This window comes from Sphingopyxis selenitireducens (assembly GCF_051550705.1).
GTDB lineage: Bacteria > Pseudomonadota > Alphaproteobacteria > Sphingomonadales > Sphingomonadaceae > Sphingopyxis.
In genome coordinates, this window is sequence record NZ_JBPULG010000006.1 from 437,501 (window position 1) to 495,171 (window position 57,671).

48 protein-coding genes (1 of these 48 cut by a window edge) are annotated in these 57,671 nt (G+C 64.8%); 20 read left to right on the top strand and 28 right to left on the bottom strand.

All coding sequences use genetic code 11. The features are described 5' to 3' along the window. Positions 1 to 104 precede the first annotated feature (104 nt). The 3 genes from ACSYDV_RS20715 to ACSYDV_RS20725 are packed head-to-tail and all read left to right on the top strand — an operon-like array spanning position 105 to position 3,586. Positions 105 to 1,106 (top strand): glycosyltransferase family 2 protein, encoded by a 1,002-nt coding sequence (locus ACSYDV_RS20715; protein ID WP_438325918.1) that lies wholly within the window; start codon positions 105 to 107, stop codon positions 1,104 to 1,106. A 6-nt stretch (positions 1,107 to 1,112) separates the two neighbouring features. Beyond that, positions 1,113 to 2,588 carry an oligosaccharide flippase family protein gene (locus ACSYDV_RS20720; RefSeq protein ID WP_438325919.1) on the top strand — a complete coding sequence of 492 codons (1,476 nt, stop codon included), beginning with the start codon at positions 1,113 to 1,115 and terminating at the stop codon, positions 2,586 to 2,588. Then, the gene (locus tag ACSYDV_RS20725; RefSeq protein ID WP_438325920.1) at positions 2,588 to 3,586 is read left to right on the top strand and encodes a glycosyltransferase family 2 protein; all 999 of its coding nucleotides are present in this window, start codon (positions 2,588 to 2,590) and stop codon (positions 3,584 to 3,586) included. Before ACSYDV_RS20720 ends, ACSYDV_RS20725 begins: the two co-directional genes overlap by 1 nt. Here ACSYDV_RS20725 and ACSYDV_RS20730 read toward each other — a convergent pair. Next, on the bottom strand, positions 3,583 to 4,014 hold the full coding sequence (locus ACSYDV_RS20730) for a CBS domain-containing protein (protein WP_438325921.1): 432 nt from the start codon (positions 4,012 to 4,014) through the stop codon (positions 3,583 to 3,585). The two genes, ACSYDV_RS20725 and ACSYDV_RS20730, sit on opposite strands and share 4 nt — an antisense overlap. Before the next feature lie 133 nt (positions 4,015 to 4,147). Here ACSYDV_RS20730 and ACSYDV_RS20735 point away from each other — a divergent pair, with 133 nt between their 5' ends. After that, positions 4,148 to 4,450: a hypothetical protein gene (locus tag ACSYDV_RS20735; RefSeq protein ID WP_438325922.1), complete on the top strand. Its 303-nt coding sequence runs from the start codon at positions 4,148 to 4,150 to the stop codon at positions 4,448 to 4,450. Beyond that, complete coding sequence (locus tag ACSYDV_RS20740) at positions 4,447 to 4,833, top strand: acyl-CoA thioesterase (RefSeq protein WP_438325923.1); 387 nt, start codon at positions 4,447 to 4,449, stop codon at positions 4,831 to 4,833. The genes ACSYDV_RS20735 and ACSYDV_RS20740 overlap by 4 nt, the downstream gene beginning before the upstream one ends. Positions 4,834 to 4,841: 8 nt before the next feature. Here ACSYDV_RS20740 and ACSYDV_RS20745 read toward each other — a convergent pair whose 3' ends face one another. The 6 genes from ACSYDV_RS20745 to hisS all read right to left on the bottom strand — a co-directional run bounded on the left by ACSYDV_RS20745 (position 4,842) and on the right by hisS (position 12,150). Further along, positions 4,842 to 6,428: a DUF4139 domain-containing protein gene (locus tag ACSYDV_RS20745; RefSeq protein WP_438325924.1), complete on the bottom strand. Its 1,587-nt coding sequence runs from the start codon at positions 6,426 to 6,428 to the stop codon at positions 4,842 to 4,844. 10 nt (positions 6,429 to 6,438) lie between these two features. Then, complete coding sequence (locus tag ACSYDV_RS20750; RefSeq protein WP_438325925.1) at positions 6,439 to 7,824, bottom strand: DUF4139 domain-containing protein; 1,386 nt, start codon at positions 7,822 to 7,824, stop codon at positions 6,439 to 6,441. A 76-nt stretch (positions 7,825 to 7,900) separates the two neighbouring features. Then, on the bottom strand, positions 7,901 to 8,764 hold the full coding sequence (locus ACSYDV_RS20755; RefSeq protein ID WP_438326013.1) for a DUF4167 domain-containing protein: 864 nt from the start codon (positions 8,762 to 8,764) through the stop codon (positions 7,901 to 7,903). A 254-nt stretch (positions 8,765 to 9,018) separates the two neighbouring features. Beyond that, positions 9,019 to 9,843, bottom strand: a complete 825-nt coding sequence (prmC, locus tag ACSYDV_RS20760) for a peptide chain release factor N(5)-glutamine methyltransferase (RefSeq protein ID WP_438325926.1) — start codon at positions 9,841 to 9,843, stop codon at positions 9,019 to 9,021. Further along, positions 9,836 to 10,903, bottom strand: coding sequence for a peptide chain release factor 1 (gene prfA / locus ACSYDV_RS20765; protein ID WP_438325928.1), 1,068 nt, complete (start codon positions 10,901 to 10,903; stop codon positions 9,836 to 9,838). Before prfA ends, prmC begins: the two co-directional genes overlap by 8 nt. Then, complete coding sequence (gene hisS, locus ACSYDV_RS20770; RefSeq protein WP_438325929.1) at positions 10,903 to 12,150, bottom strand: histidine--tRNA ligase; 1,248 nt, start codon at positions 12,148 to 12,150, stop codon at positions 10,903 to 10,905. Before hisS ends, prfA begins: the two co-directional genes overlap by 1 nt. A 95-nt stretch (positions 12,151 to 12,245) precedes the next feature. Between hisS and ACSYDV_RS20775 the strand changes: the two genes are divergently transcribed. Next, complete coding sequence (locus tag ACSYDV_RS20775) at positions 12,246 to 14,168, top strand: M61 family metallopeptidase (RefSeq protein WP_438325930.1); 1,923 nt, start codon at positions 12,246 to 12,248, stop codon at positions 14,166 to 14,168. Positions 14,169 to 14,253: 85 nt separating this feature from the next. Further along, positions 14,254 to 14,790 carry an inorganic diphosphatase gene (gene ppa, locus ACSYDV_RS20780; RefSeq protein WP_438325931.1) on the top strand — a complete coding sequence of 179 codons (537 nt, stop codon included), beginning with the start codon at positions 14,254 to 14,256 and terminating at the stop codon, positions 14,788 to 14,790. On the opposite strand, the gene ACSYDV_RS20785 is transcribed toward ppa, so the two are convergent. From ACSYDV_RS20785 to ACSYDV_RS20805, 5 genes are all read right to left on the bottom strand, one after another. Further along, positions 14,787 to 15,728, bottom strand: coding sequence for a mechanosensitive ion channel family protein (locus ACSYDV_RS20785; protein WP_438325933.1), 942 nt, complete (start codon positions 15,726 to 15,728; stop codon positions 14,787 to 14,789). The genes ppa and ACSYDV_RS20785 overlap by 4 nt on opposite strands. After that, positions 15,725 to 16,936: a cystathionine beta-lyase gene (gene metC / locus ACSYDV_RS20790; RefSeq protein WP_438325934.1), complete on the bottom strand. Its 1,212-nt coding sequence runs from the start codon at positions 16,934 to 16,936 to the stop codon at positions 15,725 to 15,727. Before metC ends, ACSYDV_RS20785 begins: the two co-directional genes overlap by 4 nt. 20 nt (positions 16,937 to 16,956) lie before the next feature. Continuing rightward, positions 16,957 to 18,291, bottom strand: a complete 1,335-nt coding sequence (gene chrA / locus ACSYDV_RS20795; RefSeq protein ID WP_438325935.1) for a chromate efflux transporter — start codon at positions 18,289 to 18,291, stop codon at positions 16,957 to 16,959. Positions 18,292 to 18,453: 162 nt separating this feature from the next. Next, on the bottom strand, positions 18,454 to 19,296 hold the full coding sequence (gene sseA, locus ACSYDV_RS20800; protein ID WP_438325936.1) for a 3-mercaptopyruvate sulfurtransferase: 843 nt from the start codon (positions 19,294 to 19,296) through the stop codon (positions 18,454 to 18,456). A 192-nt stretch (positions 19,297 to 19,488) separates the two neighbouring features. Beyond that, positions 19,489 to 20,814, bottom strand: a complete 1,326-nt coding sequence (locus ACSYDV_RS20805) for a hypothetical protein (protein ID WP_438325937.1) — start codon at positions 20,812 to 20,814, stop codon at positions 19,489 to 19,491. A gap of 158 nt (positions 20,815 to 20,972) precedes the next feature. On the opposite strand from ACSYDV_RS20805, the gene queF reads away from it, so the two are divergent. Together queF and ACSYDV_RS20815 are read left to right on the top strand one after the other, a co-directional pair. Beyond that, on the top strand, positions 20,973 to 21,443 hold the full coding sequence (queF, locus tag ACSYDV_RS20810) for a preQ(1) synthase (RefSeq protein WP_438325938.1): 471 nt from the start codon (positions 20,973 to 20,975) through the stop codon (positions 21,441 to 21,443). A gap of 70 nt (positions 21,444 to 21,513) precedes the next feature. After that, positions 21,514 to 21,924 carry an acyl-CoA thioesterase gene (locus tag ACSYDV_RS20815; protein ID WP_438325940.1) on the top strand — a complete coding sequence of 137 codons (411 nt, stop codon included), beginning with the start codon at positions 21,514 to 21,516 and terminating at the stop codon, positions 21,922 to 21,924. Positions 21,925 to 22,102: 178 nt separating this feature from the next. On the opposite strand, the gene ACSYDV_RS20820 is transcribed toward ACSYDV_RS20815, so the two are convergent. The 7 genes from ACSYDV_RS20820 to hflK all read right to left on the bottom strand — a co-directional run bounded on the left by ACSYDV_RS20820 (position 22,103) and on the right by hflK (position 29,689). After that, the gene (locus ACSYDV_RS20820) at positions 22,103 to 23,389 is read right to left on the bottom strand and encodes a cytochrome P450 (protein WP_438325941.1); all 1,287 of its coding nucleotides are present in this window, start codon (positions 23,387 to 23,389) and stop codon (positions 22,103 to 22,105) included. Between the two features lie 53 nt (positions 23,390 to 23,442). Beyond that, entirely contained in the window at positions 23,443 to 23,889 is a 447-nt protein-coding gene (locus tag ACSYDV_RS20825; RefSeq protein ID WP_438325943.1) for a hypothetical protein, read from the bottom strand. Then, the gene (locus ACSYDV_RS20830) at positions 23,886 to 25,481 is read right to left on the bottom strand and encodes a helicase HerA-like domain-containing protein (RefSeq protein WP_438325944.1); all 1,596 of its coding nucleotides are present in this window, start codon (positions 25,479 to 25,481) and stop codon (positions 23,886 to 23,888) included. Before ACSYDV_RS20830 ends, ACSYDV_RS20825 begins: the two co-directional genes overlap by 4 nt. A 70-nt stretch (positions 25,482 to 25,551) precedes the next feature. Next, positions 25,552 to 25,920, bottom strand: a complete 369-nt coding sequence (locus tag ACSYDV_RS20835) for a VOC family protein (protein WP_438325946.1) — start codon at positions 25,918 to 25,920, stop codon at positions 25,552 to 25,554. 120 nt (positions 25,921 to 26,040) lie between these two features. Continuing rightward, positions 26,041 to 27,537 carry a trypsin-like peptidase domain-containing protein gene (locus tag ACSYDV_RS20840; protein ID WP_438325947.1) on the bottom strand — a complete coding sequence of 499 codons (1,497 nt, stop codon included), beginning with the start codon at positions 27,535 to 27,537 and terminating at the stop codon, positions 26,041 to 26,043. Between the two features lie 125 nt (positions 27,538 to 27,662). Continuing rightward, positions 27,663 to 28,514 carry a protease modulator HflC gene (hflC, locus tag ACSYDV_RS20845; RefSeq protein ID WP_438325948.1) on the bottom strand — a complete coding sequence of 284 codons (852 nt, stop codon included), beginning with the start codon at positions 28,512 to 28,514 and terminating at the stop codon, positions 27,663 to 27,665. Next, a complete protein-coding gene (hflK, locus tag ACSYDV_RS20850) occupies positions 28,514 to 29,689 on the bottom strand; it encodes a protease modulator HflK (RefSeq protein ID WP_438325950.1) in 1,176 nt (391 codons plus the stop codon). Before hflK ends, hflC begins: the two co-directional genes overlap by 1 nt. Before the next feature lie 91 nt (positions 29,690 to 29,780). On the opposite strand from hflK, the gene ACSYDV_RS20855 reads away from it, so the two are divergent. The 8 genes from ACSYDV_RS20855 (at position 29,781) to phbB (ending at position 38,505) form a co-directional block, all read left to right on the top strand. After that, complete coding sequence (locus ACSYDV_RS20855) at positions 29,781 to 30,773, top strand: Mrp/NBP35 family ATP-binding protein (protein ID WP_438325952.1); 993 nt, start codon at positions 29,781 to 29,783, stop codon at positions 30,771 to 30,773. Between the two features lies 1 nt (position 30,774). Continuing rightward, positions 30,775 to 31,197: a CoA-binding protein gene (locus ACSYDV_RS20860; protein WP_438325953.1), complete on the top strand. Its 423-nt coding sequence runs from the start codon at positions 30,775 to 30,777 to the stop codon at positions 31,195 to 31,197. After that, positions 31,194 to 31,790, top strand: a complete 597-nt coding sequence (locus ACSYDV_RS20865) for a hypothetical protein (protein ID WP_438325954.1) — start codon at positions 31,194 to 31,196, stop codon at positions 31,788 to 31,790. The genes ACSYDV_RS20860 and ACSYDV_RS20865 overlap by 4 nt, the downstream gene beginning before the upstream one ends. 53 nt (positions 31,791 to 31,843) lie before the next feature. Then, on the top strand, positions 31,844 to 32,557 hold the full coding sequence (locus ACSYDV_RS20870; RefSeq protein WP_438325955.1) for an SIMPL domain-containing protein: 714 nt from the start codon (positions 31,844 to 31,846) through the stop codon (positions 32,555 to 32,557). Between the two features lie 75 nt (positions 32,558 to 32,632). Next, on the top strand, positions 32,633 to 34,921 hold the full coding sequence (locus ACSYDV_RS20875) for a xanthine dehydrogenase family protein molybdopterin-binding subunit (RefSeq protein WP_438325956.1): 2,289 nt from the start codon (positions 32,633 to 32,635) through the stop codon (positions 34,919 to 34,921). After that, positions 34,918 to 35,916, top strand: a complete 999-nt coding sequence (hemH, locus tag ACSYDV_RS20880) for a ferrochelatase (protein ID WP_438325958.1) — start codon at positions 34,918 to 34,920, stop codon at positions 35,914 to 35,916. Before ACSYDV_RS20875 ends, hemH begins: the two co-directional genes overlap by 4 nt. Positions 35,917 to 36,007: 91 nt before the next feature. Beyond that, entirely contained in the window at positions 36,008 to 37,678 is a 1,671-nt protein-coding gene (locus ACSYDV_RS20885; RefSeq protein ID WP_438325959.1) for a DUF1963 domain-containing protein, read from the top strand. A gap of 104 nt (positions 37,679 to 37,782) precedes the next feature. Then, positions 37,783 to 38,505 (top strand): acetoacetyl-CoA reductase, encoded by a 723-nt coding sequence (gene phbB / locus ACSYDV_RS20890; protein ID WP_438325960.1) that lies wholly within the window; start codon positions 37,783 to 37,785, stop codon positions 38,503 to 38,505. A 46-nt stretch (positions 38,506 to 38,551) separates the two neighbouring features. On the opposite strand, the gene ACSYDV_RS20895 is transcribed toward phbB, so the two are convergent. Beyond that, positions 38,552 to 39,301, bottom strand: coding sequence for a helix-turn-helix domain-containing protein (locus ACSYDV_RS20895; RefSeq protein ID WP_438325962.1), 750 nt, complete (start codon positions 39,299 to 39,301; stop codon positions 38,552 to 38,554). Positions 39,302 to 39,407: 106 nt separating this feature from the next. Here ACSYDV_RS20895 and ACSYDV_RS20900 point away from each other — a divergent pair, with 106 nt between their 5' ends. Beyond that, positions 39,408 to 39,641: a ribbon-helix-helix domain-containing protein gene (locus ACSYDV_RS20900; RefSeq protein ID WP_438325963.1), complete on the top strand. Its 234-nt coding sequence runs from the start codon at positions 39,408 to 39,410 to the stop codon at positions 39,639 to 39,641. Here the strand turns inward: ACSYDV_RS20900 and ACSYDV_RS20905 are convergent. The 5 genes from ACSYDV_RS20905 to ACSYDV_RS20925 all read right to left on the bottom strand — a co-directional run bounded on the left by ACSYDV_RS20905 (position 39,638) and on the right by ACSYDV_RS20925 (position 50,126). Then, positions 39,638 to 40,495 carry an ATP-grasp domain-containing protein gene (locus ACSYDV_RS20905; protein WP_438325965.1) on the bottom strand — a complete coding sequence of 286 codons (858 nt, stop codon included), beginning with the start codon at positions 40,493 to 40,495 and terminating at the stop codon, positions 39,638 to 39,640. The two genes, ACSYDV_RS20900 and ACSYDV_RS20905, sit on opposite strands and share 4 nt — an antisense overlap. 129 nt (positions 40,496 to 40,624) lie before the next feature. Continuing rightward, on the bottom strand, positions 40,625 to 45,349 hold the full coding sequence (locus ACSYDV_RS20910; protein WP_438325967.1) for an NAD-glutamate dehydrogenase: 4,725 nt from the start codon (positions 45,347 to 45,349) through the stop codon (positions 40,625 to 40,627). Between the two features lie 166 nt (positions 45,350 to 45,515). Next, positions 45,516 to 46,844, bottom strand: coding sequence for a PAS domain-containing protein (locus tag ACSYDV_RS20915; RefSeq protein WP_438325968.1), 1,329 nt, complete (start codon positions 46,842 to 46,844; stop codon positions 45,516 to 45,518). 80 nt (positions 46,845 to 46,924) lie between these two features. Continuing rightward, positions 46,925 to 48,667, bottom strand: a complete 1,743-nt coding sequence (locus ACSYDV_RS20920) for an amidohydrolase (RefSeq protein WP_438325969.1) — start codon at positions 48,665 to 48,667, stop codon at positions 46,925 to 46,927. A 13-nt stretch (positions 48,668 to 48,680) separates the two neighbouring features. Then, complete coding sequence (locus ACSYDV_RS20925) at positions 48,681 to 50,126, bottom strand: alginate export family protein (protein ID WP_438325970.1); 1,446 nt, start codon at positions 50,124 to 50,126, stop codon at positions 48,681 to 48,683. Between the two features lie 269 nt (positions 50,127 to 50,395). Here ACSYDV_RS20925 and ACSYDV_RS20930 point away from each other — a divergent pair, with 269 nt between their 5' ends. Both ACSYDV_RS20930 and ACSYDV_RS20935 read left to right on the top strand, forming a co-directional pair. Then, positions 50,396 to 50,836, top strand: coding sequence for a DUF983 domain-containing protein (locus tag ACSYDV_RS20930; protein ID WP_438325972.1), 441 nt, complete (start codon positions 50,396 to 50,398; stop codon positions 50,834 to 50,836). Then, entirely contained in the window at positions 50,826 to 52,208 is a 1,383-nt protein-coding gene (locus tag ACSYDV_RS20935) for an aminotransferase-like domain-containing protein (RefSeq protein WP_438325973.1), read from the top strand. Before ACSYDV_RS20930 ends, ACSYDV_RS20935 begins: the two co-directional genes overlap by 11 nt. A 7-nt stretch (positions 52,209 to 52,215) precedes the next feature. Here ACSYDV_RS20935 and ACSYDV_RS20940 read toward each other — a convergent pair whose 3' ends face one another. The 3 genes from ACSYDV_RS20940 to ACSYDV_RS20950 all read right to left on the bottom strand — a co-directional run. Then, positions 52,216 to 53,631 carry an efflux transporter outer membrane subunit gene (locus ACSYDV_RS20940; RefSeq protein ID WP_438325974.1) on the bottom strand — a complete coding sequence of 472 codons (1,416 nt, stop codon included), beginning with the start codon at positions 53,629 to 53,631 and terminating at the stop codon, positions 52,216 to 52,218. 5 nt (positions 53,632 to 53,636) lie between these two features. Next, positions 53,637 to 56,825, bottom strand: coding sequence for an efflux RND transporter permease subunit (locus ACSYDV_RS20945; RefSeq protein WP_438325975.1), 3,189 nt, complete (start codon positions 56,823 to 56,825; stop codon positions 53,637 to 53,639). A 145-nt stretch (positions 56,826 to 56,970) separates the two neighbouring features. Further along, on the bottom strand, positions 56,971 to 57,671 hold the 3' portion of the coding sequence (locus ACSYDV_RS20950; protein WP_438325976.1) for an efflux RND transporter periplasmic adaptor subunit. Its footprint extends 568 nt past the window's final position; only the last 701 of its 1,269 coding nucleotides appear in the window; its start codon lies off the right edge, out of view — the gene reads right to left on this strand; the stop codon is at positions 56,971 to 56,973.

Here is a 57,671-nt window from a genome sequence, read left to right on the forward strand (position 1 = left end):
AAAGGTGGAAATATTTGATTCGAAACGGCCCTAAGCGCCAGTTTGGCATGCTAATTTCCGTTAGATTCGTCAAAAATTAGGCGAAGCATGTTAGGAGGCGGGCGATGAGCAACCACGACCCCCTCCCCATCCCGCATATATCGGTCATCGTGCCCGCCTACGGTGTCGCCCACCTCGTGGCCGAAGCACTCGACTCGCTGCTAGCCCAGAGCCTCACGCAATGGGAGGCGATCGTGATCGACGATGGAGCGCCCGACGATGTGGCGGGCGCCGTCGCACCTTATCTGGCCGATCCCCGGTTCCGCTTTCTTGCCACCGCGAATCATGGTGTTGCGACTGCGCGCAATCGGGCGATCGCCGAAAGCCGGGCGCCGCTGATCGCTTTGCTCGACGGCGACGACCTGCTGCGCCCCGAATATCTGTCGATGATGGTCGCGGCGATGCAGGAAGATCCGGGCACCGCGATTGCGACATGCAACGCCCGCGTTTTTGGAGCCGTCGCGCGCGAGGATGTCGTTGTTGGCGACGATCAGAATCGCGGTGGGACCGGCACCTTGTCCGATGTGCTCGAGCGCCGGTTCAATATATATATAGGGTCGACCTTCCGCCGCGCCGACTTCGACCGCATTGGCGGCTTCGACACCACGATGACGAATTCGGAAGATTTCGACCTGTGGGTGAGACTGTTGATCGGTGGGGGACGTGTGCGTTACCTCGACGCGGTGCTGGCCGATTACCGGGTTCGGCCCGGCTCGGCCTCCGTCCATCTGCTCCGCAATATTCACGGCAATATCCGTGTATGTGAGAAGGTGATCGCCGCGCTGCCCGGCAGCCACGAAGCACAAATCGCCGCAGCACGGCGCGAGAGCGAGCTCGAACGGGCGAAGGTGGAGGAAGCGCTGGCCGCGGTCATCGCCGGCGACACCCGCAACGGGCTGAAAGCGCTGCAGGCGCAACGCCATTATCTGGGCAACCCCTTATGGTCGGCCGCCTTTGCATTATGGCGCGTCTTTCCCGGGCTCGCTCCGCCGATGCTCGCCTGGCGGAAGCGGCGTCATGAGGGATCGTCCCGGCGCCGGCCGCTTCGCACCCCATCCGGGGCGTAACGGAATATGTCGGTTCGCAAGGCCGTCGCGTGGGCCAGCGCCAGCAGGCTGCTGAGTTTCAGCATCGCCTTTGCGAGCAGCATCGTCATTGCGCGCTATTATCTGTCGCCGGCCGAGGTGGGTCTGTTCTCGATCGCCTTTGCCGCGACCGCGCTGATCGCGGTGATGCAGGAATTCGGCCTCAACCGCTATATCGTCGGCGAAGCCGAGCTTGGCGAAGAGAAGCTGCGCACCGCTTTTTCGGTTTCACTGGTCGTCGCGTGGGGCATCGCACTGCTGATCCTCGCCGCCGCCAAACCCTTGTCGTGGCTCTATGGCGACGCGCGCCTGTTGCCGCTGATGCTGGTGATCGGCACCTCCTATCTCTTCGTCCCGCTCGCCATCGTGCCGACGGCGCTGCGCCAGCGCGCAATGGATTTCCGTTCCGACTTCATGATCGAGGTCGGCGCGGCGATCACCAACGCCGCGGTGTCGGTCGCGCTCGCCGCTGCCGGCCATGGCGCGATGGCGCTGGCGTGGGGAGCGCTCGCGCAACAGATCGCGCGCGCGCTGGTCAGCCAGTGGCGCAATGGATGGATATTCCCGTGGCCGATGCGATTCGGCGACGCCGCGCATGTGATGCGTTTCGGCGGCGGATCGACGCTGCTGCTGATTTTCGATTCGATCACCGCGCGCGCGCCCGACCTGATCGTCGGCGGCGTCATTGGCAATTATGCCGTGGGCATTTATTCGCGCGCCAGCGGCCTCGCGGTGCAATTGATGATCCTGCTGACCGGTGCCGTGAACAGCGTCTTCTATCCCGCGCTCGCACGGCTGCGCGATGAGGGGCGTTCGCTCGGCGAGCCCTATTTGCGACTGGTCGCAGGCTATACCGGGATCGTCTGGCCAGCGATGGCGGGGCTCGCCGCCGCATCCTATCCTCTGGTCAACGCGCTCTATGGTCCGCGCTGGATCGCGGTCGCACCGATATTGTCGGCGCTGGCGGTCGCACAGATGATCTTCGTCGCGCTGCCGATGAGCATCCAGGTCCCGATCCTGCTCGGCGAATTGAAGGGCGTGCTGCGCCGCAATGGCGTGACGACCTTGATCGCACTGGCCTTGCTGGGCATCGGAGCATCGCGCGGGGTCGAATCGGCGGCGGCGGCCTATGTTGCCTATGCCTGCATCTGGTTCTTGATCTATTTCTTCTTCCTCCGTCGGCTCACGGGCTTTGACTGGCGCGGCCTCGGCGCCATTTATGCGCGCAGCCTGTTCGGCGCCTCGGCGGCGGTCGCGCCGCTGCTCACCTGCTACGTCTGGCTGATCCCGCCGACAGCGATGAGTTTTATCGAGATGCTCCCCCCGGTGATCGCCGGCGTACTGCTGTGGATCGGGGCGCTATTCCTGTGCCGCCATCCGATCACTCCCGATCTTGTCCGGCTCGCCCCGTCGCCGATCGCCAAGCTGTGGCGACGCGACGCCTACCCGACCGGGAACAATTAATGGCCGCTACAGGGGATATCGCGGTAGTCATCGCGACCTATCGCCGCCCGCATCTGATCGTGCGCGCGCTCGACAGCATCGCACATCAGACGCTGCGTCCGCGTGAAATCATCGTCGTCGATGACGCTTCAGACGACAACACAGGCGAGGTCGTGCAGGAGTGGGCGCGGCGCCACCCGATTGATGTCCGCTTTATCGTGGCGAGCGAGAATGGCGGCGCCGGCGTGGCGCGTAATCTGGCGATGACGGCGACGACCTGCCCGCTAATCGCCTTTCTCGATTCGGACGACGAATATGCGCCCGATGCGCTCGAACGGCTGGCTGCGCCGCTCGCCGCACACCCGGAAGCCGTCGTCAGTTTCGCCGACGCACTGCAGTTATGGAATGACGGTACCCCCAGTGTGCCAATGATGCGGCGCTGCCTGACCCCCGGCCTCGATACGCAGCCGATCTCCCCCGGCCTGCACCGGCTGAACGATCCGCAATCGGCCCTGCTGCTGACCAGCATGATCCCGACTTGCGCGGCGATGTTCCGGCGCGACGCCGCCGAAGCGGTGGGACGGATGCCCGCCTATCGTCACGGCGAGGATTGGATCTTCTGGCTCAAGCTCAGCAGCCGGGGCGATTTCCTTTGCCAGTTCGTCGAGGTCGCGACGGTGCATCGCCAAGGGGATAATCAGACCGGCGCCGAACATGACGCGCGCAACGCACAACTGACGCTCAATGCCTTTCTGAAATTGCGCGACGGCCATTTCGGCGTAACGCTGACTCAAGCGAATCTGACGCGGTTGTCCATGGCAATCGAGGAAAAGGTCGGCCACTTGCGCTATCACGCGTCGCGCCGCGGCCTTTTCGCATATTGGCGCGCAATCGGATCGACAGAAGCGCGCGCCACCGGCCGTCTCTGGCACCATCTGCGCGACGATCCGAAAAGCCTGCTCCGCGCGTTGCGCTTCAGCCTGCCCGCCGGTTCCGCGCGCCGAGACGCCAGTATCTAGGCGGCCCCGGTAATATAGTCGCGCATCGCAGCGGCTTCGGCCTCGATCCGGTCGATGCGATATTTGACCAGATCGCCGATCGATATGAAGCCGACGAGCCGGCCATTGTCGACAACGGGCAAGTGGCGGATGCGCTTTTGCGTCATCTGCGACAATGCACCGATCACGGCCATCTGCGAATCGCACGTCACCGGCGATTTGGTCATCACCTCATCAAGGGTGTGATCGAGTGCGTCGGGACCATAGGAAGACATCAGCCGGACCAGATCGCGTTCGGAAAAAATGCCGATGATCATGTCATTTTCCAGCACCGGCACCGCGCCGATCCGGTTCTGAGCCAGCAAATCGACCACCGTGCGCACAAGATCTTCCTTCCGCGCCGAAATCACCGGGCCCGTCCGCCCGCGCAGTATCGCTCCGATCGTCATTCCGTGCCGCTCCCCATGTCGATTCTCTGGAAATCAAAGCCTATCATGATTCGGCGCCAAGCCAAAAGGGGCGCGGCAGGACGGTCGGCTTTCGCGCTTGGCCTCGGCGGCGGGTTGGTTCATGGGTGCCGCCATGGTCAAACGATCCCCACTCGACAATCGCGACACCGCCGAAGTCGCCTGGACGCGCTATCGTAAATTGATGCGCGGAATGGCGCTGGTATCGATCGGCGCCGTCATTCTCGCGCTCGGCTGGTTGCGCCTGTCGATGGGCGAGGCGCTGACCCTGCATATGATGATCGCCGCCGCCGCCGGTGTCGGCCTGTCCGTCATGCTGGGCGCCGCGCTGATGGGGCTCGTTTTCCTGTCGAGCGGCAGCGGCCATGACGAGGCGATCGAAGACCCTTTTGAAGATGATCCGGATTTGAAACCATGACCGACAAAGCAGACTGCCCGCGCGACCCGATTTTGCGCGTCGTTCCGCGCCCCGCCGACATCAACGCCAACGGCCATATTTTCGGCGGCTGGGTGCTGAGCCAGATGGACATCGCGGGGGGCATCGTCGCCGGGCGCGCGGCGCAGGGCGCGGTTGCAACGGTCGCGATCGAGACGATGGAATTTATCGCGCCCATCCTGCTGCGCGACATCATCTCGATCTATGCGCATATCGAACGGCGTGGCCGCACGTCGCTGGCGATCCGGCTGGAGGTCATCGCGACCCGCGATAGCGGTGAGAATGAAGTGAAGGTGACTGAAGGTGTCTTCACCTTTGTCGCGCTTGACGAAAATCACCGGCCGCGCCCGTTGCCGCCAGGCTGAGGGGCGAATCAGTCGCCCTTCAGTTTCTGCCGGAACACCTGCTCCAGCTTGTCGTTTGCGGGCACGCGCACGCGCCACACCCAGTTGCTTCCCCGCCGCTCCCAATCCACGGGCGCGGGATCGAGCGCGAAGGGGATCAGTATTTCAACCTCGGCATCAAAGGGCCGCGCGTTGGTCAGCGTCACATACCATGTCTGGAACTCGCCCTTCGCATCGCGATCCCTGATCACCGCCTGAGCCTGCACCGCCGGACTTTGGCCGATGTCATAATCGACGCGCTCATCCTTCGCCTTGTCACCGATCGACGCTTCCCCGACGAGAAGCCGCTGGCCGCCGACGCTCTCGAACACTGCGGCCGTACCTGCGGGAAGCGCCAGCCCCAATCCGTCCGATTCGCGATTCTGGACGCGCAGGCGCATCACCAGCGGCCGCGGAGACCCGTTGGCGTATAAGGTGCCTGCGTAAAGCTGCTCGACGGCGACCTTATCCTTCGCGAGCAAGGCAACCTGCTTCTGCCCCTTCGCCGACACATCGACACGGAACGGAATGCGATAGAATTTGAGGTCGCCCAGATCTTCGGCGGGCGGTGGCGGGGGTGCGGGCGGCGGCGGCGGAGGGGGCGGAGGCGGTGCCATCGCGCGCGCGCGCCGATCGACGCGGTTCGCGGTCAGCACAATTTCCTCGGCCATGGCGCCATCATAATTTCGCTCGAACTCGATAATCGGCGGCAATTCCCACAAGGGATGCGTGCTCGTGATATCCATCGGCCAGCATTTGAGATTGAGCGACCCCGGTGCGCTGCGCGGCAGCGGCGGGCTGTAATTCTTGTTCAGCCGCCCCGCGATGACATTGAGCTGCGCGCCCGGAAAACTCGTCACCCCGCCATTGGCGACGGTGATCCACCCGGTCAGGCCCAGCGTCTTTCCGTCGGCGCCGCGGTCGGCGACATAGTTGGCGGCCCAGTCGAAGCCCTCGGCCAGATAGAGAAGCTGAATTTTTACCGTCCGCGCGACTTTGCTTTCGACGAGCACCGACAGCGTGGGCTTCGCCGACAAATCCTTGGGCACCTCGCGATAAAGCATGCGCTCGGGCAGTCCCGAGCAGGCGAGCGCTTCGACGCCGGCTGCGGTCTGGAGGATCACCCCCCCATTCGGGCCCGACTGGATGACCGCTTCCTGCTCCACGATTTTGCCGGTCGCGATATTGGTCCGGCGCAGCGTCACGCTGCGCTTCAGATAGGCATCGACCAGCCCCGCCGGCGACAGCAACCGCGCATCGCGATTCTTTTCGATCACCCCGTCGGGCAGACCGCTGACCACCGCCGTTTCGGGCAACAGCCCCTCGGCAACGCCTTCGAAACGCAGCACCGAAGTGCCGGCAGGCAGGGTGACGGTCCGCGTTTCGGTGATGAAGGCGAAACCCTGCGGCCAATGGGGGTTGATCGGCCCGCCGCCGCGCGAAGGAGCGCGATAGACGGTAACCGCGGCGTCATCGATTTTGGCCGAGACGGCGATCTGTGGCGCGGCTTGCGCAAGCGCAGGCAGTGGCGCCAGCAGCGCCGCGCTCCACAGCACAAATGGCCAGACGCGCGCCACGCGGCCAGCCTTAATAGCGCGTGTCGAAAGTGACGGTGACCTCGGCCTTGCCGTTGGCGGGCACGGGCACCTGCCATTCGACACGATCTGCCGACACGCGTTCGCCCTTCAGGCTTTCGTCGCTGATGCGGACGTCACCATAAAGGCCGTCCTGCGCAACGAGTACTGTTACCGCTTCGGGCCGCGCATTGGTGACGGCATATTTCATTTTGGTGATCCAGCGCGAATCGCTCTTGCGCGTCCGCTGGACGACCGTCGTCTGCACCTTCACGTCAAAGGCATCGCCGGTGCGCAGCGACATGGCGGAACCCATCGGCGTGTGCCCGATGCTGTTTTCGCCGATGAACTGCGGGTCGCCGCGCGCGTCGCGCATATAGACGCGGATCGTTCCCGCAGGGAGCTGGTCGCCGAGACCGCCCTGACGCGAGGTCGAAAAACGCAGCACGCTGGCCGTGCTCGCCGGCTCGGTACTGCTGCCCATCCAGCGATTGACGAACTCATAGGTCGAGCGCGCGGGCGCACCCTTCACGTCGAGGAAGCTCACCTGCTTTTGCTGGGCGTTGGCGATCGTCGTGCGCGCGGCGAGCGGGTAGAGATAATAGTCGCCGAGCCGTTCGCGACCGTTCGATTCGGTCCCGGCCGTATCCATGGCGCTGTCCATCTGGCGGAAGCCCCCGCCTCCCCCCGGATTGCCGGCGACGAGCAAGGTGCGGGCGTTGTTGAAGGTCGTGCCGGTGCTGTTGGTCAGCGTCACCCAGCCCTGAATATCCATCGCGCCTTTCGCGGCGTCGAACAGCGCAACATAGTCTGCCGTCCAGCCCAGATTGGGGGTCAGATAGGACAGCCTGGCGGGGACCGTTCCGGCATTCGCGGCGTCGACCGTCACCGACAGCGTAGGACGCGCGCGCAAATTGGGCGGCAGGCGATCGAACACGGCGCGGACCGGAAGACCGTCGTCGCGCAGCACCTCGATCCGTTCGCCGATCTGAAGCACGATGCCGCCGTTCGCGGCGAGCACCTTGGCACGTTCGGTGCGTTCGGCGCCGGTCGCGGGATTGGTGCGGATGAGGGTGATCGACTGACCGACCGCTTTGTCCATCAGCTTGTCCGGGGTCAGCAGGTCGAAGTCGAAATTCTGTTCGACAATGCCAATGCCCGGACCCGAAAGGGTTACGGTTTCGGGGCGGATACGTGCCGATACGTCGGGAAATTCGATGCGGTTGCGCCCGGCGCTGACGCTGAGCTGGCGGTCGTCCTGCACCAGCGACTGACCATTATTATAGATGGTGACCGCAACATCGCCCTGCGCATTGGCGGCCGCAGGGTCCTGCGCCATCGCAAGAGGCGCCGCCCCGATCATGACAACCGGAACGCAAGCCATTGTCAAAGCGCGCATAAAAAAGCCTCCCCGCAAATATCTCGCGGGGAGGCTATGTCATGTCCGGTCCAAAGACCAGCGTGAAATGTGGTACTTACTCGGCGGCTTCCACGTCGGTGGTGCGCGTCGCAAGCGTGCGGCGGGTACGGCGCGGCTTGGGTGCCGGTGCCTCCTCGTCTGCCTCGGCTTCCACACTGCGTTCGGGACGACCGATTGCGGGCGGCAGCACGGCAGTATCGATGCCGGCATTGTCATCGGCATCGACCGGACGCGTGCGGCGTGGGGCGCGGCGTGCGGGACGCGGCGCGGGCGCTGCTTCCTCGGCCGCTTCATTCGCTTCAGCAGCGTCGCTCACCACCGGCGCGTCGCTACGGCCTTCATCGCGGTCGCGGCGGGGCGCGCGGCTCTGCGGCTGGCGATTGCCGCGATTGTCGTCGTCGTCACGGCGGTCGCGGTTGCCGCGCTGCTCGTTACGATCGCTACGATCGTTGCGATCGGCGCGTTGTTCGTTGCGATCGCCGCGGTCGCCGCGGTCGCCGCGGTCGCGCTGGCCACCGTCGCTATCGTCGTTGCCGCGATCATTTTCGATGTCGAGATCGCTGTCGTCATGGCCGTCGAAATCCTCGACGCCGCGAATTTCGCGGCTGCGGTCGTGGCTGCGTTCCTGGCCGTTCTGCGCGTTCTTTTCTTCCTGCCGGATGCGGAAATCGCTCACGACGCGGAAATAATGGTCAGCGAACTGCAGATAATATTCGGTCTGGACCCGATCGCCCGCCAATTGCGCGTCGCGCGCAAGATTGCGGTACTTCTCGATCATCTGGGCGCCATTGCCACGTGCGCGGCTGTCGATGCGGTTCGCCTGATCGACACCACCGCGCCCGCCGGACTGCGGCCGATTGTTATTGTTGTTGCTGTTATTGTTGCGGCCGCGACGGCGACCGCTCTGCCGGTTGTTCATGTTCAACTGAAACATCCTGTCGAATAAGCTAATAAGCTACGCCAACCCCTTATGGCGGACCGCGCCAACTGCGCGTCGCGCCCGCGCTTCAAGCGCGGTTCTTGCCCTTTACCGCCTGCACCGGACCCCACGGTCCCGCACCAGCATCGTAAGTGGGAAACAGACCAGCCGGACCTTCGAGGGACCCCGGTCGGGTCTGTGAGCCGCCCCTACCGCGCTTTGGACGCGAAACCAAGCGAATTCTTGCGCGGGTGTCAGGTGCGGGTCAGCAAAAGCGCCCTGTCGCGACCGCCGAGATCCTGTCTGCAGGCGACCGCAAATCCCGCCGCTTCGGCGAGCTCGCGAACCGAGATATGCTGCGTGTGGCCGATTTCAAGGATCGCGATGCCGCCGGGCGCCAATATCCGTGGCAGATCCGGGATGATGCGGCGATAATCGTCCAGCCCGTCAGCACCGGCGAAGAGCGCCTCGGCCGGCTCGTAAGCGGCGACATCGGGCATCAAGGCTTCGCTGTCGGCAATATACGGCGGGTTACAGAGAATGAGGTCGAATGGGCCGTCCAGCCCGGCTGTCCAGTCACCGACCCGGAATTGCGCGCGATCGCCCATCGCCAGATCGTCGGCATTCCGTTCGGCGCAGTCGACGACCTTTCTGGATTCATCGATACCGAGGCCGTGCGCCTCTGGCCATTCGGCCAGCGCGGCGAGGAGCAGCGTTCCGGGCCCGCTTCCCAGATCGAGAATACGGCGCGGCCCATAGGCGCCAAAATATTCGACGGCCGCCTCGATCAGCGTTTCGCTGTCCGGGCGCGGGATCAGCATCCCGGGACCAACGGAGAGCCGGATCGTCCAGAAGTCGCGGTAACCGACGATATAGGCGACAGGCTCGTGCGCCATGCGCCGGTCGACCAGCGCGCCGAAATCCGCCGGTACGCCATAACGCGCCGGATCGAGCAGCACCGCCTGCCGCTCGACGCCGAGCGCATGCGCCATCAGCAGCTCTGCATCGAGGCGCGGGGTATCCGACACCGCCGCCAACCGCTGCGCCGCGTGGCGCAGCGCGGAGGAAACGTCAGTCACCCAGTCCCGCCAGCCGCTGCGCCTGATCCTCGGCGATCAGCGCGTCGATCAGTTCGTCCATCTGCCCTTCCAATATTTCGGGCAGGCGGTGGAGGGTCAGGTTGATGCGGTGATCGGTCACACGGCCTTGCGGGAAATTATAGGTGCGGATGCGTTCGGAGCGGTCGCCCGACCCGACCATCGACTTGCGCGCCGATGCTTCGGCGCTGTGGATCTTCTCGCGCTCGAGATCGTAAAGCCGCGCGCGCAGCACCTGCATCGCCTTGGCGCGGTTCTTGTGCTGGCTGCGCTGATCCTGCTGGATCACGACAAGGCCCGACGGGATATGGGTGATGCGAATCGCGCTGTCGGTCGTGTTGACGTGCTGACCACCGGCACCCGACGCGCGGTAAATATCGATCTTGAGGTCGCTGTCGTTGATCGCGACATCGACTTCCTCGGCCTCGGGCAGTACCGCGACGGTCGCGGCGCTGGTGTGGATGCGGCCCTGGCTTTCGGTCGCGGGGACCCGCTGGACACGGTGAACCCCGCTTTCGAACTTCAATTTGGCGAACACGCCCTGCCCCGACACCGACGCGACGACTTCCCTGTAGCCGCCGCCATCGGTCTCGTTCGCCGAGATAAGTTCGACCTTCCAGCCCTGTCCGTCGGCATAGCGGCTGTACATGCGCAGCAGGTCGCCAGCGAACAGCGCCGCTTCGTCGCCGCCGGTTCCGGCGCGAATTTCAAGCATCGCGGCGCGCGCATCGGCGACATCCTTGGGGAGCAGCCTGATCGCCAGATCATGCTCGGCAGCGGGCAGCGCCTCCTCGACCGCCGAGATTTCCTCGGCCGCCATCGCCTTCATCTCAGGGTCGGTGAGCATTTCGGTCAGCGAGGCGAGTTCGCCGCGCAGCCGCACCACTTCGCGCGCCGCGGTCGCGACGGGTTCCAGCTCGGCAAATTCCTTCGATGCCGCCACGAAATCGGCGGGCGCCATATCGCCCGTCGCCATGCGCGCCTGCAGCGCGGCATGGCGCTCGATGATCGCGTCGATCTGTTTGGCGGAAACACTGGCCATCAGAGCGCGCGGACGATCTCTTCGGCTGCCTTCGCCCGTTCGCCGTCGCCTCGCACGTTAATGTGCAGCGCATCGTCGCGCACGCCGATCGAAATCAGCGCGTGCGCCGGGATTTTCGCGGCCTTGTCGAAGCGCTTGCGCGGTGATCCGCTGGTGACGATTTCGGCCGAAAAGCCGCCCGCCCGCAACCGCGTCAGCGCCTTCATCGCGAATATAAGCTGACTATCGTCCTCGACCGCAATGACCACATCCAGGCGATTGTCGATGACGTCGTCGGCGAGCAACATAGCCAGCCGCTCGATCCCGGCCGCCCAGCCGACCGCCGCCGTCGGCGGGCCGCCAAGGGCTTCGATCAACCCGTCATAGCGTCCGCCGCCAAGGACTGTGCCCTGCGCGCCCAAGCGGTCGGTGACGAATTCGAACGCGGTGTGACGATAATAGTCGAGCCCACGCACCAGCCGCGAATTGCGTTCCCACGCGACGCCTGCAGCGTCGAGCCCCGCGGTCACCGCACTGAAGAAATCCTGCGCCTCGCTGGTCAGATAGGCGTCGATATCGGGGGCGCTGTCGGCGACCGGCCGGTCCTTCGGATCCTTGCTGTCGAGGATGCGGAGCGGATTCTTGTCGAGCCTTGCGAGGCTGTCTTCGCTGAGATCGCCGCGATGGGCTTCGAAATACTCGACCAGCGCGGCGCGCCAGGCATCGCGGCTAGCCGCATCGCCGAGCGTGTTGAGCGTCAGCGTCACGCCCTCCGATATGCCGAGTTCCTTGAGAATCTGGTCGGCGAAGACGAGCAATTCGGCATCGGCGAGTGGGCTGTCGCTGCCGATCACTTCGGCGTCGAGCTGGTGGAACTGGCGATAGCGGCCCTTTTGCGGGCGCTCGTAACGGAACAGCGCGCCATGGGTCGCGACCTTGAGCGGCGCGAACTGTTGCCAGCCGTTGCTGATATAGGCGCGGGCGATCCCGGCGGTGAATTCGGGGCGCAGCGTGATCGATTCGCCGCCGCGATCCTCGAAGCTATACATTTCCTTCGAAACGACATCGGTCGTTTCGCCGAGCGAGCGGGCGAACACGGCGGTCGGCTCGATTACCGGCACCTCGATGCGCTTGTAGCCATAAAGGCGCCGCACCCGGTCGAAGGTGTCGACGACATGCGCGAAACGGTCGGCGAAATCGCCGAGCATGTCTTGGGTGCCACGCACGGGCTGCGGGGTCGGAATCTTCGCGGATTTGTCCTTGCTCATGGCGGGCGCGTCTAATGCTTTTTCGCCGAAACGCAAAGTGGGCTTGCAGACCGGCGACTGGACCTCGCGGCGATTTGTGGGCAGATAATTATACCATGAAAATTGCACTGCTCGCCGCAGCGGCCCTGATCGCCGCCCCCGCCGCTCATGCACAGGATGGCAACAGCCGCCCGCAGCCGGTCGTCCAGCCGCTCACCATCCCCCTGCCCGCCGACAAGCCTTACCCCGGCATGATGCAGCTCAAGGTCGATGCGCGCGATTTCACCCGCGGGATTTTCCGCGTTCGGCAAACGATCCCGGTCGCGAAGAATGGCAAGCTGACCCTGCTCTATCCAGAATGGCTGCCCGGCAAGCACGCTCCGCGCGGCGCAATCGCCGAAGTGGCGGCGTTTCAGGCAAGCGCGGGCGGCAAGCCGATCAGCTGGACGCGCCAGCCGACCGACGTCTACGCCTTTGACATTGACGTGCCCGCCGGGGTGAAAAGCATCGAGGTCGCTTTCGACTTCCTGTCGCCGACGCGGGCGAGCGAGGGCCGGGTGGTCGCGACCCCGGCGATGATGAACCTGCAATGGGAGCAGGTCAGCCTCTATCCCGCCGGTTATTTCACCCGCCAGATTCCGGTGCAGCTTGAAGTGGCTTTGCCCGACGGCTGGACCGGCGCGGCAGCGCTCGACGGGCTCAAAATCTCCGGCAATCGCTACAGCTATGCGCCCACCAATTATGAGGTGCTGGTCGACAGCCCGATGTTCGCCGGCAAATATTTCCGCAAATGGGACCTTGGTCAGAAGGTGACGCTGAATGTCGTCGCCGACGATGCCAGATATCTGGAAGCGAGCCCCGACCATATCGCGCGCCACGCCGCGCTGGTGTCCGAGGCGGTCGCCCTGTTCGGCACCCGCCATTTCGATCGCTATGAATTTCTGCTCGCGCTGACCGACGAACTCGGCGGCATCGGGCTCGAACATCACCGGTCGAGCGAGAACAGCCGCAGCCCCGATTATTTCACCAAATGGAACGATAATGACAGCGAACGCGGGCTGTTGCCGCACGAGCTGATCCACAGCTGGAACGGCAAATATCGCCGGCCGGATAAGCTGTGGACCCCCGATTTCCGGACGCCGATGCAGGGCAATCTGCTGTGGGTTTATGAAGGGCAGACAAGCTATTGGGACCTCGTCCTCGCGGGCAGGTCGGGGATGCAGTCAAAGGAGATGGTCCTCGCCGAATGGGCGACCAACGCCGGTTTCTACAGCGCGCAGGCCGGGCGCGACTGGCGATCGGTCGAAGATACGACGCTCGATCCGGTGATTGCGGGGCGTAAAGCGCGCGCCTTCCCCAGCGCCACGCGGACCGAGGATTATTATAACGAAGGGTCGCTGATGTGGCTGGAGGCGGACATGCTGATCCGGGGAGCGACCCGCGATGCGAAGAGCCTCGACGATTTCGCGCGGGCCTTTTTCGGCGGGCGCGAGGGCGACTGGGGTCAGGACACCTATGATTTCGACGATGTCGTCGCGGCGCTCAACGCCGTCTACCCCCATGACTGGGCGAAATTCCTGCGCGAGCGGATGCAGACGCCCGGCCGCCCGGCACCCGTCGGCGGAATCGAGGCCGCCGGATACCGCCTCGTCTGGCGCGACGCCCCCAATGCCTATGACCGCGACCGCATGGCGCAGGCGAAAAATGCCGACCTCACCCATTCGCTGGGGATGACGATCGACAAGGAGGGCGTCGCAGGCAACATCTTGTGGAACGGTCCCGCCTTTCTCGCCGATATCATCAATGGGACGAAAATCGTCGCGGTCGATGGCGTCAGCTATAGCCGCGAGCGCATCGAAGCCGCGGTCCGCGCCGCAACCGACGGCAAAACGCCGGTCAGGCTGATCGTCGAACGCGGCGGACGCTATCGCAACATCGACATCGGCTATCACGGGGGGCTGCGCTGGCCGCACCTAGAGAAAACGGGCAGTGGCCCCGACTGGTTCGATCGGCTATTGGCCCCGCGCCGGGCACTTTAGGCACCGCTCATCGGTTCGCGTCTCGACTTCGCGCGATGCGAGCGGCTAAGGGGCGTCCGATTCAAAAACCAAAGGATTCTCTCCCATGCGTATCGACCTGATTCCCGCCGGTGACAGCCCCCCCGACAGCCTGAACGTGCTGATCGAAGTGCCGATCGGCGGCGAGCCGGTGAAATATGAATTCGACAAGGCCTCGGGCGCGCTGTTCGTCGATCGCTTCCTGCACACGCCGATGCGCTACCCCGCCAACTATGGTTTCGTCCCGCACACGCTGGGCGAGGATGGCGACCCGCTCGACGCGCTGGTCGTTGCACGCTCGCCGATCATCGCCGGTGCGGTGGTCAAGTGCCGCCCGATCGGCGTGCTGCTTATGGAAGACGACGCCGGCGGTGACGAGAAGTTGCTCTGCGTTCCCGTCAACAAGACCTTCCCCTATTATTCGGAAGTGACGAGCTACACCGACATGCCGCCGATCGTGATGCAGCAGATCGAGCATTTCTTCACCCACTATAAGGATCTTGAGCCCGGCAAATGGGCCAAGCTCAACGGCTGGGGCGATGTCGACGAAGCCAAGCGCATCATCGTCGAGTGCATCGAGCGCGCAAAGAAGATCGGCTTCTAATCTGACTTTCGGGGCGCTGCGACTTCGTCCGGCGCCCCGACCAACCGCACATCCTGTCGCGGATAGGGAATGACGATCCCTGCATCCTGGAACCTGTCCCAGATGCCCAGAAACACGTCGCCCTGAATATTGCCGAGACCCGCTTCGGGATCCGAAATCCAGTATCGCAGCTCATGCTCGACCGCGCGTTCGCCGAATGCCGTGATCCACACCACAGGTTCGGGGTCGGCAAGAATGCGTGGATTGGTCTTGGCGGTTTCCACCATCAATTTCTGCGCGAGCCGAAGATCACTTTCATAGGCGACCGGAACGCGCATCCGCACCCGGACCTCCCGGCTCGAATAGCTCCAGTTCTCGACAGGCTGGGTCATCAGCAATTCGTTCGGGATCAGATGCTTTTTGCCGTCGCGTGTCACGACGCTGACCGCACGCACCCCGATCTTGGCGACGCGGCCGACGTTCGGGATGCCATTGAGCGCCGCCGAACCGCCCATGCTGCTGCCGTCACCGACGACGATCACGTCGCCGGGCTTGATCGAGCGATCCATCAACAGGATGATGCCCGCGATCAGATTGCCGACCGTCTTTTGCAGCCCGAAGCCGATGGCGAGGCCTGCGGCGCCCGAAAAGACCGCGAGTGCGGTGAGGTCGATGCCAAGCAGGTCGATGCCAAAGAGCAGTGCAAAGACGAACAGCGCGATCGCGATCAGCTTCTCGGTCAGCAACCGTTGGGTATCGTCGATCTGGGTGTTCCGGCGGAGCAGCCATTTGATCGCACGCATCGTCAGCTTCACGGCAAGATACAGCAGCACCGCGACGATGACGGCCGAAAATAGCCCATAGAGCGACAGCCGCGACGAGCCGACGTCGAGCCCGATCGTCTGCATCGCCTCAATCGTCCGCGTGATTCCTCCGCGCAGGTCGACCGAAATACTCATCCCGCCATCGCCGCAAATCCGCGTTCGAGGTCGGCGATCAGATCCGCCGGATCCTCGAGCCCGATCGACAGGCGGACGAGCGGATCGGGGTCGGTCCACGCCGTCGCGGTGCGGATGTTCGCCGGGTCGCTCGGCACCACCAGGCTTTCATAGCCGCCCCAGCTGAAGCCGATGCCGAAATGATGCAATGCGTCGATGAAGCGCGTTCGCGCGCCCTCGTCGACCCCCTTCAGCGTGAAGCCGAATAAGCCGCTGGTGCCGAGAAAATCCCGGGCCCAGATCGCGTGACCGGCATCGCCGGGCAGTGCGGGATGGAGGACGCGAGCGACCTCTGCTCTGCCCGCGAGCCAGTTTGCGACCTTCAGCCCATTTTCGCCGTGCCGCGCCATTCGCACGTCGAGCGTGCGCAGACCGCGCAGCATCAGCGCGCAATCGTCGGGTGAGACCGCATGGCCCAGCTGATAGGTCGCCTGCCGGAGACGCGGCCAGGCCGCTTTGTTCGCGGTCAGCGAACCCATCATCGCGTCCGAATGGCCGCCGACATATTTGGTCAGGCTCATCATCGTCACATCGATGCCCTGCGCCATCGCGGGAAAGAGCAAGGGCGTCGCCCATGTGTTGTCGAGCATCGTCAGCACGCCGCGCGCGCGCGCCGCCGCGACGATGGCAGGAATATCCTGCACCTCGAAGGTCAGGCTGCCCGGTGATTCGAGAAAGATCAACTTCGTTGCGGGAGTAATCAGGTCGGCGATGCCCGCGCCGATCAGCGGATCATAATAGGTGGTCGTGACGCCCATCCGCGCGAGCATGCCGTTGCAGAAGGATCGCGTCGGTTCATAGGCGCTGTCGACCATCAACAGATGATCGCCCGGCGACAACAGGGCGAGCAGACCGGCCGTGATCGCCGCAACCCCGGACGGATAGAGCAATGTCCCTTCCGCCCCCGGCTCCATCCCGGTCAGCGCGTCGGCCAGCGCCCACACCGTCGGCGTTCCGCGCCGGCCGTAATAGAGCTGGTCATGGGTCGCATGGCCTCGCGCCTTCATGTCGGCGATATTGTCGTAAAGGATCGTCGATGCGCGCCACACCGGCGGGTTGACGACCCCGCCGCCGAGGCGCGGGTCGCCGGTCCATTCGGGCCGGCGGCCGCCCTGAACCAGCTGCGTCGCAGGGCGGAGCGGATCGTCGCTATGCTTGTCTTTGCTCATAAGCCCCTGTTAGCGTGGGGTCAGACAAAATCCAGCAGCAAGCCCACCCCGGCGCAAAGCGCCAGCATCGGGATGATCCCCCAGCGAAAGCGGAAGAGCAACACCGCGGCGAGGAGAGTAAGCCCCAGCGCATCCCATTGCACGCTTGCCAGCACCGGCATCTGCACCGCGACCGGTCCCCATTCGACCACGACCAGCCGCCCGAACAGCACGTGCAGCGCGAACCACAAGGACAGGTTGGCGATCACCCCGACGACGGCGGCGGTCACCGCCGCGAGCGCGCCCTTAAGCCCGGCGGCACGCTCCATGCGATCGATCCACGGCGCAAAGGTGAAAATCCACAGAAAACAGGGGGCAAAGGTGACCCACAAAGTAACTCCTGCGCCAAGCAGCCCGGCGACGAGCGGGGTGAAGGGCGCGGCCTCGCGGTACGCGGCGAGAAAGCCGACGAATTGCGTGACGAGGATCAGCGGCCCCGGGGTCGTTTCGGCGAGCCCCAGCCCGTCGGCCATCTCGCCCGCCGAAAGCCAGCCAAAGCCGGTCACCGCCTCCTGCGCCATATAGGCGAGTACGGCATAGGCGCCGCCGAAGGTCACCATCGCGAGCTGCGAGAAGAACAGGCCAATGTCCCAAAGGACATGTCCGCGCCCCAGCGTAACGAAGATCAGCACCAGCGGCACCGCCCAGATTGCGCTCCACTGGACGATTGCCTTGACGCTGTAACGCCACGGAGCCGGCCCGGGCGATGCGCTGCCAGACAGGGCACCCGCGCTGAGCCCGATCCACGCCAGACGCCAGCGCGCCGCCGCATAGCCGGTGAGCAGCGCCGCGAGGATCACCAGCGGAAAAGGCAAGGCCAGCACTGCGATGCCAATCAGCGCCACGACGGCAATCGCGCGTTTGAGCGGCGTCGTCAGCGCCCGCCCGCCGATGCGCAGCAGCGCCTGAACGACGATCGCCAGCACCGCAGCCTTGATCCCGAGAAAGATGGCGGCGAACCAGTCGAGGTTCGCTGCGACGACATACAGCATCGCGAGCAGCGCCATCACCAGCGCCCCGGGCAGGATGAACAGCAGCCCCGCGACGATCCCGCCGCGTGTCCCGTGCAATTTCCACCCGATCCAGGTCGCAAGTTGCTGCGCTTCGGGGCCCGGTAGCAGGTGACAGAAGTTCAGCGCGTGGAGGAATTGATCCTCCTCGACCCAGCGCAGCTCATCGACGAACTCACGGTGCATCAGCGCAATCTGTCCCGCCGGACCACCAAAGCTGAGGCAGCCGATGCGGGCATAGGCACGCACCGCTTCGGCGAAGGTTGGGCAGGAAAGAGAAGGGATTTCGTCAGGCAAGCCGGTCATGTGCAACACTTTCCCATCCGGCGAAGCCGGGTGAAAAAGCAACGCTTGGGCGCTGACGCCTGACCGGGAGGTTGCCTTGCCCCGATGCGACACGCCTAACGCGGTGCACCGGGGCGGAGCAAGAAAGAAAAAACGCGCAGCCGGGAAAGTGCGCTGTCGGCGTCAGGCGGCGCCCGTCGCCTTCGGCGTTGCCGGATCGGCGCCCCATTCGGTCCAGCTGCCGTCATATACCGCGACATCTTCCTTGCCGAGCAAATGCGCACCAAAGGCAACCACGGTTGCAGTCATCCCGCTGCCACAGGTAGTGACGAGCGGCTTGTCGAGGTCGACCCCGGCGGCATCAAATGCAGCCTTCAACTCATCGCCTTGCTTCCATGTGCCGTCGGCGTTGAACAAGCTGCTGTGCGGCAGGCTGCGCGAGCCCGGGATATGACCGGGCGCCATGCCCGGACGCGGGTCGCGCTCTTCACCGGAGAAACGCGCGGCGGGACGTGCATCGACGACCTGTTCGGTGCCGCTCGCGACATTGGCCAGCATTTCGTCCTTCGTGCGCACCGCCTTGGCATCGCGCCAGACGGTAAAGTGGCGGTGGCGCAGCGTCTGCTTGCCCATTTCAAGCGCGCGGCCTTCGGCTTTCCACTTGGCGAGGCCGCCGTCGAGCAGCGCGACGTCGTGCGCGCCGAACAATTTGAGCAGCCACCAGGCGCGCGCCGCGCTCTTGAGCGGGCTATCGTCGTAAATCACAATGCGGCTGCCGTCACCGAGGCCGAGCGACTGCATACGGCTGGCGAATTTTTCGGCGGGCGGTGCCATATTCTCGACGCCGGCGTTGGCGTCGGCGAGTTCGGCCAGATCCATGAATACGGCGCCGGGGATGTGCCCCGCTTCATATTCGGCGCGGGCGTCGCGCCCGGCATCGGCCATGAATTTCGTCGCATCAACGACCCGCAGGTCCGATGCCCCCAGTTCGCGTTCCAGCCAGTCGGTAGAGACCAAGGCGTCCATGTCATGCTCCTGTTTCGATCCGACGGCGGAACCCGGCCTCTTCCTGTTCCCGCCCGTCGGCCATCCTGCTGTGGCTTTGGGGTTCGTCCCCCGCTCTTTTTGCGGGGGAAGTTGCCAGCCTATGCCCCGCCTCGCCCTTTTTCAAGCGCAGCAACGCTCTGCCTCAGCCGATGCTGCACCGCAACACAAAAGCTATTGGCGCCGCCGGATTGCGGTCGGGCGTGCACCGGGCAGGTCGATAGTCCAGGAAGGCCGGTCGAGCGGCAGCGGCGCCAGCTTGTCGCCCGCCCCGGGGGCCGGCGCGCGGCCGAGTACGAAACTCGCCGCGGACTGGCCGAAGGCATCGCCCGTCCCCTCCCAATGATAGGTTACGTCGAACGCCAGCACGGGGATCAGCATCGGCTTGCCACCAATCATCAGCGGGTCGATCGCGGCGCGGGACAACAAGACGTCGCTCGACACCCGATCGCTTTCCCCAGGCGCAAGCATGATATCATCGCGCAAGACGCTGCCGCCCGCGCCGTCAAAGAAGCGCGCGAGCACCGCTTCGGGCATCGCCGATCCCTGCCCCAGCGCGATACGGATCATCAGGCCGGTCGCAGCAACGGCCCCCTCGTTGGTCAGGTCGAGCGTGAAGCTGACCGCAACCTGTTCGGCGGTGAGGCGAATCGCGTGGATCTGGAGCGACATCGCCACCATCGCGCGCTGTTCGTCCACCGGCCGGGTGACGAGCGGTGCCGGGGTCGACGGCATGGACGTCGATGGCACAGATGGCGCCTGAACAGCCGGGGTCGCCGGACGCGGTGGTGCCGGACGCGGTGGGGCCGGGGTTGCGGGCCGCGGCTGAACCGGAGTGACTGCCCGCGCGGCGGGGCGCGGCGCTACAGGCGCCGGTGCCTCAAACTCTTCAGGAGAGACTGCATCCACGGGCACCGGACGACGGCGCCAGTACCAGATAGCTGCGCCGATCGCGGCCAGTCCCGCGAGCAACCAGACCCAAAATGGCGTGCCGCCCTCTCCGCTCGCGGGAGCCGATACGGGCGCGCTATCGTCCGACGGGGGCGGCGACGGCAAAGCCGTGGCGGGGGGAGCTATATTATCGACCGGCGCCGCTTCCGCGCCGCCGGTCGCGGGCGGAGGAGCCGCGCTATCCGCGGCGGGAGCGGGTGCCGCGCGCTGGGCCGGAGCCGTCGGCGCCGGGGCTTCGCGGCGCGTCGGCGCGGGCGTCGCCGTAGAAGGCGCCGGCTGAGTCGGGGCGACTCGGGGCGGTGCAATCTGCGGAGCCGGGGCGGGTGCCGGAGTCGGCTGGCCACGCCGCTCGCCGGGCGCAAGCGGTGGCAGGCCGTTATCCGACGGACCCTGTACGCCCGTCGAGCGACCATCGTCGGCGGGGGGCAGACGGAAATCCATCGGGCGGCTGGATGGCCGCGTAGGCGCCTGCGTCTCGCTGTCTTGCGCCCATGCCGGAACAGCGCCCGCCAGCGACAACGCCAGCGCAGCCAGCGACACCCCGGCCACCCTGCTTCCCTGCGCCCAATGCCTGTGTGTCATTCTTCGTCCGCGATCCCGAATTGTCTCAACTGGGCCGGCGCCAATGAATTGGCACTGAACCCGCCCCGATGTCCGTCGATCATCTTGACGATGACATTGGCCGCGCTGGGCACTAGACGAAAGCCATGAGTGATTCCAGCCATCCCCCGCTCGCGCCCAAGCATTTGGGCCGATCCAGCGACCTTCCCGCCTCGCCCGAGGTCGCCGTCCTTGATTATGTACCCAATCCGCGGGCCGGCGAGCTGTATCTGGTACGCTTTGCAGCGCCCGAATTCACCTCGCTCTGCCCGGTAACCGGCCAGCCCGATTTTGCACATCTCGTCATCGATTATGCCCCCGGCAAAACGATCGTCGAATCGAAAAGCCTCAAGCTGTTCCTCGGCAGTTTCCGCAACCATGCGGGCTTTCATGAAGATTGCACGGTCGGCATCGGTCGCCGCCTGTTCGACGAGATGCAGCCGCGATGGCTGCGAATCGGCGGTTACTGGTATCCGCGCGGCGGCATACCGATCGACGTTTTCTGGCAGTCGGGCGCGCCGCCCGAGGCTTTGTGGCTTCCCGATCAGGGCGTCGCTTCCTATCGCGGGCGCGGATAAGGCGTGATTCCAACAAAATTTGTTGAATTTCATCTTTCCGTCATCATATGTTGACACTAGTGTCAACATTATGAGCAGCGTTTCCCTTCCGCACGACCATGCGATCGCCGTTGGCGCCGACCAGATCGATTTCATGGGGCATGTGAACAATGCCCATTATCTGAGCTGGGTGCAGGAAGCCGTGCTTGCCCACTGGCGCCACATCGCACCGCCCGACGCGGTCGCGGCACATCTGTGGGTCGCGTTGAAGCACGAGATCACCTATCGCCGCCCCGCCTTCCTCGACGATCAGGTCATCGCGACAGTGATCCTCGAAAAGGTGCAGGGCGCGCGCGCTTTTTACGAAACGATTATCCGGCGCGGCGAGGATGTACTGGCCGAGGTCAAATCGAGCTGGTGCTGCATCGACGCCGAAACATTGCGCCCTGCGCGGCTGGCCAGCGACGTGATCGCGCGCTTCTTCCCGGCCGAGAAGGTTTAGGCGACCGCGGCGCCCGCTTTGGGGTCGGAAACGGACGTTGATTCACCCTCAATTCGTCACCCCGGACTTGATCCGGGGTCCGTGACCTCAGCGTTGCTGTGGATCCCGGATCAAGTCCGGGATGACGAGGGGGCCGGGATGATGAGGGAGCAAAATCGACTTCGATAGAAAATGGTCGTCATGCCACCTCAAAACGGATCGGCAGGCGCTTCAGCCCCCCGACGAAGACCGATTCGACCCGCGCAGGTTCGCCGGCCAGCTCGATGCTCTTCAGGCGCGGCAGCAATTCCTCCATCAATATGCGCATCTCCATCCGCGCGAGATGCTGACCCAGGCACACATGCGCGCCGAAACCGAAGGCGATTTGCTGGTTCTTCTCGCGGTCGGGATCGAAGGCAAAGGGATCGGCGAACACCGCCTCGTCACGGTTGGCCGAGACATAGTTCAGCATCAGCCAGTCGCCTTCGCGAATCACCTGCCCGCCGATCTCGACATCGGCCTTGGCGCTGCGCATGAAATGCTGCACGGGGGTGGCCCAGCGGATCGCTTCCTCGATCAACCCCGACTTGTCGCTGTCGGCATCACGGAAACGCGCGAACAACTCGTGATTTTTCGCGAGCTCCATGATCGCGCCCGCGGTTGAGGCGCTTGTCGTGTCGTGCCCTGCGGTGGCGACGATCATGTAATAGCCCGACATTTCGCGATCGGGGATCTGTTCGCCATTGATCGTCGCATTGGCGATCACCGTTGCAATATCTTCGCGCGGGTTGGCGCGGCGGTCGGCGGTCAGTGCGGCGAAATATTGGGTGAAGTCGGCGATGACATAGTCGAGCATCGCGATCGCCTGTTCGGCGCTGGTGATCGCTTCGCGGCTGCGGTTGAGTTCGGGGTCGGTCGATCCGAAGAGTTGCTGCGTCAGCATCAGCATGCGTGGTTCGTCCTCAGGCGGCACCCCGAGGATATCCATGACGACGCGAAGCGGATAATGCGCCGCGACATCGCGGGCGAAATCGCATTCCCCGCCCAGCGACAGCATATGCTCGACCGTGTCGCGCGCAATTTGCCGGACGCGCTCTTCGACGATCTTCAGATTCTTCGGCATGAACCAGCTTTGGGTCAGCAGCCGGTACTTCATATGATCGGGTGCATCCATCTGGACCAGCGAGCGGATCAGATGGCCGTCGTTGTTCGGCGTCGCCGCGCGCGCCAGCGCCTCACCGTCGCGATTGGTCAGCACCGTCGGGCGGATGCCGTTGGCGAAATTCTGGGGATCGCGGCTGATGGCCATGATGTCGGCATGCCGCGTCACGAGCCAGAAGGGGTCGTGATCCGGATTCTCGGCGACCGCGAGCGGGGCGTTGGCGCGCGCCCAGGCCAAGTGTTCGTGCAGCGGATCCCAGTTGCCGTATGCGGCGGGATTGACGACGGCGGCGGCTACCTCTCCAGGCAATACAGGTTTTATCATGCAACGAAACTGCCGCAATTCGCGAGCGGAGTCGAGCCATCGGAAATGGCAGGTCAGCCGGCGGTCACCGGGTCTGGCAGCGCGGCCTGCCATTCGGCGCGGGCGCGTCGAATCATCGCCTTCAGTTCGTCGGCATGGCGTTGCCATGCAGCGGCGCAATCGGTGCTCCACGCCGCGCCGGCCGCGTGGCCCGTTTCGGCGACCGTCATGTCGATGAAGGCGTCATATTCGCCGATTGGCAGCGGGCCATAGCTGCGGTGGGTGAAGACAAGTTCGGTCACCAGCGGCCACACCCAGCCCTCTCCCTTCGCGAGGCCGAACATCATTTGCAGCGTTTCGTCGGTCATCCGCCGCGACGACGCATCGACGACCATGAAGCTCGCGCGGCGTTCGGGGAAGGCGGCAAAGAAGCGGTCGAACAAAGCGTGGCGAATGTCGATGCCGGCCTCGGCGACGGCCGTCAGGCTCGCCTCCATCAGCGCGGCATCGGCTTCGCTCACTTGAACAGGCTGCCCAAAATCCCGCGCATCAGCTGGCCGCCGAACTTGCCCGCAACCTGCCGGCCGAGGCTCGTCGCGGCGGATCGCGCCGCCGACTGCACCATCTTCTCGGTCATCGAGGGCTTGGCTGCCTCGCGCGCCGCCGCCTTTTCGAGCCGCAGACGCTCCTTCTCTTCGGCGACCTTCAGCTTGGCCTCTTCCTTGGCGGCGATCGCAGCCTGCTTGTCGGCCTCGACCTGCGCCTTGGCTTCGACGGCCGCGGCCTGCGCCTGCTCGGCCTTTGCGGCGAGCAACTCTTCGGCGCTTTCGCGGTTGACGGGGGTGTCATATTTGCCCTCGACGGGCGAGATCGATTTGATGATCGCGCGCTCCTTGGCGTCCAGCGGTCCGGCGCGCGAGCAAGGCGGCTTGATCAGCGTGCGCTCGACCGGCGACGGCGCCCCGTCGGCCATCAGCAGCGAGACGAGCGCCTCACCGACCTTGAGCTCGGTGATTTCGCGCGCCACATCGACTTTGGGGTTGGGACGGAAGGTCTCGGCGGCGGCCTTGACCGCCTTCTGGTCGCGTGGTGTGAAAGCGCGCAGCGCATGCTGAACGCGATTGCCCAGCTGGCCCGCGACGTCTTCGGGAATGTCGATCGGGTTTTGCGTAACGAAATAGACCCCGACACCCTTCGACCGAATGAGGCGCACCACCTGTTCGATCTTGTCGGTCAGCGCGGGCGGCGCATCGTCGAACAGCAGATGCGCTTCATCGAAGAAGAAGACGAGCTTCGGCTTGTCGGGATCGCCAACCTCGGGAAGCGTCTCGAACATTTCGGACAGCAGCCAGAGCAGGAAGGTCGCGTAAAGCTTCGGGCTCGCCATCAGCTTGTCGGCGGCGAGGATGTTCACATAGCCCCGCCCGCTTTCATCGGTGCGGATCATGTCCTGAATGTCGAGGGCGGGCTCGCCAAAGAAGTTGGCGCCACCCTGGCTTTCGAGTGTCAGCAACTGGCGCTGGATCGTCCCCACGGTCGCCTTCGACACATTGCCATATTTGGTCGTCAGTTCGTCCGCATTGCTTGCGCACCAGGCAAGCATCGCCTGCAGATCCCCAAGATCGAGAAGAAGCAAATTCTGTTCGTCAGCCACACGGAAGGCGATCGCGAGCACGCCTTCCTGCACCTCGTTGAGCCCCATCAGCCGCGCGAGGAGCAGCGGCCCCATTTCGGAGATCGTCGTGCGGACGGGGTGCCCCTGTTCGCCGAACAGGTCCCAGAAGATGACCGGATTGTCACGATAGGCCCAGTCGCTGTCGCCGATTTCGGCGGCGCGCGCGGCGAAAATCTCGTGCGTCTTCGCGGTCGGGCTGCCCGCCATTGCCATGCCGGCAAGGTCGCCCTTCACGTCGGCAACGAACACCGGGACCCCGACCGCCGAAAAGCCTTCGGCGAGGCCCTGGAGCGTCACCGTCTTGCCGGTGCCGGTCGCCCCGGCGATCAGCCCGTGACGGTTCGCGCGTTTCAGCACGAGCGATTGGCGCGGCCCCTCGGTTGCCCCGCCGCCGCCCAGACCGATATAAATCTCGCTTGCCGTGCTGACGTCGCTCACCCGCTATCCTCCGCTCTGAAACCTGTCCTCAAGGTCTAGAGCGGAGGGGCAGGAAATCAAGCGACCGCGCTCAACCCATGATGAAGGCGTTGAGCTTGTTGCCGTCGAGGTCGCGGAAATAGCCGGCGTAAAAACCTTCGCCGCGCGGTCCCGGAGGGCCTTCACACGTCCCGCCATGCGCAAGCGCGATGTCGTAAAGCCGCTGGACCTGTTCCTTGTCCTTTGCTGCGAGCGCGACCATCACGCCATTGCCGACGCTCGCTGCATTGCCATCGAACGGTTTCGTCAGCCCGATCCCCGCGCCGCCGTCAGCTTTGCCCCAGGCGATGAAGCCGTCATAGTCCATCATCCGCAGCACCCCTAGTTCGGCGGCGAGCGCATCATAGAAGGGCGCGGCCTTGGCCAGATCATTGGTGCCCAGCGTGACATATCCGATCATCCTGTTTCTCCCGACTCGTGTGGATGGAACATAATAGGAACAACGCGTGCCCAGCGCAAAGAAAAAGGCGCCGGACCCGATGGTCGCGGCGCCCCTTTCCAAGGCACGAAACGCAGGCGCTTATTTCTTGACGCGCACCGCGATGAAGGCCGACGGACCACCGCGGCGCAGGATTTCGAGCAGCACCGCATCACGGCCGGCCTTTTTGGCGTCGGTGACGATCTTCGCAAGCGCATCGCTCGACGTCACCGGCGTGCGGTTGGCGCTGAGAATCACGTCGCCGCGGCGCAGCCCCTTGCGACCCGCATCGCTGCTGGCCACAGCCGCACCGATCACCAGTCCCTTGGCCCCGGCATCGACACCGATCGAGCGCGCGATGTCCGAGGTCAGCGGCTGCACGACCAAGCCCAGCTCGTCCTGAAGAATCTTGTCCGCCGCGCCGGTCGGATCTTCCGGCATCGTCTGTTCTTCTTCGGGATCGAAGTTGTTGCCGGCCAGCTCTTCTTCGGGCGGACGCGTGCCGACCACGGCATAGAGCGTCATCGTCTTGCCGTCGCGGATCACCTCGAGCGGAATTCGCGAACCCGGTTTGGTGTTCGAGACGATGTACGACAGCGTCTGCTGCGGCGTGACATCCTTGCCATTGACCTTGGTCACGACGTCGCCGCGCTTCAGCCCGGCCTTTGCCGCCGCCTGATTATCCTCGACGCGCTGGACGAACTCGCCGCGATCCTTGGCGAGGCCAAGCGCCGCCGCCAGATCTTCATCGACCGGTGCAATACCGATGCCCAGATAGCCGCGCTGAATTTTCTCGCCGCTGCGCAGCGCCTCGATGACGGGGATCGCCGCGTCGGCGGGAATTGCAAAGTTGACGCCGATGTTCGCGCCGACGGGTGAGATCAGCATATTGTTGATGCCGACGACATTGCCCTGAAGATCGAAGAGCGGACCGCCCGAATTGCCGCGGTTGATCGCGGTATCGGTCTGAATATAGCGGTCGTAAGCGCCGCCCTGCCCCAGATTGCGCTGAACCGCAGAGATGATCCCTGCGGTCACCGTCGAGCCGAGGCCGAGCGGATTGCCGATCGCGACGACCCAGTCGCCGACGCGTGCGGTACTGCTGTCGGCGAATTTGACGAACGGCAGGCCCTTCGCGTCGATCTTGAGCAGCGCCAGATCCGATGCCGCATCGCGGCCGACGATCGTCGCGCGATATTCCTTCTGGTTGGTGAGCGTGACCGTAACCTGATTCACCGCCTCGCCGCGCGGACCGCCCGAGATGACGTGATTGTTGGTGACGATATAGCCGTCGGTCGAGATCAGAAAGCCCGATCCGCCGCCCTGCTGTTCCTGCGTGATCGGCTCACGCGTCCCGGCAAAGGGGTTCAGCCGGACGCCCAGCGTGACTTCCTGCTTGGTCGAAATATTGACCACGGCAGGCTGAAGCTGCTCGACCAGATCGGCAAAGCTTTCAGGCGCGCCAGAGCGCGGAACAACCTTGGCGATCTCGCTCTTCTCATTCTGCGCGACCTGCGCGCCGACCGGCGACTGGGTGACGAGCGCGAGTGCGGTGCCACCCACCAGCAAGGCCGAAGTGATGCCATAAACATAACGCACGATCGCAAATCCTTTTCTCTTACGAAAACCTCACGGCCCCGGCGGCGGTTTTCTGCTGGTCCGATGCTGAACGGCGATTGAACATGAACGGCGGCCGTCCAACTTGTTCATTCGCCGTTCGGTGGTCAATTGCCCTTGAAACGCTTCAGATACTCATTGTCGGCCGACATGATGATCGACGTTCCGCCCTGGTTATTCTCACCCAGGAAGGTCTGACGATAGCTCTGCATCGCGCGGTAGAAGTCATAGAAATCGGGGTCTTTACCGAAACTGGCGGCATAGATACGCGCCGCTTCGCCGTCGGCCCCGCCGCGGATGATCTGTGCTTCCTTCTGCCCTTCGGCGCGGATCGAGATGGCTTCCTGCTGGCGCGCGGTCCGCATGCGGTTGTACGCCGCCTCGAGCGTCGCGCCTTCGGGAAGGTCGGCGCGCTTGATCCGCACGTCGATGATCTCGGCACCATATTTTTGTGCCTCGCGGTTCAGCGCGATCTGGATATTGTCCATCACCGCGCCGCGTTCGGGCGACAGCAAAGTCGCAAAGGTGCGCTTGCCGAGTTCGTTGCGCAGCGACGAACCCAGGATCGTCGCAAGCTGGGCCTGCAACTTATCTTCGGTGCGGATCGCGGTGTACATGCGCACCGGATTGGTGATGCGGAAGCGCGCGAAGGCATCGACCTGCAAACGCTGCTGGTCGGTCGAGAGCACCTGCTGGCGCTCCATGTTCACGCCCAAGATGCGCTTGTCGATAAACTGGATATTATCGACGAAGGGCATGCGCATGACGAGCCCGGCGCCGGATTCGCCGAACTGCTCGCCCTTTTTGTACATGTTGACCGTGCCCTTGATCTCACCGAAGCGCAGGATCAGCGCCTGCTTGTCTTCGGGGACGATCGCGAGGGTTGACGAAAGGATGACGAGCAGCGCGACGAACGCGAAAAGCAGCCGCATCGGGTGGCGGATAAGCGACTGGAACATCACTGGCCTCCCTTCGTTGCTTCGGTGGGTGCGGCAACGCGCTTCTGCACTTCATTAAGCGGCAGATAGGGGGTCACCCCGCGCGCCTCGACGATCGTCTTGTCGACGTTCGACAATACATTCTCCATCGTTTCATAATAAAGCCGCTGCTTGGTCACGCCGGGCGCGAGCTTATATTGTTCGTAAATCTTGTCGAAGGCCGACGTGTCGCCGCGGGCGCGTTCGAGCACCTGCTGTTCATAGGCGCGCGCGAGGTTGATCGCCGATTCGCGTTCCTGACGCGCCGCAGTGACTTCCTTGAACGCTTCGTCGACCTGCTTGGGTGGATCGACCTGACGGATCGCGATGCCCTGAATCATCACGCCGGCGCGATACTGGTTGAGCAGTTCCTGCATCCGGGTCTGAACCTGTGCCTCGATCTCGACGCGGCCCGGGCCGATCGCCTGGACGAGGTCGAAGTTCGCCACCGTCGCGCGCATGGCGCTTTCGGCGACTTCGCGGATGGTTCCTTCGGGATCGGCGAGCTGGAAGAAGAACAACTCGGGATCGCGGACCGACCAGCGAACCTCATAGGCGAGATCGACGATGCTCTGGTCACGGGTCAGCACGAAATTCTCGTCGGTCGCATTGGGCGAGCCGATCGCCATGGTGCGGATGGCGCGAACGTCCTCAAGACGGATGCGCTCGAGCGGAGCGGGCAAGGTCAGTTTCACACCCGGGCCCACGGTACGCGAATAGCTGCCCAGGCGGGTGACGACGCCTTCCTTTTCAGGCGGCACGATGTGGAAAGACGAAAACAGCACCCAGATAACGACCGCCGCGAGGACGCCCCATTTCCAGAGCCGGGCCGATTCGGGAAGATTCAGTCCGTCACCGCCGCTGCCGCCCGAACCGCCGCCGCCGAAACCGCCGCGCCCTTTACGCAGCAACTCGTCGAGCGCCGAAGGGCCGCGCGGCTTGCGCCCGCGATTGATATCGATGGGATCGGGAGTCACCCACGGGTTGCGCGGACCGGGGCGCTTGTCGCCGCCGTCACCATCGCCGCCGCCCTGACCGCCGCCCTTGCCGGGGCCGCTGCCCCACGGGCTGTTCGCCATCGGACTCATCATCCCGAAAAATCGCCGCAATCCCCCCGGGGCGCGGCGTCCCATGCTGCCTTCACTTTTATTGCTCATGGATGCTTTTATAGGGTCGGCGAGCGCGATTAACAGGGGGGCACGCGAAAATGGCTGGCAATAGCCCCCGCGATGCCTATCTGCGCTGGGGATGACCAATATCAGCGCAGATATCGCCCGCCTGACCACCGCCGCCGCCGCGCTCAGCGACGGTCGCGCCTCGGGACTTCGCCTGCTCGACGACGCCGGCACGCTTGCCGTCATCCTCGACGTCACCGGCATCGCCGCTGAGGATCGGGGGCCGCTCGAAGACAAGCTGCGTGCCGGCCTGCTTGCCGAAAAGGGCGTCAGCGAAGTCCGCATCGCGATGACTGCCGAGAAGAAGACAATGACCCTCATTGCAGTGGGCAGCGGCAAGGGCGGGGTTGGCAAGTCGACCCTCGCCGCCAATCTGGCCGTTGCATTGCGGCGTCAGGGCGTGAAGGTCGGGCTGGTCGATGCCGATATTTATGGCCCCTCGCAGCCGAGGCTGATGGACAGCGAAGGCGTGAAGCCCGAAGCGCGCGGATCGAAACTCGCCCCCGTCCCCAATGCTTACGGCGTCCCGATGCTCTCGACGGGCCAGATTGCCGCGCCCGGACAGGCGATCGCATGGCGCGGCCCGATGGCGGGCAAGGCGCTCGAGCAGCTCGTCGATGCAAGCTGGGGTGACATCGACACGCTGGTCGTCGACCTGCCCCCCGGCACCGGCGACGTCCAGCTGACGATGATCCAGAAGCACAAGCCTGCTGGCGCGGTGATCGTATCGACCCCGCAGGACCTTGCGCTGATGGACGCGACGCGCGCGATCAGCCTGTTCGATCAGGCCGGTGTGCCGATCATCGGCCTCGTCGAGAATATGGCGGGCTATGCCTGCCCGCATTGCGGCGAGGTCAGCGACCCGTTCGGGAGCGGCGGCGCCGAGGCGGCGGCAAAGACGATGAAGCTCGACTTCCTTGGCCGCGTCCCGCTGTCGATGGGTATCCGTCTCGCGAGCGATGGCGGCGTACCGCCCGCCGCCGGAACCGACCCGGCGGGCGAGCCGTTTCATGCCATAGCGGCGAAGGTCGCCGACTGGCTCAAGGTACGCAAACAGGGGAAATAGCATGGCGATCAACGACGAAGGCGAGATCCGCGATCTGCTGGGAAGCCCGCGCCGCATCGCCGTCATCGGCGCTTCGCCCAATCCGGCCCGCGCCTCGAACGAGGTACTCGGCTTCCTCGTCGCCCAAGGCCATGACGTGATCGCGGTCAACCCCGGCCACGCCGGCAAGACGATCCACGGCGCGCCCGTCGTCGCGACCCTCGCGGATGTCGAGCCGCCCGCCGAACTGGTCGATATTTTCCGCAACAGCGACGATGCCGCCGCCGCAGTCGACGAAGCGATCGTTCATGGCGCCAAGGCGGTGTGGATGCAGATGGGTGTCATCAACGACGCCGCCGCGAAGCGCGCCGATGCGGCCGGGTTGATGGTCGTCATGGACCGCTGTCCGATGGTCGAAATTCCGCGGCTGGGATTGCTCCGGTGAAAACCGCCCTCGCCCTGCTTGCCGCGACAATGCTCGCGGGCTGCGCTGCCACGCCCGCCGCCGCCAACCCGCAGGACGCCTTTTTCGCTGCGCTATCGGCGCGTTGCGGGCAGGCCTATACCGGCACCCTCGCGAGCGATCAGGAAGCCGACGCCGAGATGCGCGGCAAGGCGATGGTGATGCACATCCGCCATTGCACCGCCGACCGCATCGAAATCCCCTTTCACATCGACGGGCTCGGCCCCGATGGGGGCTGGGACCGATCGCGCACCTGGATCATCACCCGGACGCCAACCGGGTTGCGGTTGAAGCACGATCATCGCCACGCCGACGGCAGCGCCGATGCGGTGACGCTTTATGGCGGCGATACCGCTGAAGCGGGCAGCGCCACCCGCCAGAGCTTTCCCGTCGATGCCGAATCGATCGCGATGTTCACCGCGACAGGGCGCAGCGTTTCCAACAGCAATATCTGGTCGGTCGAAACCACCGCCGACAGCTTCACCTATGGCCTGAACCGCGAAGGCCGGCACTTCCGCGTCGCCTTCGACTATGGCCATCCGGTCGCACCACCGCCCGCGCCATGGGGGTGGTAACGAAACCCTTCGTTCCCCGCGTGCGCTAGCACGGGGCCAACGGGAGAAGAGACATGCGCTTCCAGACTCTGATACTGTTTCCCCTGCTCGCACTCGGTGGGTGCAGCGACAAGGCAACCGATCCGCGCGGTGTCGACTATGACGAAACCCTGCTGTCGGTATCCGCCACGGGCCGGTCCGAAACAAAACCCGACGAAGCGCGCTTTACAGCGGGGGTCAGCACAATCGCCCAATCGGGCGAGGATGCGACGCGGCGCAATAATGAAACCATGGCCAAGGTGACGGAGGCTCTGAAAGCATTTGGCGTCGCCGACAAGGACCTCCAGACCCGGCAATTAACGGTGAACCGGATCGACTGGGGTGCCAACAAGGGCAAGTTTGAGGCGGTGAACCAGGTCGAAGTGCGGGTACGCGCGATCGACAAGGCAGGCGAAGCCGTCGGGGCGACAACGCAGGCCGGGGCGAATATCCTGTCGGGGCCGACGCTTCGCGTGTCTGATCGTGAAGCCGCGACAAAATCGGCCTATGCCGCCGCCTATCGCGCCGCGCGAGCGCGCGCCGACGCTTATGCCGGGGCAGCAGGGCTCAAGATCGATCGCATCCTGATCATCCGCGATGGCGGCGACACCCCGCCCCCGATGCCCTATTATGCCGAGGCGGACGCCGCCAATGCCACCGTGCAACAATCGGCGACGGCACCCTTCAATCCGGGGGTCAGCGAATCGCAGGTATCGGTGCGCGTCGATTTCGCGTTGTCGAAGACATAGGGGCAACTCAATCCATCCACGCGAACGGGCGATTTTCTTTGCGCCGATTCGTCCCGCTGACTATCAGCAGCCCGCATGGCGGGCATTCGCGACACTGTGGGGAGAAGCAAATCGCGCCTGCCGCATGTCAGCCGCCGTTCCCTGTTGGTGGGCGCAACGGCCGCCGGCGGCCTTGCGCTGGCATGGAGCGTATGGCCGCGCGACTATCGGCCCAATCTGACCGCCGCGTCCGACGAGCATATTTTCAACGCCTTTCTGAAAATCGGTGACGACGGCCATATCAGCGTGATCGTCCCGCAATGCGAAATGGGTCAGGGCGTCACGACGTTATTGCCCCAGATCATGGCCGATGAACTCGGCGCCGACTGGCGGACGATCGCGGTCGAAACCGCGCCGATCAGCCCGCTCTATACCAACATCTTGCTCGTCGACGCGGATAGCGCGACCTTCACCCCGCGCAGCGGCGTCCCCGATTTTGTGTCGGACGTGCGCGGCTGGGCGCGACGCGAATGGGCGATACGCAATGCGGTGATGCTCACCGCGAACGGTTCGTCGGTGCAGATGTTCGAAGAGCCATGCCGTGCCGCGGCCGCCCAGGCGCGCGCCTTGTTGATGATGGCGGCGGCCAGACGCTGGGACGCCAATTGGGAAGACTGCGACACGCAGGATGGTTTCGTCACCTTCGGCGCCAAAAAGCTGCGCTTCGCCGACGTTGCGGCGGCGGCGGCATTGCTGGAACCGCCCGCCGAGCCCGTCTATCGATCGAACAGCGCCGACCCGCTTTACGGCAAGGAACTGACGCGGCTCGACCTCCCGGCCAAGATCGACGGGTCGGCCAATTATGCCGGCGACATCCGCCTTCCCGACATGGTCTTCGCCGCGATCCGCCAGGGCCCACTCGGCGCAACGCGACTGAAGAGCATCGACAGCAAGGCCGGAATGCAATCCCCCGGCCTGCTGCACGTCGTCCGGCACGAACGCTGGGTAGCGACGGTCGCGCGCAACTGGTGGGCGGCGAACCGCGCGCTCGACCGCTTCGCGCCCGTTTTCGAAACCGCGGGCGCGCCGATTTCCAGCGACAGCATCGACAAGGCGCTCAAGGCCGCGCTGAAGGAAGATGGCTGGCGCATCGTCAGCGAAGGCGATGTCGCCGATGCGATGGAAGGGCGCACGAAGATCGCGGCCGAATATGCCGTCGCCCCCGCACTTCATGCACCGATCGAAACACGCACGGCCACCGCCGCGCTCGATGGCGATCGCGTCCGGGTCTGGGTCGCAACGCAAGCCCCCGCGCAGTGCCGCGCCGCGATCGCGCGCGCGACCGGACTGTCCGAATCGATGGTGACTTTGTTCCCGATGATGGCGGGCGGCTCGTTCGACGCGTGCCTCGACCACAGCGTTGCCGTGCAGGCGGCGATCATTGCGCGGCAGGTGAAGCGCCCCGTCCAGCTCGCATGGTCACGCGCCGAAGAAATTATGCGCGACCTGCCCCGCGCCCCGGCACGCGCGCGGATGACCGCGACGCTCTACGCGGCGGGCGGGATTGATGCGCTGGTCGCGCGCATCGCCGTGCCATCGACCAATCATGAGTTTCGCGACCGTCTTTTCGACAACACGCCCGCCGATGTCGCCCAGCGCGCCGCGGCGGGCAAGGCCGACGCCGCCGCAGTCGAGGGCGCAGCGAATAACTACGCCATACCGCATGTCGCGGTCGATCATTGTCCGGCCGACATCGGCCTGCCGACGGCCCGCTGGCGCGGCAATGCCGACAGCTATACCGCCTTTTTCACCGAATGCTTCGTCGACGAAATGGCGGCGCGCGCCGGATCCGACGCATTATCCTATCGCATGGCGATGCTCGGCAAGGCGCCTTTGCTCGCGCGCTGCCTGCTCACCGCGACCAGCCTCGGCGGCTGGGAGGGCGGGTTGTCGGGCACCGCACAGGGACTCGCCTGCCACTCGATGCGCGGCAGCCATATCGCGCTGATGGCAACGGCGCGGCAGAGCGACAAGGGGCTACAGGTTGAACAGCTTGTCGCGGTCGTCGATGCCGGACGCCTCGTGAATCCCGCGATCGCGCGGCAACAGATCGAAGGCGGGCTGATCTTTGGCCTGGCCGCCGCAGTCGGCGCAACGACCGATTATGAAGGCGGCGTAGCAACCGCCCGCAAGCTTGGACAACTCGGGCTGCCGCGCCTTTCGCAATCCCCGCAGATCCTGATCGAATTTATCGACAGCGACCGCGATCCCGGCGCAATCGGCGAGATCGGGGTGCCCGTCGTCGCGCCCGCAATCGCCAATGCGATGTTTGCCGCGACCGGCCGCCGCATCCGCCGCATCCCGCTATCCGGACATCCGCTATGACCCTCCCTCCCCCCTCGCATCCGCCGGTGGCGACGCCGCACATCGGCGTACTGCTCGTCAATCTGGGCACCCCCGACGCGCCCGATGCGCGGTCGGTGCGTAAATATCTCGCCGAATTTCTGTCCGATCGCCGCGTCGTCGAAATCCCGCGAATCCTGTGGCAGCCGATATTGCGCGGGATCATCCTGACCACCCGGCCGAAAAAATCGGCGCACGCCTATCAGCAAGTCTGGACCGAGGCCGGATCGCCGCTCGCGGTCATCACCCGCGCCCAGGCCGACGCGTTGCAAGCGGCATTCGGCGATGGCGTGATGGTCGCGCATGCGATGCGCTATGGCGAGCCCGCGATCGGCCGGACACTCGACGCGATGATCGCAGCAGGATGCCAGCGCATCCTCGTCGCGCCGCTTTATCCGCAATATTGCGGCGCAACGACCGCGACCGTTGTCGATGCGGTGAACACCCATTTCGCATCGCTGCGCTGGCAACCGGCGCTACGTTCCGTGCCGCCCTATCATGACGATGCCGCCTATATCGGCGCATTGAAGACATCGATCGAAACGAGCCTCGCCGCGCTCGATTTCATCCCCGACATATTGCTCGCCAGCTTTCACGGCATGCCCGAACGCACGCTACATCTTGGCGATCCCTATCATTGCCAGTGCCGCAAGACGGCCCGCCTGCTCGCCGACGCGCTCGGACGGCCGGTCGAGGTCGCCTTCCAGTCACGCTTTGGACGCGCCAAATGGCTCGAGCCTGCGACCGACAATGTGCTGGCGGACCTTGGCAGGACAGGCAAAAGCGTCGCGATCTTCGCGCCGGGCTTTGCCGCCGACTGCCTCGAAACGCTTGAGGAACTGGCGATTCGCGGCAAGGAACAATATGCTGGCGCGGGCGGCACCCGGTTCGCCTATTTGCCCTGCCTGAACGACAGCACGCCGGGCCAAGCGATGATCGAAACGCTGATCCGCCGCGAACTGGGCGGATGGCTTTGATCCCCCGGCGGTTACGTCCTGTTTAGGAGCTTTGTTTAGACTGTCCGCGCGCGGGTATGCCAAGGGGCGCCCGCAAGGTGGAGGAGTCGCAATGAGCCAGATCCAGTCGGCAGCCCTGTCGCTCGCCGGGGTGACGCTCGCCTTCCTGCTTGTCGTCTTTCTGGTGGCGCGATGGCGCCGCAATGCCAGCCAGCCCAAGCGCCCCGGCACATCCCGCCTGCCTCGCGAAATCGGCCTGCCGCGCCGGAATCGCGCAATGGAAGCACCGGTGGAAATCTCACCCGCACGCCTTGCCCGTATCAGCGGCAAAGCGCCGCTCCCCAGCCCCACCGAAGCCGCGCCCGGAGCTGACGCCGACCTCCTCGTCGCCGAACGACCCCAACCGAGCGCGCCGCGTGAGGCCTCGCAGGCCGATGTCGAGCACATGCTCGAAGCGATCGTCACACAGGTCGAGGAAGAGGCTGGCCGGATCGAGCCCGGCGATACGGGGACGGTCGCGGTTCGACTCGTTCTGCAAGTTCCGCCGCGCAATGCTGCACATCCGACAAGCTGGCTCGGCGGGCGCCCGCGCCTCGACCACGGCACGACCTGGCCCGAGATTCGCGAAATTCCGGCGGCCTTTATCGCCCAGATCAGCTTCGGCGACCTGCCCCGCGATCTGTGGGATGGTCTGGGCCCGCGTGACGGTGCTTTTGCCGTCTTCACCCACCCACGCGACGGCGATATGGCGATCATCCCTGTCGCCGATCCGGGCGAGCCCATCGATCCGCCGCGCGCGCAGGACGATGCCGAACAATGGTTCACCCCGCGCGATGCCCTGCATTTCGGCGATCTCAAGCCTTTCTGCCGATCGGGCACCCCCGCATGGCCGGTCGATCTGATCGCGGTACGCCCCGGCGACAGCGACCCGGTCGAGACCGGGACCACGAACGATGCCCCCGGCGACCGCTTCTACCGCGCCGGCTTTGACATCGCCGACCCCGCTTTCCATCCCTTTGACTGGGACCTGATGGTCGCGCTGGCCGAGATACTGGCCATGCGCATCGAACGCTTCTGGCGCTACGTCGATGGCCCGTCGCCGCTCGCTACACAGGTCGCGCATGTCGAAGGCCGCCTCGCCGCGCTCGATGCCGGCGGCAACGATCCGGCGGCCCGCGAAGAACTCGAAAATATGCGCGCTTCGCTCGGCGAACTCGTCGACGCAACCGACGCCGCGGCGGCGACAAACCGCGACGCCCGTATCCGCGCCGAGGAAATTATCGCGATCATCCGCGACAGTGCGCACAAGGCCGCCTTCTCGACCGGCGACGCGGCTGCGGTCATGGAGGCGATCCGCGCAATCTGCTGGACAAAGATTCATCGGCACCCCGATCCCGAAGGCCGCCCCGGTGCCGAGCGGATCGAAAGCCAGACCCTTGCATTAACTCAGCATCATCCCGGTGCCCCGTTGTGGGTCCATGACTATTTCAGTGTCTGGTTCGACCATGCGCGGCGCGCCTATACCACCGATCCGGACGCGCTTTCCGACGCTGTACGCGCGATCATCGACCCATGGTGCCGTGAGCTCGCCGCGCATGAGGCAGGCAGCATCGGCAATCCACCAGACACCCACCCGGAGGCGAACGCGACTTTGCTCGACCTGCCGTCGAGCACGCTCATGGGATGGGTCTTCGGCAACGAACATCGCCTTGTCCTCGCGCTGCGCAAGGCGGATCTCGCGATGGGCCGTTTCGACCGGCCTGTCGCCCAGCCCGGCTTTTGATCCGAGCTGCCTGAATAGCTTTGCGATTGACGTTCCGGTCAACTTGCGGCTCCCGGCGACGCACCCTAGTCTGAACGCGAAAACTCTGTGGGAGAGCTTAATTTATGACACGCGTTGCAATCGTTACTGGCGGAACTCGCGGCATCGGGGAGGCAATCAGCCTCAAATTGCAGGAAGCCGGAATCACCGTCGTCGCCAATTATGGCGGCAATGACGACAAGGCGCGGGCCTTCACCGAACGCACCGGCATCGCCGCCTATAAGTGGGACGTGGGCGACCACGCGGCCTGCATCGAAGGCTGCGCACGCGTCGCCGCCGAAGTCGGCGAAGTTGACATTGTGGTCAACAACGCCGGCATAACCCGCGACGGCACCCTCTCCCGCATGAGCTATGACGATTGGCACGATGTGATGCGTATCAATCTGGGAGGCTGCTTCAACATGGCAAAAGCAACCTTCGGCGGCATGGTCGAGCGCGGCTGGGGCCGGATCGTCAATATCGGGTCAATCAACGGTCAGGCGGGCCAATATGGTCAGGTCAATTACGCCGCCGCCAAGTCGGGAATTCACGGCTTTACCAAGGCGCTGGCACAGGAAGGCGCCAAAAAGGGCGTGACAGTCAACGCGATCGCGCCGGGCTATATCGACACCGACATGGTCGCCGCAGTGCCCCCGCAGGTCCTCGAGAAGATCGTGGCGAAGATTCCGGTCGGGCGCTTGGGTCAGGCCGACGAAATCGCGCGCGGCGTCGCATTTTTGTGCAGCGAGAATGCAGGATTTGTTACCGGATCGACGATGTCGATCAACGGCGGACAGCATATGTATTGACGGTGTCGACGGCGCCCTTCCGCGTGGAAGGGCGCCTCCTTTGCCTTCACTCGATCGTGTAGCCGACGACCCTCCAGCTTTCATTTTCGCGGGCAAGCGAGAGGGTTTCGATCGCATCGGCCTTGTGCGCAAAACTGGTTCTGAATTTCACGACCTGATAGCCATAGGGCGGCGCGGGGACATTTTCTTCGCCGATCAGCGCGCGTGATACGACCGCGCCGAGCGGGGTGCGGACCGACTGCGACACCTCCGCCCAAGTGTCGCTCGTGTTGAGCGACTTGAACGACTGACCGGTCGCATTCCAGCTTCCGTCCCAGTCCCCGGCATCGACGAGGGCGAACCACGAACGCACTGACCGGACTGTCGCGGTTTCGGCCGCAGGTACCGCAGACTGCGGCGCGGTGGGCGCTTGCCCGGTCCCGGACAGGGATGAAAGGGCGAGCAAGGCAAGACTGAACGACATAAAAACTCCTCCGACGATCCAGCCGTAGCGGCGCAACAGGCGCGGCGCTGGAGCTGGTGCCTGAAGCTCTTTCATGCCGATAGCGGCCTCAGCATCCCCCAAAGGCGTGGGCCCCAGAAATTCGGGGTTCGGATATTCGATCTCGCGCAGCTGCCGGGCCGCCTCGCGGCTGCTCGAAACCGCCATCTTGCGCCGCGCGTCGCGAAGCCGCTCATTGATGGTGTGAACCGAACGCCCCAGATGCCGGGCCATGGATTTCGCATCATAGCCCTGAACCAACAGGCGCAGCGCTTCCTTTTCCTTTTCGGTGAGGGCCTGAAATCCTTGTGTCATTACCTTCTCGCACCCGATCTTCTCGCCTGTTTACGGATGAGAAAAATTGCGATCTACCCCAAATAAATCGTACCTCCATTGCCATCGCAGGCCGTAGACTGTCCCGATGCCGTCAATCTATCATCCCCCGATAAAACGATCGGTGACGATCGCGGGCCATCCGACATCGATCAGCCTGGAACCGATGTTCTGGGCCGCGCTGGAGGCCGAAGCGGCGCGGCAGGCACTGCCGGTCAACGCCCTCGTCGCACGGATCGACGTCGAGCGGATGGAGGCGGATGATCCACCGAACCTGACCTCGGCGATCAGGCAGTGGTTGTGGCGGAGCCGCGGCGACTAGATGGCAGCATAAACCGCATGGCCGAACGCTGCACCCTTGTCGGGCGCGTGATGCAGGAACAATGACGGCTCGATCAGTTCGAGTTCCATGATGTGGAGTTTGCCCGCCGCGTCGCCGACCATGTCGACGCGCGCATAGACGGGCGGCGCCGGGGCGGCCGCGAGGGCCGCCGTCGCCAGCTGACGCGCGGCCTCGTTCGCGTCCCATGCCGTCTCGCGCCCACCATATTGTTCCTGCACGCGAAAATCGCCCGACGCGGGACGCTTGACGATCGCGTGGCTGAACTTGTCGGCGAAGAAAAAGAGCGAATATTCGCCCTCGGTCAAAATGCCCGGCATCAGCGGCTGTACGAGTCGTCGCTGGCCTTGCGCGTCGGTGGGAATCGCGTCGCCCCCCGCGATACGATGCGTACCGTCGGCGCCGCCCGAAATGGCGGGTTTGATGACGACCTCTTCGGCGCCGAGCTGCGCCCGCGCTGCCGCCAGAGCCGTATCGTCGAGCGTGGCGATTTCGACCGTCGGCACGACCGCAACCCCCTTGGCGCCAAGTTCCGCAAGATATGCCTTGTCGCTGTTCCACCGCAGCACCGGCACCGGATTGGCGACAGGCAAGGCCTCTGCCTCCAGCCGGTCGAGCAGCGCGTACCAGCGCGAAACATCGCGCTGATAGCCCCATGCGAAAAGCGGGAGGATCAGGTCATAACCCATAAGGTCGCCGGGGTCGGTCCACGGCCTTTGTTCGACGACCAAACCGGCCGCGGTCAGCGCGGCCGCCTTGCGCGCGAAGGCGGGTTGCCACTTCTCGAAATAGTCAGGCGCGGGGACGAGAATCGCGACGCGAGGTTGAAACGGCATGGACTTTGATCGCTTTCCTTAAATGGTCATTGCGAGGAGCCAAGGGCGACGCGGCAATCCCCGACTATCGATCTGGCTCAAGGCCGATAGCTGGAGATTGCTTCGCTTCGCTCGCAATGACAGCGGCTGTTACCGCCCCAGCAATCCGCGTGCCTGCCCGGCGATATGCGAGAGCATCGCGCCATTGGGATTCGGGATCGTGCGGGCCCGCTCGACCGTCGCGCGGAATTGCGCGACGCGCGGGGTGTGCTCGGCGAGCCATTTGGTCACCGCAGCGTCGAGGTCGCCCTTTGGAAGTTGGCCAAGGAAGCCCAGCCGCATCTGCTGAAAATCGCGGGCGAGGCTGTTGACCAGCAGGCGTTCCCAGGGATCGGCGGGGCTCATATGCGCCGCCAGCGTCTGCGCCCAATCAAGCCCCAGCGCCTCGCCCAAATGGGTGAAGGCATGGGTCACCGCAATCTCGTCGTCGCCGCGCCGTTCGGCAAGGTCGACGATCCCGATCGCGCCATCGGTCTTGAACAGGCGGACGACCGCCGCAGTCAGCGCCTCGGGCGCTCCCGCGTCGAGCAATTGCTGGCTCAGCATATCCCACTGGCGCTTGACCGACGGGCTGAGCAGCGCGTCGACGCCAGTCATCAGGCGATCGACCCCGGGCTCAAGCCGCGCAACGAGCGGCCCCGGCTGCGCGGGGGTCGGCCCGACGCGCAACAGATCCGCCATTTGCGAAGTCATCGCGGACGACGCCTGGGTGAAGAGCGACAGGCGGATGCCTTCGTCGATCTTCGCTGCATCAAGCTCGGCCCAAAGGCTCTTCATCTCGAGCAATCGTTCGACCGCAACGAAGGCCGCAGCGACGTCGCCGAGCGCACAGCCTTCCTCTTCGACCAGTTCAAAGGGATGGACGATACCCATGCGGTTGATGATGCGATTGGCGATCTTGGTCGCGATAATTTCGCGGCGCAGCTGATGGTCGGCGATCGCAGCAGCGAAATCGCGTTGCATTTCGGTTGGGAAGGCGGCCGCAAGATCCGGCGCGAGCGCCGGATCGTCGGGCAGGTCGCTGGCCTCGATCGCGTCCTGCAGCGCAAGTTTCGCGGTCGAGAGCAGCACCGCGAGTTCGGGCCGGGTCAGTCCGCGTCCTTCCGCCGCGCGGCGCAGCAGCTCGTCGTTAGCGGCGAGCCCTTCGACCTTGCGGTCGAGCCGGCCCGATGCCTCGAACGTCTCCATGATCCGCACCAGCGACGGCACCGCCGCCGCACCGCCCTTTTCGGCGATCGACAGCGCGAGCGCCTGCAAGCGGTTGTCCTCGAGCACCAATGCCGAGACGTCGTCGGTCATTCGTACTAGCAGTTCGTTTCGATCACCCTCTTCGAGGCGGCCTTCGATCACTTCGCGGTTGAGCGCGATCTTGATATTGACCTCGTTATCCGAGCAGTCGACGCCCGCGCTATTGTCGATGAAGTCGGTGTTGATCCGCCCGCCCTTCATCGAGAAGGCGATGCGCGCGGCCTGGGTGACGCCCAGATTGGCGCCCTCGCCCACCGCGCGGACGCGCAGATCCTCGGCATCGACGCGCAGCGCGTCGTTGGCGGGATCGCCGACCTCGGCATTATTCTGGGCCGCCGCCTTCACATAGGTGCCGATGCCGCCGAACCAGAGCAGATCGGCCGGTGCCTTCAATATCGCCGAAATCAGCGAAACCGGATCGATCTCGGCAACCGAGAGGCCGAGCGCCGCCTGAACCTCAGGGGTCAGCGGAATGCTTTTCTGGCTGCGCGGGAAGACGCCGCCGCCCTTCGAAATCAGCTTCTTGTCATAATCGTCCCAGCTCGAGCGCGGGAGTTTGAACATCCGGTCGCGTTCGACCCAGCTTTTTGCCGCGTCGGGATTGGGGTCGAGGAAGATGTGACGATGGTCGAACGCCGCAACGAGCTGGATCGATTTCGACAGCAGCATGCCGTTGCCGAACACGTCGCCCGACATGTCGCCGCAACCGACGACGCGCACCGCGTCGCTCTGCACATCGACGCCCATTTCGGCGAAGTGACGCTGCACCGACATCCACGCGCCGCGCGCGGTGATCCCCATGCCCTTGTGATCATAGCCGTGCGACCCGCCGCTGGCGAAGGCATCGCCGAGCCAGAAGTCGCGTTCGAGCGCCAGCGCATTGGCAACGTCGGAGAAGGTCGCGGTGCCCTTGTCGGCGGCGACGACGAAATAGGGATCGTCGCCGTCGCGGATGACCACATGCTTGGGATGCACGACCTTGCCCGCGACGAGATTGTCGGTGATCGACAGCAGCGAGCGGATGAAGATGCGATAGCATTCCTTCCCCTCGGCAAACCACGCATCGCGGTCGAGCGACACATCGGGCAGCGCCTTGGGATAGAAACCGCCCTTCGCGCCGGTCGGCACGATGACGGCGTTCTTGACGCGCTGCGCTTTCATCAGCCCGAGAATTTCGGTGCGGAAGTCGTCGCGGCGGTCGGACCAGCGGAGGCCGCCGCGAGCGACCGGACCGGCACGCAAATGGGTGCCCTCGACGCGCGGGCTGTACACCCACACTTCGCGCCAGGGCAGCGGTTTCGGCAGGCCGGGCACAAGGCTGGAGTCGATCTTGAACGCCAGCGCCTCTTCGGCTGCGGGTGCGAAGGCATTGGTGCGGAGCGTCGCCCCAATGACGGCATGGAACAGGCGCAGAATACGATCGTCGTCGATCGACTTGATCGCGGCAAAGCCCGCCTGCATCTCTGCATCAAGGGCGGCGGCGCGGTCGGCGTCGTGCGACGCCGGATCATGGAGCGCGCGGAAACGTTCGACCAGCGCATGGGTCAGCGCGGGGGCGTGACGAAGCGCCGCGACCACCGTGTCGAGACCATAGCTCGACCCGCCCTGGCGCATGTAGCGGAACCAGGCGCGCAGCCAGACGATCGCCTGCGGATCAGTCTGCGAGACGAGCACCAGTTCGTTGAACGCGTCATTTTCAGCCCGGCCGTCGAGCACTGCGACGATCGCGCCCTCGATCACTTCGGCATAAGGAATGAGCGCGAGTTCATCGACCGATGCCGGCAGGCGGAGCGAGAAGTCATGGATGACCAGCGGCGTCTCTTCATCCGCAGCTTCGCCGTCCATCGCGCGGCCGGTGCCGAGCGTGGTCGGAATTTCCTCGAGCACCTCGAAACCGAAATGTTCGAGCGCGGGAACGACGTCGGAGAGCGCCAGCGGTCCGACCGCGCTATAGACTTTCAGCCGCAGCCGGTCGTCGCCGTCGAGAGTGGTGCGCGCGAGCCGCACGCTGCGCGGCGTGTCGGCGTCGAGATCGCGGAGACGCAAAATATCGCGCGCGGCCTCTTCGGGATTATAGAGATTGCGGTAATTGGCCGGGAAAAGCGGCCCAAAGCGCGCGGCGAGCGCCGCAGCGCGGCCCGCATCCCCCTGTTTTGCCAGAGACGCCTCGACCTCGGGTTGCCACCCGCGCACCATCTGTTCGAGCTGGTGATTCAACGCCTCGGTATCGGGAACCACTCCGCCGCTGCGCAGGTCGAGCGTGAAGCGGAGCAACGCGGCGCCGCCATCCTCGAGCACCATCGTCCAGCCAATGACCCCGGCATGCGCTTCGCGGACCAGCAGCGCCTCGACCGCGAGGCGGCGGCCGGTGGATACTTCGTCGCGCGGCAGCCAGACGAAGAAAAACAAGTGCCGGCCAAGCGCGCTACGCACCATCACCAGCTTCGGCCGCGGCCGGTCGGTGATCGACATGGAGGTCAGCACCAGCTCTTCAAGCGACGCGGTGTCGAACGCGATCAGCAGATCGTGCGGCAGCGCAGTGAGCGCATGGGCAAGCGCCTTGCCCGCATGGCCGGTCGGATCGAAACCGAATTTCGTCATCAGCGCGCTGAGCTGGGCACGGAGTACGGGCACCTTCGCGGGCGGCGTCGACAGCGCGGCGCTGGTCCACAGCCCGGCATGGATCGACAGGCGCTCGACCGTCTTGCCCTTCATTTCGGGGACAACGACGAGGTCGAGCAGCACGCGGCGGTGCACCGCCGACAGACGGTTGGATTTGATCAGCAAGGGCGCGGAACCGCCCCCCGACTTGACCTGCGCGTCGAACCATTCGAACGCCGCCTTGAGCGCCGCGGGCGAGAGAAGCTGGCTGTCGCTGCTTTCGCTGATCCCCAGCGAATCCTGAACCTTGCCGTCGCGCGTCCGCCATTCGTGGCCGAGCTGGGTCATCGCCCCGCCTTCGAACCAGCGCAGCAGCTCCGCCGCTTCGCCCTCGACGCGCATCGCGGCATCGGCAAGCATGGCGGCGCGCATGGCGCGCCAGTCGCGGACCGCCGCGCGCACGTCGCGCAGCGCGGTTTCCAGCCCGTCGAGAAGCCGGCGCCGCGCACGCGCGTCGCCGCGTTCCAATTCCATATAGATGACCGATTCGCGGGTCTCGCCCTCGCCCGCTTCCTGCAGATGCCCCTTGGCATCGCGCTTTGCCGCAACGACCGGGTGAAGGATGCGGTGAACCGCCAGCCCCTGCGCCGCAACGGCCTGTGACGTTGAATCGACAAGGAAGGGCATGTCGTCGTTGATGATCACCAGCCGCATCCGGCGGTCGGTGCCGTCGGCCGCGATCGGTTCGAGAAGCAGCGACGGCGCGTCGGCCGTCCGGTCGAGCGCCGCGCGCGCGGTAAACTGCGCCGCATCGGTCAGCGCGGCCTTGTCCATGTCGTCGCCCTCGCCGGGCAGCGCGCTGCCGTGCAGCGCGGCCAGATAGGCAGCGGCAATTTTCGAAGGCACTTTGACGGTGGAGGGGGTGGGTGTGTCGAGTTCCGAATTATCGGACTTATTTTGAGGCATGAGGTGCAGCATCCCGAACCAGAAATTGGCGGACCTCTACCGACGATCGGCGGGGGCCCGTTCGCTACGTCACCCTATGCGCCCGCCGCGCGCGCGGCTCAAGGCCTCGTTCGCGCCTCTACGCAAAATTATTTCAATTTTTGGATTGTCTGTTGCGCGAGTACTGTCAGCCGCCCGGATTGATCGGCACCGCCTTGCGCGCAAGCTTTGCGACCAGCCCCGGATCGTCGGCTGCCTTGGCCACGATTCCGATATGGCCGCCCGGCATCGTCCGCGCGATCAACACGACGAATTCGGCGTCATCGGCGTCATGTTCGAGAATCACCGCAGGGTGTGCGCGGCGCAATGCGTCGAGCTTCGCATCGGCGTTTTCATCGGCCGGCTTGCGGCGCGCACGGACATCCTTGACCAGCTTTTTAAGGCCGCCCGGATAGCGATCGAGATAGGTAGCGAGCGCGCCGCGGCCGACGCCTTCATCCCGGGCATGACCAAGGACACAGGCATATTCGGCGAGGCGCGTCTTGTCGTAATTGGCGCCGAACACCAGCTTGACCACGGGGGTCATCGGGGCGCGGTCCTGCACCGTCAGCCCGGCATCGTCGAGCAGCGCGGCAAAGGCTTCGGGCTGCGCCTCGGCGACCAGCGCGAAATCCCACGCCTTGCCGACCGCCTGATAAAGCGCGCTGCGGCTGCGGCTGTCGGCGGCCATCGCCCGTTCGGCGGTTTCCCGCGCCAGCGCCAGCCAGTCGGCCAGTTCGGCATCGTCGTCGGGGTCGAGCGATATGACATCTTCGTCGATCGCCAGATCGAGAATCATATCGTCGCCGTCGCCATCACCCAGCGCGGCAAATCCGGGTGCCGCATCCTCATCAATATGTTCCGAATCGGGGCCGTCGGCCCACACCGGCACCGGCGCGGTCAGCGGCGCGGCGCTGCGCAGGGCCTGTTCGACCGATAGCCGCAGTTCGTCCGATTCGTCGGCGGGCGCCGCTTCCTTCCAGTTGATGACGCCCATGATGAAATCGATGGTGTCGTCGTCGGAAGAAAAGGGCAGCAGGATGCCGCGATACATGATCGTTGCGCCGCGATCGTTGACGAATTCGGCCTCGAAACCGATCGGCGCGCGGTTGGCGATGATCTGGAGATAATGATCCGTCAATCGCGAGAGCAAAGACCGCCCGGGGATCTGATTGATATAATGGACGTCTTCTTCGATCTGCGATTCGGCACGCAAACGGTCGCCGAGGAAAGCGATGCCGGGATTGTCGATTCCGGAGGTAAAATCGAGCAGCACCGAATGCGGCCCGAAATCGCCCATATGGTCCAGATTGAGGTCTTCGACCGACGGATAAGCGCGGTTCGCGAGCAGCGAAGCCCAGTGATTATAGGCCCGGACCTGCATCCGCCGTTCGTCGACGCCGACGACCGGCGGCGCGTCGATGGCCCCGTCATCCTGGTCGTGGCTGCCCGAAAGCAGTCCGCGCATGCTGTCCATCATCTATCCCCAGTCGCAAAACATATCGGCATGTCATGCACTGGAACTGGTAAAAGCGCCGTAAACGATGGCGGATCGGACTAAGCCGAACCGCCGGCGACGGGTCGGCCTTCCTTGAAACTGTTGGTGACGCTGATGTTCGCCAGCCGGTCCGGGTCGATCGTCATCGGATTGTCCGACAATATGGTCAGATCGGCGAGCTTGCCGGGGGCGAGCGATCCCTTTCGGTCATCCTCATAATGCTGCCACGCCGCCCACAGCGTCATCGCCTTTAACGCGACATCGACCGGCACACGCTGGTCGGCGCCCAATATGTCGCCCGACCGGGTACGGCGGGTGACGGTCGCCGACAGCACGCGCATCGCATTGGGCAGGGCGACGGGGGCATCGTGATGCGAGGTGAAACGCATCCCGCGCCGCAGCGCCCAGCCGCACGGCGAGATATTCTCGGCACGCCGCGGCCCCAGCACCGAATCGCGGTGCCAGTCGCCCCAGTAAAAGGTGTGCATCGGGAAGAAGGACGGCACGATCCCCAGCGCTTTGAGCTGATCGACCTGATCCTCGCGCGTGACCTGTCCGTGGATCAGCACCGGGCGGCGGTCGGCGGCGCCGTGCTTCTTTGTCGCCGCGCGCACGGCCGCGATCAGCATGTCGACTGCGGCGTCGCCATTGGCGTGAACCTGAATCTGCCAACCGCGGGCAAATGCGAGGTCGACCGCATCCATGGCCTGTTTCTCGGTGATCGCGGGATAGCCGGCATAGGCCGCCGACTGCCCCTCCGGCGGGATAAAATAGGGTTGCGACATCCATGCGGTCTTCGCCTGCGGCGACCCGTCGATGGTCAGCTTGACCCCGCCGATGCGGAAACGGCCGACATAATTTTTGCGATAGGCGGGCAGCTCCATCGCATCGGTCGAATTGAGGACGTCGGGAAAGGTCAGCACGTCGATCGGCAGCAGCCCCTGACTGGCGACGGCTTCCATCAGGCGGCAGCTGTCGGTCGATGAGCGGCCCTCCTGACAGGTGGTATAACCAAAGCTTGCGTAAAAGGCCGCGCCCTCGCGGATCATCTCCATATTCGCCTGCGCGTCGAGGCGCGCGAGCAACACCCCCATCATCGCGAACAGCGCCGTCTCCTCCAGCACGCCGTTCGGCTCTTTCGACCCCGCTTCGCGGCGATAGACGCCGCCGGCCGGATCGGGGGTTGCGGCGGTGACACCGGCGGCGGCAAGCGCGGCGCTGTTCACCGACCCCATATGGCTCGACTGATGAAGCAGCAGGATGGGCACATCCTTCGAGATCACATCGAGTTCGGCGCGGGTGGGATGCCGCTGTTCGCGCAGTTGCGAATCATCGTAACCGAAGCCGATGACCAGCTGCGTCTTGCGCACCAGATCGGCGTGTTTACGCATCCATTCACGCGTGATTTTCTGAAGCGCGGGGATCGAATCGCCCTCGCCGTCGGGGGCGGGAAGCAGATTGGCGTAGCGCGCCTGCAGCCCGACCATCACGACATGGCCGTGCGGGTCAAAGAAGCCCGGCAGCAGCGTCCGCCCCTGAAGATCGAAGCGCTTCGCGCCGCGACCGGCGGCGGCATTAGCGGCGTCGAGCGTGCCGGCAGCGACGATCAGTCCGTTACGCACCGCGATCGCCTCGACGCTCGGCGCGCTATCCTCCATCGTCAGGATCGGGCCGCCGTGGAATATCGTTGCGGCGCCCGCATCCTCCGCCATGGCCCGCCCACCCGTCGCCAGAAGCCCCGCGGCGAGGCCGCCCTGCGCAAGCAGCATGCGGCGATCGATGGTGGAGTCGGTCCAGGCCATGATGTTTCCCCTGTCAGAAGTTGACGACCACATTCGCAAAACCGCCGGTCCACAGCGGCGCGGTGACGTCGGTGACGATCGAATCGATCCCCGCCCCCGGCGACGAAATGGAAAAACCGGCGGTGAAATAGACATTGGGCGTGACGATGCGCCGATATTCGAGGAAGAGATCGTCCGAGAGATGCTTGCGCGTCACCCCCGCGATCGGCTGAGCAATGCCATCCTCGAACTCGACCCGGGTCGCCTGCCCAAACTGGATCGGGCTGCGCAATTTATTGGCACTGATCCGCGCAGCACGAAGCGTGATCGTGTCGCGCGCGCTCGGCGCGACGCTCAGCACCAGTTGATGCGCGTTGATGTTCGAATTGATGAACACCATCGACGATTTGGACCCCGTCGACCAGGCGCTGGGATTGCCCTCATAATAGAGCGGGTCGAAGCGTTCGAGCGCGGGCGTGTCGGGATCGTCGCCCGAGAAGCTCTGATAGACATAGGAAATCGTCGGCCGCCACGGCTGATCGGCAAAGGCATAGCCAACCTGCGCGCGCCCGGCCCATGCCTTGAGGTCGATCCGTTTGTTGCGCTCGATGGCGAGGTCGAGCCCCATCCATGCGTTCTCGAGGGGGCCGCCGGTCGGCGCGATCCGGCCATAGGCGGACAGGAAACGCAGCCCGTCGCGGCCGCCCGCGATGAAATCGGGCACGCCGATGCCGCCGGGCGCAGCCTTTGGATAGGGCGAGGAGGAGTCCAGCACCTTGCCCATCGTCACCCCTATAAAGCTGCCGGCATTGGCGTCGTAGCGCAGGTCGGCGCCGGCGATATGCGTGCCGGTGTCATTGTCGGGCGCCTCATTGGGATCGAGATAGAAGGCGGTGCCCTGCACCCCGCCGCTCGCCGCCGTCACCAGCCCCGCGACACGCCACGCACGGCGCGGGCCGAGTTTCAGCGCGCCGCGCGAAAAGCCGTTCGACCCGCCGTTGGAAAGGAGCATCCCCGTCCCCGCCTTCCACTCGCGCGCACCGAAGGAGGCATCGAACCGCGTCCCTTTTTCGTCGCCGCGCCGGAATCCCAGATACAGCTCCTCGACGGTCGCCTGCCCGGTGTTGCTGGCGGCAAAGGCATCGGTTCCCGCCGTCGTCGACACGACGACCGACGCCGCGCCATAAAGGCTCGTCCGCTCCCCGGGCCGGTACTGGAAGGCGATGCCGGGCTTCACATAAAATTCGGCCCACTCACCATCGGAATCAAAATCGCTGTTGCCCGCGACCGTCTCTGCGAATTCCCAGAAGAGATTATGTTCGGCGACGAGATTGAGGCCGGCTTCGACGCGGGCGCGCACTTCGAGGTCATCGGTTTCGGCGAGCAGGAAGGGGTCGTTTTTTTCCTGCGCCTTGACCGGGGCCGCGACCGAAATGGCGAGGCACAGCGCAGCAAAGGCTGGATAGGTCGATTGGCGCATAAGTCGCAAACCCCTGTCTGACGTCGAGCCTATCAGATCGTCGGCCGCCGGGATAGCTGACGCTATCGGTAAGCGCTGACGGGAGCTAAATATGGCCAATTATGCATGATATATTTTTTGCAAATATCCATGCATAAAATTCCATTATCTGAATATGATATTTATATTATTGAAAATACGTGATTTATATATAAGAAAATTCCCGTCGATTCTCGAACGCCTTTGCTTTATGTATGCAATATTGCATGCACATAGATGGAGTCGCACGCGTGTTACGGAATGATGTGGGCGACGAAAAGCTGCGCTGGATTCTGAAATCCGGCTGGCAGGGGCTTTGCCCCGAATGCGGCAAGGGACATATGTTCCGGTCGTGGCTTCAGCTTGCCAAGCAATGCGACAATTGCGGGCTGGACTATAAATTCGCCTCCCCCGACGACGGCCCGGCGTTCTTCTCGCAGATGATCGTCGCCTTTCCTTTCACCTTTTTCATCCTGTGGCTGGAAATCGCCTATGACCCGCCGATCTGGGTGCATCTGGTCTTTTCGATTCCGCTGATGGTCCTTGGCTGCGTGCTGCCGCTGCGCGCGATCAAGGGCTGGCTCGTCGCCTCGCAATATGTGAACAAGGCACAGGAATCGGGGACCGAGCATCTGTGGGCCAAGCTCCACGCGCGGGAAAAGCGGGAAGCGGACGAACGGCGTGGCGACTGACGCATGGCGGCCCGACATCGACGGGATCGCAGGACCAAAATATAAGGCGGTCGCAAGCGCCATCGCCGCTGCAGTGACCCGCGGCGAACTCCGCCATGGCGACCGCCTGCCTCCGCAGCGCGACCTTGCCGTCACGCTCGGCATCGACCTCACCACCGTGACCAAGGCCTATGATCTGGCGCGGCAGCGCGGCCTGATCGTCGCGCGCGGACGCGCCGGCAGTTTCATCAGCCCGACCGCGAAAAATGGCGCGGCGGCCGCAGCCGGCCAGACCGATATCGCGATGAACAGCCCGCCGATGCCCGCCGACGGCCGCCTGCCCCGGGCCATGGCGGCGGCGCTGGATATGCTGGCGCAGGGCGACGGGCTGGCACGGCTTCACTATCAGCGCCCCGGCGGGGCGGCGGCCGATCGTGAGGCCGGCGCCACCCTGCTGTCGCGGATTGGGCTGTCATCGGACAGCGAGCAGATGCTGGTAACCGCCGGCGGGCAGAACGCATTGCATGCCATCGCCTCTGCCATTCTGCGGCCCGGCGACCGCGTGGCATGCGGCCAACACCTCTATCCCGGTTTTCGCGCGATCGCCCGGCGGATCGGCGTCACGCTCGTCCCGTTGAGCGAGATCAGCGCCGACGCGCTTGCCGATGCGCATCGCACCGCGCCGCTGCGCGCGCTTTATGTCGTCCCGACCAACGACAGCCCGACCGCCATGACGGTCGCGGCGGAGGAAAGGGCGGCGATCGGCGCATGGGCCAAGGTCGCGGGCGTTCAGATCATCGAAGACGATGCCTATGGCCTGCTACCGCATGTACCATTGCCGCCGATCGCCAGCTTCGCCCCCGATATGGGCTGGTACATCGCCAGCATGTCGAAAATACTTTCGCCCGCGCTGCGCGTCGCCTTTGTTCGCGCGCCGGGTGCCATCGAGGCCGTACAGCTTGCGGCGACCCAGCATGAGAGCGCCGTGATGGCCCCGCCACTCAACGCGGCGATGGTGTCGCTCTGGCTTGCGGACGGCAGCTTCGACATGCTCGCCGCCGGAGTGCGCAGCGAAGCCGTGTGGCGGCAGCGGCTGGCGCGCACCATCCTCGGCGATGCGGTCTATTCGGCGCATCCCGAGGGATATCATCTGTGGCTGCCCCTTCCCGACGACAGCAACCCGGACATGCTCGCTTCCTCGCTCAGCCTCGACGGGCTGTCGGCGGTGCCGTCGGATCGCTTCGCGGCGTACGATGCACGTGACGATGCGCGTGAGAGGGCGCTCCGCATTTCGCTGGGCGGCGTCATCGACCGCGCGGGCCTGACCCGCGGCCTGCGCGCGCTCGACCGCCACTTGCGGTCGCCCTCGACGCAGGCCGCTCCGGTCATCTGACGCGGCGCTAGCTCGACCAGCCGCCCGCCAGCGCGCGGAAGAGCGCGATCTGGCGCCGCGAGATTTGCCCGTCCTGCGCGGCGAGCACGGCCTCGGTCTCGGCAAAAGTCCGTTCGGCATCGAGCCATTCGAGCGAATCGGATGCGCCTTCCTGTCGTTTCGCGCGCACGATCCTTGCCGCGCGCTCGGCCTGATCGCGCGCCGCGCGCAGCGACTGCCGCTGTTCGAGCGCGCGCCCGTAAGAGGAGAGCGCGGTTTCGGTTTCCTCGAGCGCACGCAGCACCGTGCCGTCGAACTCGGCGAGCGACGCCTGGGTATCGGCCTCGGCCGCCGCGATTCGCGCCCGCGCGGGCTCCTGATTCGGGAACGCCCAATTGAGCAGCGGCCCCAGCAGCCAGCGGAGAGGCCCGCCGCCGAACACATCGCCAAAGCCCCCGCCTGTCGACCCGACCGAACCGCCCAGCGTGATACGCGGATACAGATCGGCGGTCGCAACCCCGATTCGCGCGGTATCGGCGGCCAGTCGCCGTTCGGCAGCGCGGATATCGGGGCGGCGCTTGAGCAGCGCCGCCCCGTCACCGACCGGGATGGGATCGGTGATCTCGAGGCTGATATTGCGGTCGGCGGCAATGGCCGGCAACGCGCCGGGGTGGCGGCCGGTCAGCGTTGCCAGACGGAAAAGTGCCGCCTGCCGGACAGCCTCGATTTCAGGAATATCGGCGGCGCGCTGATCGCGCAGCGTCGTGATGCGAGCGAGGTCTAGCCCCGTCGCCAGCCCCGCTTCCTTGCGCCGGCCGGTCAGCATCACCTGCTGATCGAGCAGGCCGACGATCCGCCGCGCGACGTCGAGCCGCGCCGCACCCGATGCCGCGTCGGCATAAGCCTCTGTCGTATCGGACACGATGATCACGCGCACCGCATCGGCATTGGCTTCGGCAGCCGCAGCATCGCCGCGCGCGGCCTCGACCGATCGGCTGACGCGGCCGAACAGGTCGACTTCATAAGCGACGTTCAGCCCGACATCGACCGACCAGTCCTCGCGATCGGCACCGGGCAAGCGCTGACCCTCGGGACTACGGCCGTAATTGGCCCCTGCGCCGATCTGGCCTTGCGGCAGCCGGTCGGAGCGCGCGCCGCGCAAGGCTGCACGCGCCCTTGCAATATTGGCGACCGCGACGCGAACGTCGGTATTGGCGGCCAGCGCATCGGCGACGAGCCCGTCGAGGACCGGATCGTCATAGAGGCGCCACCAGTCGGCCGCGACCGGATCGAGCGTCACGGCGGGACTGCTTGCCGTGAGGAACGAACCGGTCGCGGTCGGGGCCGACGCCGATTGCGGGGGCGCATAGTCGGGACCGACGGCGCAGGCAGCGAGCGTCAGCGCCGAAGCGGCGGTAAGTATGTTGCGGAGCATCATGGTCATTCTCCTTATTCCGCAGGCACGGGCAGCGCCGCGCCGTGGTCGCCCGATCCCCGCCCTCGCCGTGCGGCAATCCGGTCGCCGAGCGCGCGGCAGACGACGTAGAAGGTCGGCGTGAAGATGAGGCCGAAGGCGGTCACCCCGATCATCCCGAAGAAGACCGCGGTGCCGAGCGCCTGGCGCAGTTCCGCCCCTGCCCCGCTCGCGATCAGCAACGGCACCGCGCCGAGGATGAAGGCGAAGCTGGTCATCAGGATCGGACGCAGACGGTCGCGCGCCGCGCGCACCGCGGCATCGACCGGCGACAGCCCGTCCTGTTCCTCGGCCTGCTTGGCAAATTCGACGATCAGGATCGCATTTTTCGCCGCGAGCGCGATCAACACGACAAGCCCGATCTGCGTCAGGACATTATTGTCCATCCCGCGCAGGTTCACGCCGACCATCGCCGCGAGCAGGCACATCGGCACAATCAGGATGATCGCCAGCGGCAGCGTCAGGCTTTCATATTGCGCCGCGAGAACGAGGAAGACGAACAGCACCGCGAGCCCGAAGACGATCCCCGCCGTGTTCGCCGCCGCCTTTTGCTGGAAGGCGATGTCGGTCCATTCGGTGCCATAGCCTGCAGGCAGGGTTTCGGCCGCGAGCTTTTCCATCGTCGTCAGCGACGCGCCCGACGACGAACCGGGGGCGGTGTCGCCGTCGATCTCGACCGCAGGGAAGAGGTTGTAGCGCGTAACGCGATACGGCCCCGTGCGATCCTCGAAATTGGCGACCGAACCGATCGGCACCATTGCGCCGGAATTCGACCGCGTTTGCAGATTGGCGATATCGGCCACGGTCTGGCGATGCGCCGCGTCGGCCTGTGCGGTGACGCGATAGGTGCGGCCGAGCAGGTTGAAGTCGTTGACGAACGCCGACCCCAGATAGACTTGCAACGCTTCGAACACGCGCTCGGGCGGGACGCCGAGAAGGTTGGCCTTGGCGCGGTCGATGTCGGCAAAGACGCGCGGATTGGTCGCGTCGAAGAAGGTGAAGACATTGGCGAGGCCCGGCGTCTGCCCGGCCTTGCCGATCAGGTCGCCCGACACTTTGGCCAGCGCTTCATAGCCATGGCCGCCGCGATCCTGCACGATCATCCGGTATCCGCCCGCCGAGCCGATCCCTTGGATCAGCGGCGGCGGGATGATCACGATCTGCGCGTCGGTGATATCCGCGGTGTTCGCATGCGCTTGTGCCAAAATCTCCTCAAGCGTGACGCCGAGCTTCTTCCGCTCGGCAAAACTTTTGAGCGGGAAATAGGCGGCGGCCGAATTGGGGGCGAGCGTCTGCGACGGGCCGTCGAAACCCGCGAGCATCACCGACCCCAGCACGCCATCGACGGGCAGCACGCGCTGCGCGACCTTTTGCAGCACCGCATCGGTGCGCTCGACCGAAGCGCCCGAGGGCAGCTTGGCAACGATCAGGAAATAGCCCTGATCCTGCGCGGGGATGAAGCCCGTGGGGGTTGCCCAGAACAGGCCGACGGTTGCGACGATCAATCCGGCATAAGTCGCCATCATTTTCTTCGGCGCACGCACCAGCCGCGCGGTGAGGTCGGCATAACCGCTCGCCATCCGCTCGAAAGCGCGGTTGAAAGCATCGCCCGCGCGGCGGACGAAGCGCATTCCGGCGCCCTCGCCCACCGGCTTCGCATGCGGTCGCAGCAGGATCGCCGCCATGGCGGGCGAGAGGGTGAGCGAAAGGATCAGCGAGATGATCGTCGCGGTCGAGATGGTGACCGCAAACTGCTGATAGAAAGCGCCCGACAGGCCGGTAAGGAACAGCGTCGGTACGAACACCGCGCAGAGCACGAGGACGATCGCGACGAGCGCCGCCGATACCTCGTCCATCGAGGTACGCGCCGCCTCGAGCGCACTCATCCCCTTCTCCAGATTGCGTTCGACATTTTCGACGACGACGATGGCATCGTCGACGACGATGCCGATCGCGAGCACCATCCCGAACAGCGACAGATTGTTGAGGCTGTAACCGAAGGCCGCAAGCACCGCGAAAGTGCCGATCAAGGAGACCGGAATCGCGAGCACCGGGATGATCGCGGCGCGCCATTTCTGGAGGAAAACGAGGATCACGATGACGACGAGGATCACCGCTTCGAACAGCGTATCCATCACCGCGTCGATCGACTGGGCGATGAACTCGGTCGGATTATAGATGACGCGATATTCGAGGCCCTTGGGGAAGCTTTTCGATGCCGCCGCCATTTCGGCCTCGACCGCCTGTGCGGCGGCGAGCGCGTTCGATCCCGGACGCTGGAAGGTCGCGAGGATGACGGTCGGGTCGCCCGACAAATAGGTGTTCGAATTATAGTCCGAGGCACCAAGCTCGACGCGCGCGACATCGGCAACGCGGACCTGCCGGCCGTCGGCATCGCTGCGGATCACGATATTGGCGAAATCCTTGGGGTCGGTCAGGCGGCCCTGCGTTTCGACGTTGAGCTGGAAATCGCTGCCGTTCGCGTAGGGCGGCTGGCCTAGCGAGCCCGCCGCGACCTGCACATTCTCACGCCGCAGCGCGGCGACGATCTCGCCCGCCGTCAGGTCGAGCGCCGCGGCGCGGCCGGGGTCGATCCACACGCGCATCGCATAATCGCGATTGCCGAACAGCCGCACGTCGCCAACCCCGTCGATACGGCTGAGACGATCGCGAAGCTGGGTCAGCGCATAGTTGGAGATATAGGCGCGATCGAGCGACTTGTCGGGGGACACGAGGTTGACGATCAGCAGGAAGTCGGGCGACGTCTTGCGCGTCACCACGCCGAGCCGCTGCACCGTTTCCGGAAGACGCGGCGTTGCGATCGCGACGCGGTTCTGCACCAGCACCTGCGCGGCATCGAGGTCGGTGCCGATCTTGAAGGTCGCGGTGATCGTGACATTGCCGTCACCCGTCGACTGGCTGCTCATATAGAGCATGTTGTCGACGCCGTTGATTTCCTGCTCGATCGGCGCCGCGACCGTTTCGGCGACGGTTTCGGCCGACGCGCCGGGGTAGCTCGCCGATACGGTCACCGTTGGCGGGACGATGTCGGGATATTGCGACACGGGGAGGCCGATATAGGCAACCGCACCGATGATGGTGATGATGATGGCGAGGACCGCCGCGAAGATCGGCCGGTCGATGAAGAAACGCGATAGGCGCATGGGAGAGCCCCTGTCTGAAAAATACTCTGGTCATCCCCTCCCGCATGCGAGAGGGGCGGCGAGCCCCGGACCGGATCCGGGGCACAGCGGGGAGGGTTCGTCACAGGCCCTCCCCGACACCTCCCGCAAGCGGGAGGGGAGGAATTTACCGCGCGAAAGTCGCCTGCGCCGACACCGGTTCGGTCGCGGTCGCAGTCGTTTTCGGCGCCGTCGCGGCGATGCGGCCAGACTTGGTCACCGCCTTTTCGCCAGCGCGCGCAAACTGATAACCGGTAACGACGACGCGGTCGGTCGATGTCAGTCCCGAACGGATGACGCGCAGGCCATCGACTTCGGGGCCAAGCTCGACCGGCTTGGCCGCGACCATGCCATCCTTGCCGACGGTATAGACGATCTTGCGCGCCTGATCGGTCTGTACCGCTGCGGCGGGGACAAGCAGCGCCTGCACCGTCTGACCGGTCGAGAGGCGCATGTTGCCGAACATGCCGGGCGTCAGGAACATCGACCCGTTGTCGAAGCGCGCGCGGGCGCGGATCGTGCCCGAGCGGGGGTCGATGCCATTGTCGGTGAAGTCGAGCTGGCCTTTCCAGCGATAGCCGGCTTCGTCCTGCAGGCGGACCTCGACCGTTGCGCCCTTTTCGGCGCCGTCGCGCTTCGACTTCAGGAACAGGGCTTCGGACCCCTGGAAAGTGAAATAGATCGGATCGAGCGCGTTGATCGTGGTCAGCAATGTGCCGCCCGAATCGCCTGCCGACACAAGGTTTCCGGCGTCGATCAAGCGGTCGGAAATGCGGCCGCTCATCGGCGCACGGACGATGGTGAATTCGACGTCGAGCGCGCGCGCCG

Bases quoted from the DNA above. Each gene is read 5' to 3' on its own strand.
- ACSYDV_RS20885 (WP_438325959.1), top strand. From the start codon at position 36,008: ATGAGCCAGATCCAGTCGGCAGCCCTGTCGCTCGCCGGGGTGACGCTC.
- ACSYDV_RS20740 (WP_438325923.1), top strand. From the start codon at position 4,447: ATGACCGACAAAGCAGACTGCCCGCGCGACCCGATTTTGCGCGTCGTT.
- ACSYDV_RS20785 (WP_438325933.1), bottom strand. From the start codon at position 15,728: ATGAGTATTTCGGTCGACCTGCGCGGAGGAATCACGCGGACGATTGAG.
- sseA (WP_438325936.1), bottom strand. From the start codon at position 19,296: ATGGACGCCTTGGTCTCTACCGACTGGCTGGAACGCGAACTGGGGGCA.
- prfA (WP_438325928.1), bottom strand. From the start codon at position 10,903: ATGGCCAGTGTTTCCGCCAAACAGATCGACGCGATCATCGAGCGCCAT.
- ACSYDV_RS20735 (WP_438325922.1), top strand. From the start codon at position 4,148: ATGGTCAAACGATCCCCACTCGACAATCGCGACACCGCCGAAGTCGCC.
- ACSYDV_RS20945 (WP_438325975.1), bottom strand. From the start codon at position 56,825: ATGCGCCTATCGCGTTTCTTCATCGACCGGCCGATCTTCGCGGCGGTC.
- ppa (WP_438325931.1), top strand. From the start codon at position 14,254: ATGCGTATCGACCTGATTCCCGCCGGTGACAGCCCCCCCGACAGCCTG.
- hisS (WP_438325929.1), bottom strand. From the start codon at position 12,150: ATGAGCAAGGACAAATCCGCGAAGATTCCGACCCCGCAGCCCGTGCGT.
- ACSYDV_RS20940 (WP_438325974.1), bottom strand. From the start codon at position 53,631: ATGACCATGATGCTCCGCAACATACTTACCGCCGCTTCGGCGCTGACG.
- chrA (WP_438325935.1), bottom strand. From the start codon at position 18,291: ATGACCGGCTTGCCTGACGAAATCCCTTCTCTTTCCTGCCCAACCTTC.
- phbB (WP_438325960.1), top strand. From the start codon at position 37,783: ATGACACGCGTTGCAATCGTTACTGGCGGAACTCGCGGCATCGGGGAG.
- ACSYDV_RS20920 (WP_438325969.1), bottom strand. From the start codon at position 48,667: ATGGCCTGGACCGACTCCACCATCGATCGCCGCATGCTGCTTGCGCAG.
- ACSYDV_RS20910 (WP_438325967.1), bottom strand. From the start codon at position 45,349: ATGCCTCAAAATAAGTCCGATAATTCGGAACTCGACACACCCACCCCC.
- ACSYDV_RS20775 (WP_438325930.1), top strand. From the start codon at position 12,246: ATGAAAATTGCACTGCTCGCCGCAGCGGCCCTGATCGCCGCCCCCGCC.
- ACSYDV_RS20855 (WP_438325952.1), top strand. From the start codon at position 29,781: ATGACCAATATCAGCGCAGATATCGCCCGCCTGACCACCGCCGCCGCC.
- ACSYDV_RS20870 (WP_438325955.1), top strand. From the start codon at position 31,844: ATGCGCTTCCAGACTCTGATACTGTTTCCCCTGCTCGCACTCGGTGGG.
- ACSYDV_RS20900 (WP_438325963.1), top strand. From the start codon at position 39,408: ATGCCGTCAATCTATCATCCCCCGATAAAACGATCGGTGACGATCGCG.
- ACSYDV_RS20875 (WP_438325956.1), top strand. From the start codon at position 32,633: ATGGCGGGCATTCGCGACACTGTGGGGAGAAGCAAATCGCGCCTGCCG.
- hflK (WP_438325950.1), bottom strand. From the start codon at position 29,689: ATGAGCAATAAAAGTGAAGGCAGCATGGGACGCCGCGCCCCGGGGGGA.
- ACSYDV_RS20820 (WP_438325941.1), bottom strand. From the start codon at position 23,389: ATGATAAAACCTGTATTGCCTGGAGAGGTAGCCGCCGCCGTCGTCAAT.
- queF (WP_438325938.1), top strand. From the start codon at position 20,973: ATGAGTGATTCCAGCCATCCCCCGCTCGCGCCCAAGCATTTGGGCCGA.
- ACSYDV_RS20755 (WP_438326013.1), bottom strand. From the start codon at position 8,764: ATGAACAACCGGCAGAGCGGTCGCCGTCGCGGCCGCAACAATAACAGC.
- ACSYDV_RS20750 (WP_438325925.1), bottom strand. From the start codon at position 7,824: ATGCGCGCTTTGACAATGGCTTGCGTTCCGGTTGTCATGATCGGGGCG.
- ACSYDV_RS20905 (WP_438325965.1), bottom strand. From the start codon at position 40,495: ATGCCGTTTCAACCTCGCGTCGCGATTCTCGTCCCCGCGCCTGACTAT.
- ACSYDV_RS20730 (WP_438325921.1), bottom strand. From the start codon at position 4,014: ATGACGATCGGAGCGATACTGCGCGGGCGGACGGGCCCGGTGATTTCG.
- metC (WP_438325934.1), bottom strand. From the start codon at position 16,936: ATGAGCAAAGACAAGCATAGCGACGATCCGCTCCGCCCTGCGACGCAG.
- ACSYDV_RS20720 (WP_438325919.1), top strand. From the start codon at position 1,113: ATGTCGGTTCGCAAGGCCGTCGCGTGGGCCAGCGCCAGCAGGCTGCTG.
- ACSYDV_RS20915 (WP_438325968.1), bottom strand. From the start codon at position 46,844: ATGGACAGCATGCGCGGACTGCTTTCGGGCAGCCACGACCAGGATGAC.
- ACSYDV_RS20895 (WP_438325962.1), bottom strand. From the start codon at position 39,301: ATGACACAAGGATTTCAGGCCCTCACCGAAAAGGAAAAGGAAGCGCTG.
- ACSYDV_RS20835 (WP_438325946.1), bottom strand. From the start codon at position 25,920: ATGATCGGATATGTCACGCTGGGCACCAATGATCTGGCCAAGGCCGCG.
- hemH (WP_438325958.1), top strand. From the start codon at position 34,918: ATGACCCTCCCTCCCCCCTCGCATCCGCCGGTGGCGACGCCGCACATC.
- hflC (WP_438325948.1), bottom strand. From the start codon at position 28,514: ATGTTCCAGTCGCTTATCCGCCACCCGATGCGGCTGCTTTTCGCGTTC.
- ACSYDV_RS20925 (WP_438325970.1), bottom strand. From the start codon at position 50,126: ATGCGCCAATCGACCTATCCAGCCTTTGCTGCGCTGTGCCTCGCCATT.
- ACSYDV_RS20725 (WP_438325920.1), top strand. From the start codon at position 2,588: ATGGCCGCTACAGGGGATATCGCGGTAGTCATCGCGACCTATCGCCGC.
- ACSYDV_RS20860 (WP_438325953.1), top strand. From the start codon at position 30,775: ATGGCGATCAACGACGAAGGCGAGATCCGCGATCTGCTGGGAAGCCCG.
- ACSYDV_RS20815 (WP_438325940.1), top strand. From the start codon at position 21,514: ATGAGCAGCGTTTCCCTTCCGCACGACCATGCGATCGCCGTTGGCGCC.
- ACSYDV_RS20715 (WP_438325918.1), top strand. From the start codon at position 105: ATGAGCAACCACGACCCCCTCCCCATCCCGCATATATCGGTCATCGTG.